We start from the raw sequence: 57671 nt of genomic DNA on the forward strand, positions 1-57671 counted from the left end.
CTCACAGGCCGCTGGTGGCGTGGCCTACAGAGGATTGAGGTGAGTTTGAAAGGGAGGAAAGTGAGTTTGAAAGGGAAGAAAGTGAGTTTGGATGGGATTTGGGTGTGGTACAGTGGGAAACTCGGTGAGTCTGAAAGGGGAAAGCCGAGTTTTTATTCACAACCATGAGGGGTTATGGTTTGATGCAACAAAATTGTAGTAATAACATCCTGTTATTCAAGGATGCGATACCTGCTGACGAAAATTCGTCACACAGGAAACTCACAATAACAAACAGTTCGAGTGTTCAACCCGTCTCGTTATTGCGGCTTGGCGTGTTTACACCGAATATCCGATCGAAAGGAAAGGTTGGTAAGCCGTTGGACGCGAGCGAATCGCTCAGCTACCTGGAGTATGCCCGTAGTGAAGGCTACACCAACGTGGTGATCACCGGTCCACAGCTTAACTATTTCATTGATTTTCGTTGCTGGTTGGGGATTATCCATGCGTTTAGCGCATGTCCTGATGCTCTGCATGGAAATAAGATCAAGGTTAAATTCAGCGAGTTCTCGCAGTTCTGCGGGTATCCATCGAAGCGGCTAGATTCGAAATTGCGTAAGGAGATAGCCGACTCGTTAACTCGAATCAGGGCAAAGACCATCACATTCACAACGCCAGGTACCAAGAAGTTTTTGGTAACAGGCTTGCTGTTGAAGGCAGAATTTGATGTTGTCGATGATCTGGTTGTACTGGAAGCAGATGAGCGCCTTTGGGAGCTCTACAGCAATGACCACTTAAGTTTGTTACGACGCAAGCCGCTAATGGCACTGCCGAGAAATGAGACAGCCCAGGCGCTGTATACTTATTTCGAAGCGTTGCCACGACAGCCTGCGCCAATCCAAATGTCGAGGCTTCGTGAACGCTTGATGATGAATGGTAGGGTCGCAGACCAAAACCGTAAAATCACCGACGCTCTCAACGAACTGAATAGTATTGGCTATTTGCAATACGAGGTCATCAAGGCTGGACGGGACTCGGTCGTGCATGTTCACAACCGAAACCCGACGTTGGATTAAGCGAGTCATATCGGAAACCCGTCGAAAGGCGGGTTTTTTATTTGGTAAACAAAACGAATGAAAGAGTGAGTTTGAACGGGTAATTCTGATAGGAGTAAGCTTGAGAAAGGTGAGTTGTGGTGGGTATGCGTCCTGTCCAAAGTGAGTCGTAGCGGGTAACCTAGCGATAAAGTGTGTTATAGCGGGAACTGATCGGTTAAAAAGAGAACAAACTCAGGAGTTTTAGACAAGAAGCGGGCTGTAGGGACATAAAACAGGGTAAAAAATCAACATTATTCCCTTGCCATCCCATCCAATCACACCTTTTTCGTCAGGCCTTGATCAACAAGACTATATTTCCCGTTCAAACTCACCGAAACTAAGTATATATTTCCCGCTCAAACTCACTTTGGTGAGATTCGGGGCATGGTCTGAATGCAATAAAACAATAAAACTACCCGTTCAATCTCACCTTTTGACCTGGTGGCGAAAATTTCGTCACGGGCTTGGCTGGGGATACTATGGTATCAGGAGGAATTATGAATCAATTTGGTGAACAGCTGAAGCTGTACTCTGATCGCCAGCGCGATGAAAAAAAGCGGACGGCATTGGATGTTCAATACGTGCAGTCCGAAGGAAAAGAAGGTTTTCTGACGCTGAATATCTCGATGGCACCCATGACATTGGAAGGGCGCGATGTGCTCTGGGATCAGAAAATCACGATACAACTGTCCCGGTATGAATTGACCGCATTTTGCGGCGCTTTATTCGGGCTTGAAAAAGAAATGCGTGCTAAGTTCCACGGCGCGAACAAAAACAAAGGCTTTGTGGTAAATAACAATGGGTCAGTGGGTTGCGGCATGACGATCTCTGAAGCCGGGAATACAATGACATTCATGTTAGATCATGCTCGGCGAATAGAGTTGGGCGCTTTTGTACTGCGACGTCAAGCTGAAGCTTGGAAAATGTCAGCCAGTGATGTGTTGGCAATCATGCGTCAGTCGGTCAGTATCAAAAAACAGTGAGTTTGCTGAGGGGCAAACTTTCTGTTTGTGCTCCGTGGGGGAGCGATAAAAGGGGGTAAGTGTTGAAAAAGCCATTCCTGCTTCTGGCTGGTATGCTCATGTTGACAGCAGAGCTCCATGCCTCAGTCGATACATCCGATCAGCAACAGGACTCTCGCATTAATCAGATCGGTGCAAGCCCTGTGGAAACTCGGCCGTATTCTGAAATCAAACATCACGTCCATGATGGCCCGGTCGAATTATTCCTGGTTGAGGAAGTGACTTCCGTTGACCAGTCGCTGCACACCGTCGTTATTTACGACGGAAGCCGATACGAACTGAAAGGGCAGGTGGATTGGCTCAGTCCTGGAAAAGGCAACATGCCTCCTGGTGGCTGGGCATTCACTGTCTTCGCCTCTACAAAGGAAACATACGCTTGCTCGCCGGAGGTGGTGCAATCAGGCAACGGTTCATGTGTGCTGTTTGTGCCGAAAAATGAAGAAACACCGCTGTAAAGTCACAGCCCTGATTATCACAAATTTACAGACGATAATCAGGATGACGTTTCCACGGGCTGACAGGGAGGAAACCTAAAAGCCCATAAATTGAAGGTAGTCGGTATACCAGGATAATTATCCATTGTTGGGGTAACCGGCACGGCGACCGCCACCCGTAAGGGTTTTACAAACGAGTTGAGCATATGAAAATCATGATCAGGGTAATCGTATCTGTAGTGGCAATGGCCGTTTCCGCTCAGGTTGTTTCGGCAGAAATGCAATCGGTGAATTTTGTGGTGCCATCTTCAGTGGCAAATCAGGATCCGACCGGCGTAAAAAAATTACGCATGAATTTGGACCGGTTTTTTGTTAATTCTCTGGTCGAAGGGGAGCAGCAGCAACTGGTACAGCCGGTTTATTTTGAAGGGCCATATCGCTATTCACTGATCCGTGCCTTTGATGGCAATAACACCGTTATTCATCTGGCAGGCAGTAAACATGTTTTATCGGGTGTGTCGGGCAGGTTTACGCCTATGCAGGCGGGTAAAAAACTGGTGGCGTTACGTGACAGCGAAGACACCGTCTTGGTTTGTCAAGAGAGAGTGCTGCGGTTGAAGTTCGCTAAATGCTGGCAGGTTGTTCACAGTGATCTGCCGCTCGCAGTGATCCCAGAAGAAACCGAGTGAATGCATCGTAAAGTGGTCACTTTCGATCGCGCTACGTGAAATCCGAAGGAGTTTGCGGATGATTATGGCTGAATCGGTAGAATTACCGAGCTTGATTTCGTTGGGTATTACAGTTGCCAGTGCTGTGTTTTTTGTTTACTTCTGGAATAGGGATAGGCTGGGTTTTTTGTTGGTCCCGACGTTTTTTGTTTTTCTTTTGGCTTTGTCGGTCTTTTTGACTTGCTGTATGCTGCCAACTGTCAACACTGAAGACACGAAGCAAGCTAAGCATTATGCGACAGAATGCGTGTTGTTAGAAATGGGCATACCGACCCAGTTCGGCAGAATGAATAAACTGAAATGCCACGAGATCATCGAGCATGTTGGAACGGACTCTTACCAGTGGCATATGGCTCTGTACGAAAAGCTGAAGCAGAAAGAAAAGGTATAAAAAATCTGCGATCGGCGATCGGTGTGATATGCTGATGGCAACTGAAGTAGCGAGCGTGTCTGAGGGGACGCGCCGCGCGAGGGGTTCCCCCAGAGCGGGGTAGATTAAGCCACCAGCAAAATGCCGCACTAATCATGCGGCATTTTTGTTTCTAGCCATACATCACTTTAATGTAACTTCAGATCTGGAGTCATTCAGATATTTCAGGCATAAAGCTTTAAAGTCAGACTTCCATTCCTCAATTCGAAAATCATAGCGTTCTTGAAATGCACTTGTCTCTGTGTACATGGAGAACGCATAATTCTGATATAACTTTAGGGCAGTGACTGGCTGGTTAAGAGAGAAATATGCGTCGATGCATTCTTTCATCATCGGGTAGTTATGATTGGTTTTTGTGCCGCCGAAATTTAAGTCAAGCCCACCACTAGTGACTTTTTGAATAACAGGATCTGAGCTGAGCTCTGAAAAATCCATGCCTTGCTTCAAAAAATAAAGCACTTTGTCATGCGGTACTCCGAATCCCCAGTTCGACACATAAGAATTTAAGGCGGCTTTGATACTCAGAAGTCTATTTTTCGATTGTTGATATAAACCGGCTAAAGCGAGCCAGTATTCGCTGGATTCTGTGAATGAATTACAGGCCATTAGGCCGTAATGAATTGCATCCTCGATCTTTTGTTTTTCGCGAAAATGCTGTGATTGCTTAAACAAATTAACGGCAAGCAGGGGTTGTGTGCCCATTTCATCGAAAAGTCCAAAGTTTGCTCCTAGCCCTGTAATATCAAGGGCTACAGATAGTGTGTTATACGACAGTATTAACACTTGATACTATTACATTGAAAAATTAAAGGTTCTAATTTCCTCAGTAAGGAATTATCAATAAATAAAGATAGCGTTCGTTTAGATAATTCATAGGCCAATATATATGTTTTGACGAATGTATTTCCTTGGTATATCTTACACACATTAAATATAGGAGAAAGTATGGAACCACTACTGCTGTTTAAAATTTTAGCCGACCAAACCAGACTGGATATCGTGCTACTGCTAAAAGCATCTGGTGAACTGTGTGTTTGCGACATCTATACGGCCTTGAATTTATCGCAACCAAAGACTTCTCGACATCTAGCAATGCTTAGAGAGTCGGGTCTTTTGCTCGATTCAAAACATGGTAAATGGGTTCATTATCGATTATCTCCAGCATTACTACCGTGGGTGAAAAGTATCATTGATGTCACCTATGCCACAGAGAAAAATAGAGTTGCAGATTTACTCAAAAGCTTAGAGACAAAAGAACCTGCGAGTAGCTGTTCTATATAAAAATTTTTAAGTTAACATATTCGAAAAAACATATATAAGGTTGAGATATGAAAAAATTAGAAGTCTTTGATCCCGCATTATGCTGTAGCACTGGTGTTTGCGGAACCGAAGTCGATCAAGCATTGGTAGACTTCGCAACAGATGTGGATTGGTTAAAAAAACAAGGGGCAAGTATAAGGCGTTTTAATTTAGCGCAAGAGCCTATGGAGTTCGTTAACAACACAAAAGCAAAAACATTTTTGGAAACCGCAGGCGCCGAGTCACTTCCACTATTGATTCTTGATGGTGAGATTGTGCTGACTGGTCGATACCCAAAACGACATGAGCTAGCAAGATGGTTTGGTATTCGGCCGAATATTGAAAAAGCCGAAATTGTTAAATCGTGTTGTGGTAATGGTAAAACGTGTTGTTAACAGGAGCAATAAAATGAAATTTTTAGATAACACACCTAATTATTTATTTTTTACTGGAAAAGGTGGTGTGGGTAAAACTTCTATTTCTTGTGCGACCGCAATTAAGTTGGCTGAAAAAGGGAAAAAAGTCTTACTGGTGAGCACTGATCCAGCTTCTAACGTTGGGCAAGTATTCTCTCAATCGATAGGCAACAATATTAAGCCAATAACATGGGTTCCAAATTTATTTGCTATTGAAATAGACCCTCAAGCTGCCGCTGAAGAATATCGAAACAAAATTATTAATCCAATCAAAGAAAGTTTACCTGAAGCGGTAATTCAAAGTATTACGGAACAGCTATCAGGTGCCTGTACCACAGAGATTGCAGCTTTCGATGAATTTACTGGGTTGTTAACCAATACCGAAATTACAAAGCAATTTGACTATATCATTTTTGATACCGCACCAACGGGGCATACCATCCGTTTATTACAACTCCCGAGTGCATGGAGTGATTTTATTACTGATAATCCTGATGGTGCGTCATGTTTAGGGCCAATGTCTGGTCTTGATAAACAACGTGAACAGTACAGCATGGCGGTGGAAGCGTTGAGTGATAAATCACTAACAAGGTTAGTATTAGTTGCACGACCTCAATCAGCGGCATTGAGAGAGGTTGCGAGAACCTATAGCGAGTTGTCATCTCTGGGTATCAGAAATCAGCAATTAATTGTCAATGGTGTTTTCCCTGAAACGGCGGTGACTGAAAATGATAAGTTATCCCATGCGCTCTACTCTCGTGAACAAGCGGCATTAGCATCTATGCCTGAAGCACTACGCTCGTTACCTGTCGATATTATTTATTTACAAAATATCAATATGGTGGGTGTCGATGCACTGAAGCAGTTGTTATCTAATGAGATGCCACAAATTCCAACTATTACCCCGACAAAACAACCTATTTCTTTACCCACCTTGTCAGAACTGGTTGGCGAAATATCTCAGCAACAGCATGGGCTGATTATGTTAATGGGCAAAGGTGGTGTAGGGAAAACAACGATTGCGGCATCAATCGCGGTTAAATTGGCAGAAAAAGGGCTTGATGTACATCTGACTACATCCGATCCAGCCGCGCATATTGAATCAACCCTCGATGGTGTTTTACCGAATCTTCAAGTTAGCCGAATTGACCCTATCGCTGAAACTGAACGTTATCGTCATTATGTCTTAGAAACAAAAGGGAAAGATTTAGATGCAGAGGGGCGCGCATTACTTGAGGAAGATTTGCGCTCTCCTTGTACTGAAGAAATTGCGGTATTCCAGGCTTTTTCTCGCATCATTAGAGACGCGGGTAAACGTTTTGTCGTCATGGATACTGCGCCGACTGGGCATACATTATTACTTCTGGATGCAACAGGGGCATACCATAAAGAAATTGCTAAGAATATGGGTGAAAAAGGCCACTATTTAACGCCGATGATGCAATTACAAGATCCTGAACGCACCAAAGTCATTATTACGACACTCGCTGAAACAACGCCTGTGCTTGAGGCGGAAAATTTGCAAAATGATTTAATACGGGCAGACATACATCCGTGGGCGTGGGTAATCAATAACAGTCTATCTATCACGGAAACAACCTCACCATTGTTACTTTCAAGAGCAGAACAGGAAGTCGCTCAGATTGAAAAGGTGACATCAACATTGGCAAAACGTGTTGCTATTGTTCCTTTGCTTGAAACAGAGCCTGTGGGGATATCTGCATTAAGTCAGCTCGCAGAATAAGTTTTATTTTCTAAAAATAAAAGGTGCGGAAAAGCACCTTTTAAATGAGGTTGTTATGTTTATTGCCGCATTCATTTTTATTTTAACGATCACCTTTGTTATTTGGCAGCCCAAAGGACTGGGTATTGGCTGGAGTGCTACAGCAGGGGCTGTATTGGCACTGATCTTTGGTGTGATCAGTTTTCAAGACATCCCGATTGTTTGGAACATTGTTTGGAATGCCACGGCGACATTTGTCGCCGTAATTATCATTAGCCTACTTTTAGATGAAAGTGGTTTCTTTGAATGGGCGGCATTACATATTGCCAAGTGGGGCGGGGGTAAAGGAAAACTGTTATTCAGTTATATCGTGTTACTTGGTGCAACGGTTGCGGCCTTATTTGCCAATGATGGCGCAGCATTGATATTAACGCCCATTGTGATTGCGATGTTATTGGCACTTGGTTTCAACAAAGGCACGACATTAGCCTTTGTCATGGCTGCCGGGTTTATTGCAGATACGGCGAGCTTGCCGCTGATTGTTTCGAACCTCGTGAATATCGTTTCTGCGGACTTCTTTAATATTGGATTTACTGAATATGCATCGATTATGGTCCCAGTGGATATTGCAGCAATTATTGCAACATTAGCGATGCTGCATTGGTTTTTCCGCAAAGATATTCCTAAACAATATGATGTTACCAAACTGAGTGAACCGACTTTAGCCATTAAGGACATGACAACGTTTAAAGCAGGTTGGCTGGTATTGGTACTGCTACTTATTGGTTTCTTTGTCTTAGAACCATTAGGTCTTCCAGTGAGTGCAATTGCGGCTATTGGCGCCTTAATTCTTTGGGTGATTGCAGCCAGAGGCCATACGATTAATACCCAAAAAGTATTACGTGGCGCACCGTGGCAAATCGTCATTTTCTCTTTAGGTATGTACTTGGTTGTTTATGGTTTAAGAAATGCAGGGTTAACCGATTATCTTTCTGAAACGCTCAATTACCTTGCAGACAAAGGGTTATGGGCAGCAACAATTGGTACGGGATTTATAACTGCATTTTTATCCTCAATAATGAATAATATGCCAACGGTATTAATTGGTGCTTTATCCATTGAAGGGAGTGAAGCGTCAGGGCTAATTCAACAAGCAATGGTTTATGCCAATGTGATTGGTGCCGATTTGGGGCCTAAGATTACACCTATAGGGAGTTTGGCGACGTTGCTGTGGCTGCATGTTTTATCACAAAAGAACATGAGCATTACATGGGGATACTATTTTAAAACAGGGTTCATCATGACACTCCCTGTACTTACCGTCACTCTCGTTGCTTTAGTGCTTCGACTTTCACTGTTAAATTAAGGCTAACCGAATGAATGAAATTACCATTTATCACAATCCAAATTGTGGCACTTCACGCAATACGCTTGCTATGATCCGCAATAGCGGCGTTGAGCCAACGATTATTTATTATTTAGAAACACCGCCGACTAAAGATATGTTAGTACAACTTATTGCTGATATGAATATTACGGTAAGGGCGTTACTACGAAAAAATGTTGAACCGTATGAACAATTAGCTTTAGAAAATGATATTTATACCGATGACCAACTGATTGATTTTATGTTGCAGTACCCAATACTGATTAATAGACCCATTGTTGTTACGCCAATAGGAACTAAACTTTGCCGACCTTCAGAAGTCGTATTGGATATATTACCTCATCCGCAACAACGTGAATTTATCAAAGAAGATGGTGAGGTTATTGTTGATAAACAAGGCATTAGAGTAAAGTAAATCACTGACGATATTTATCATGATGAGCGTACCGATGTATGGCATCAGTACGCTCATGTTAATCCGGTACTTGCTTAAGGTCGTTGATATTGGTATTTTAAAAAAATATACTATTCATAGGAACAGCTGATCATATTATGCGCCTTACTCCACCCTGAGATACCCCCTTCCTTTTAGGTTGATACTAAATCAGCCAATTTCCACATCCCTTCTTTGGGATAATTTCGTTTATTTAAAATATACTCTCCCATCTTGGGATTGATAGATTACAAGGTAGTCTAATATGCTTTTGTCCTCCTCTCGTCAGGACTGGCTGGGTAACATCCGTGGGGATGTCCTAGCCGGTATTGTTGTTGCTTTAGCGTTAATTCCTGAAGCCATCGCATTTTCAATTATTGCAGGCGTCGACCCCAAAGTTGGGTTATACGCCGCATTTTCTATTGCGGTAATTATCGCTTTTATCGGGGGGCGCCCCGGCATGATTTCATCGGCAACTGGTGCAATGGCACTTTTAATGGTCGTTCTGGTGAAAGAACATGGCCTTCAGTACCTATTAGCTGCGACGGTATTAACCGGGATATTTCAAGTTATCGCAGGATATTTAAAGCTCGGTAATTTAATGCGATTTGTTTCACGTTCGGTGGTAACGGGATTTGTTAATGCGCTGGCTATCTTGATTTTTTTAGCGCAACTCCCTGAATTAACCAATGTGAGTTGGCATGTTTATGCGATGACCGCGGCAGGCTTAGGGATTATCTATCTGTTTCCATTAGTCAATAAAACCATTCCGTCTCCATTAGTGTGTATTGTTGTATTAACGATAATTTCAATATGGCTTGGTCTTGATATCCGAACGGTTGGTGATATGGGCGTTCTGCCTGACAGTTTGCCTATCTTTCTTTTGCCCGATATTCCCTTGAATATTGAAACGCTACTTATCATATTACCCTACTCATTAGCGCTTGCTGTTGTTGGCTTATTGGAATCAATGATGACTGCAACGATTGTGGATGATTTGACGGATACAACCAGTGATAAAAATCGAGAATGTAAAGGGCAAGGCATTGCCAATATAGCCACTGCATTTATTGGCGGGATGGCAGGATGTGCGATGATCGGTCAATCCATTATCAATATAAAATCGGGTGGCCGAGGTCGATTATCGACACTGGTTGCGGGTGTTGTTTTATTACTAATGGTGGTTTTTCTTAATGATTGGGTATCAAAAATCCCTATGGCGGCGTTAGTTGCTGTGATGATTATGGTGTCAATTGGGACCTTTTCTTGGCAATCCCTTGCCGATATACGAGTCCATCCGCTATCGACCAGCATCGTTATGATAGCCACCGTCATTGTTGTCGTTTGGACCCATAATCTGGCTTACGGGGTACTTGTCGGGGTGCTCATCGCAGCGCTTAATTTTGCCAATAAAGTCGCGAGATACATGACAGTTACATCAAGACTAGACAGAAAGGTACGTCATTATGAAGTTCGGGGACAAATTTTCTTTGCCACATCGGAACGCTTTGTTAATGTCTTTGATTTTAAAGAAGACATTGATAAAGCGATTATTGATGTGAATCATGCTCATTTTTGGGATATCACTTCCGTCAGCGCGTTAGATAAAGTGGTGATTAAGTTTCGACGTGAAGGCATTGATATTGAAATTAAGGGGATGAATGAAGCCACTGCAACGTTGGTTGATAAGTTTGGTATTCATGACGACCCGGAAAAAATTGAAAAATTCATGGGAGGTCATTAATTATGACAGCAGATATCATTCAAAAAACTTGCGTAATTGGGTGTATTGACCGTTCGCCCTCGGCGATTGCCGTTTGTCACGCAAGTACTTGGATAGCTCAAACACTCAAACTTCCGCTGACACTGTTACACATGAATGAAAAAATCTCGACATCAGCACACCATGATTTAAGTGGGGTCATTGGATTTGATACCCGAGAAACTTTATTGAATGAACTCGTGGATATTGAGGAAAAGCGGGCGCGTTTAACCCGTGAGGAAGGCCGACAATTATTGATGAGTGCAAAAGAAATCACTCAAGATTTAGGTCTTCTTGATGTTAATACACTTCAGCGGCAAGGAGCTTTAGCCGAAGTGCTAAATCAAGATGATACGCATATTGTTGTACTCGGTCGTCGAGGCGAGCAATCTGAATTAACGGGGCATATTGGCCGTCAACTCGAAGGCATTATTCGTCTTCAAAAAAACTCAGTGCTTATCTGTAAGCAAAATTTTACCCCACCAAAAAAGATGATGATTGCGTTTGATGGAAGTGAGGAAGGTGAACGCGTCATTCATCGGTTAACACAAGTGAAATTATTAGCCGGTAGTGATTGCTATCTGGTAATGCACGGTAACCAAGACAGTCAACTCAAAAAAGCACAAAACCGACTTCATCAAGCCGACATTAAGGTGAAAGCCAATTTACTTGAGGGTGCCGATAGCATCGTTGATGAATTGTGTAACTTTGCAGTACAACACCATATTGATTTGATCATCATGGGGGCTTTTGGTCATTCGCGAGTGAAGCAATTTTTTACCGGAAGTCATACGACAGAGATGATACATAAAACGCCCGTGTCATTACTCATCATTCGTTAGTTTTTTCGTCTATTGTCATTATTACCAATAGAGGTGACTCACTTTCGTCACCTCTCTATCATAATAAGTGGCTACGATTTATCCACAATATGAATAAAGTGAATGTGTTTTTCATATTGATCGAGGATATCATGAATAATCTGCGCTTCACTCCATCCCATAATATCGTAGTCCTGCCCACCTTCCTTTAAATAGACTTCAGCGCGGTAATATTTCTGAGGTTCATTATTTTCATCATCATCCATCCCCACTAATGCAAAAGACGGCGTCAGGTAGTCCCGTAATCGTATTTCATAGAGAAAATTGAGACTCTCACCAAATTGCACTTCCAGAGTCACCCTATCGTCCTTATTATGGATAGCGGCCTCTGTGCTCTGCTTTTCCAACTCAGTGATGACAGATTGCATAGCGGGCTCAATCACTTCTGTCATGAAACGTTTAACCTGATTACGTTTAGGGAAGAAGGCTATTTTACGTAATCGACGCTCCCATGATAACCCCCCACGTCCTGTATTCGGTGCTAAAGTGGCAAGCTGTTGACTGTCTTTTTTGTAAACATCAATACGTAAGGCTTTTAGCAATCCGACGATAGCAGTCAATAAAATAATCGCAAAGGGTAGCGCGGTAGCAATTGTCATGGTTTGTAATGCCGTTAATCCTCCGGCCAGTAAAAGTGTGATTGCAACGGCCCCCATCAAAAAGGCCCAAAAAATACGTTGCCATACTGGCGTGTGAATTTCACCACCGGAGGCTAACGTATCGACAACCATCGCACCGGAATCCGCGGATGTCACAAAAAAAACAATGACCATCAGCATCGCGACAAAAGAAAGGGCAGATGAAAACGGAAAGTAATTTAAAAATTCAAATAAAGCGAGAGCAACGTCTTTTTGAACCACTTGCGCCAACATTTCTGCCCCATTATCGCGGATCAGATGGATGGCACTATTGCCAAAAAAAGTCATCCAAAGTAGCGTAAACCCGGCAGGGACAAACAGAACGCCAGTGACAAACTCGCGAATGGTACGCCCTCGAGAAATTCTGGCGATAAACATCCCGACAAAAGGCGACCATGAAAGCCACCATCCCCAATACAATAATGTCCATCCCCCCAACCATTCACTGGATTGCGGTTCATAAGCATAAAGATTGAAGGTTTTATTGATAATATCTGAAAGATAAGCGCCTGTATTTTGGACAAAAGATTTGAGTAACAATACGGTCGGGCCTAAAATCCCAATCAATAGCAGTAACAATCCGGCTAAACTGAGATTGATCTCAGAGAGAATTCGTATCCCTTTATCTAAACCACTGACCACCGATAACGTGGCTAATCCCGTGATCACCACAATCAAAATCACTTGCATCGTTGGACTAACGGGAAAACCAAAGAGGTGTGCTAATCCTGCATTCACTTGCAAAACACCAAAGCCTAATGATGTCGCCACCCCGAAAACGGTGCCGACAACAGCAAAAATATCGACAGCATGACCAATAGGTCCATAAATCCGTTCACCAATGATCGGGTAAAGTGCTGAACGTAAGGTGAGCGGTAAGCCATGTCGATAACTAAAAAAAGCGAGAATTAAGGCGACAATCGCATAAATCGCCCAAGCATGTAGTCCCCAATGGAAAAACGTAATTTCCATCGCTTCTCTTGCAGCTTGAACTGTCTGTGGGTCTCCAATGGGAGGAGCAAGATAATGCATCACGGGTTCTGCGACCCCAAAAAACATAAGCCCAATTCCCATTCCAGCAGAAAACAACATAGCAAACCAGGAAAGATAACTGAATTGGGGCTGGGAATGGTCAGGACCCAATTTAATTTCACCAAATCGAGAGAGGCCTAAATAGGCGACAGTCAATAAAATTAAGGCAACAGCCAGAATATAAAACCAGCTGGCATTCTCAAAAAGTTGTGCCTGTAGAGCTTTGAGCAAAATTTCAGAACGTTGAGGAAAAATAGCGGCTATTGCAACGACACATATAATAATAAAAGCGGAAACAAAGAAAACGGGCGGATTTATCTTCCCCCACGTTTGAGACTTTTGTGGTGATAATGACATTCAATCTCCCTTTTAATGCGTGCTCATGATTGTCATGAAGCTCGGTTTATTGTGATAAATATAAGTTATTTAATTAAAAAGTATCCAATCACTTGTTTATACTTAAATATCTCTCTCATGTCATTCCACGCGGTATGACTCATTGTTGAGTAACATAAACTTGATAAACGAATAGAGGGACATTTATTGCGCTATTTTCATCGATTTTGATACTTTCGAAATAGTATGCCGCGAACAACCTATCAGGTTTTCTATTTGGCTATAGCTTTTTTTCTCCATCAGAAGGCCTTCAATTTTTTGGTGTAATATTTTGTTGATCGGACGGCCTTTATACTTCCCTTCTTGTTTGGCTTTTTGCACTCCTTGCGCTTGACGACGCCGTCTATCTTCGTAATCCTTTCTTGCAACCGCTGCCAGCATGTCTAACATCATACTGTTAAGGGCAGCAAGCATTCGTTCTGTAAATTCATCGGTGCGACTCATAAACTGGTAACTGGTTGGGAGGTCTAAAGAAACGACCTTTAACCCTTTGTGTCCAATGAGATATTTTAATTTTTCCCAGTCATCGGCATTCAAGCGGCTAATTCTATCTACCTGTTCAACTAAAATAATATCACCGGGCATGGCCACATTGAGTAAGCGAAAGAGTTCAGGTCTGTGAAGCTGAGCGCCTGACTCATTTTCTTCAAACCAGCAGGCAATTTGTAGCCCCATTCCTTCAGCAAATTTCAACAGTTCATTTTTTGCTCTTGACACATCCTGTTCATGCGTAGAAGCACGTAGATATCCATAAATTCGTATATTTGTCTTCATCGGTGCACTATACATTGGTGTTGTTATAGTAGTGCATTATACATCTATTTTTTATACTTATTACACTAGAGTTTACCTAGTGTAGTTAAGGTAGACTTAAATTGCACTTCTGTATCGATTACGCGCGCATTCATTATATGATGTTGTTTATTTTTAGAGGATAGAGGATAGAACATAACCACAATGAAAGAGATTAAATCAGGCCGTATTCAAATTTTGACTGAACAGGAAATTCATGAGCTCTATTCTCGTCCAATATTTAATCAAATTGAGCGTGAAGAATATTTTTCATTAGATCCGAGTATCAAAAAAATCCTCGCTAAAATGGGAAAAATTGAAACGAAAATATATTTAATTCTTCTGATCGGTTATTTTCGCGCTAAGCCTGTTGTTGCTCAATTTAAGCTACGAGAGGTTAAACACGATGTTGACTACATTTATGCGACTCATTTTCCAAATAGAAAACCGAAATACCCCTTTATTGCTAAAAGTACTCGTGCAACATTGATAGCGAAAATGTATGAAATACTCGGTTTTTCGCGGCTATTAAAGCGAGATAAACAAGCTTTGATAGAGCGCTTAAATGATGTCGCAACAATCTGCACATATCCCAAATATATTTTTGATGAATGCCTCGCTTTTTTAGGTCAAAACAGAATTGGATTAGTGGGTTATTCCACTTTGCAAAATATGGTCACCACGATTTTAGCTAATGAGAGGCATCGAACCGAGTTGATCCTGTCAAATAGCGTGCCACCAATAATACATAAAAAATTAAAGAAGATACTGCATACAAAAGGAGTATTAAATAGTCTATCTGGTCAACAAGGCGCAGCTAAAGATTTTACACCTACAGAGCTCGCAAGTGAAATTGAAACGCATAACACCATAAAAAGTGTGTATCCCGACGTAAAACGTCTTGTTGGTGAATTGAGATTATCATTAGGTAACTTAAGCTATTATGCATCGATTATTCAACATCAATCGATTTATAAAATTCGTCGATTTCCCGAATGGCAAGGCATGTTATATCTGGTTTGTTATCTATTTTTTCGCTATCAAGAAACTAATGATAAATTGGTAACAGCTTTTTTGTATGTGACGAGAAAGCAAAGGGAAGCTGCGAGTGCTTCAGCTAAGTTACGCATTGCAGAAGAACTGGAAATTATTCGTGAAAAGTTAATGCATGCGGGTAATATTTTACACCTCTTTGTTGATGAAACCGTCAGTGACAATACGCAATTTGGTGATATTCGCCAAAATGCATTTACAATGATCTCTAAAGATGAAATTCAGTTAATAAGTCAACATCTTAATAAGAATAATTTTGATAAAACCCATTATGAGTGGCTATACATTGATACACAATACAGAAAAATTGCGAATACGATGAGATCACTTTTTCTCGCTATTGATATCGAATGCGAACCAGGATTACACCTGCTGTCTTCCCAATTATTAACAGCAAAATTAGAACTTCAAAAAGATAAGCACATTTCTACCGTCGATCAGCGATTACTGTTAAAAAACGATAAACCTTTTATCTTGATAGATGAACAGGTTAATACTCAACGATTTGAATACTATTTATACCAAAAAGTAGCTAGGATGATTGAGAGTAACCATATTTATATCAATGAAAGCGCCAATAACAAGCGTTTAGCCGATGATTTGATTTCAGCCGCCGAGTGGAAAAAAAGCCATGTCATCATTCAAAAAACAGGGTTAACTCGGCTCAATACGCCAATAGAACAAACGCTTTCGGAATTAACGCAAAAATTGAGCGATCAAATAGAGCGTATTGGTCGTAATATCCATGATGGAGCCAATGATTTCGTGACACTTCAACCGCGTTCAAATCAGTTAACATGGAAACTGGCGAATAAACGCTGGAAAGATGATATTGATAATCCCATATATAACCAGCTCCAACATATGGGGATCATTGAAATTATGGACTATGTTCATCAAAAAACGGGTTACTTAGATGCATTCAAAAATATCGCCTCAAAAAAGAAAAACACTAAGGCCAAAGAGGGCGATTTACTTGCTTGCATATTTGGAAATGGCTCAAACTATGGTGTTCATCATATGTCATCAATATCAGATAGAGCCATCGGTGTGCTTAGAGCCGTCAATGATGGGTATATTAGGCCTGAAACAACGAGTGAAGCTAATGATATGATAGCTGATGCTTTAGCAAAACTCCCCATTTTCAAATATTATACGATTAACGAAAGTGCCCCATTTGGTAGTATTGATGGCCAAAAACATGGTTGCCGAATCAATACATTTAAAGCCCGTTTTTCTGCTAAATATTTCCGAAAAGGGAAAGGCGTATCAGCACTCACATTAGTTTCAAATCATGTACCAATAAATACGAAAGTGATTTCAGCCAATGAATATGAGGCTCACCACGCATTCGATTTACTCTATAATAATACCAGCCATATTCAGCCCAAAACATTAGCAACAGACACGCATGGCGTTAACAATGTAAACTTTGCTATCCTTGATCTCTTTGGGTATCAGTTTGCCCCGCGATATGCAAAATTTAAACACGTTTTTAATGAATTGTTTGAGATCGAGTATGATGAAATCCTTTCCCTGAAACTTAAAAAATCGCTCAACTTATCACTCATTCAAGAAGAGTGGGAAAATATTCAATGGATAATTTGTTCATTAAGCCGTAAAACGACGACACAAAGCACGGTGATTACTAAGCTTTCTAACAGTAAGAAAAACAATCGCACCTTAGCGGCTCTTCGTGAATATGACCGAATAATTAAGTGTTTATACGTTCTCGATTATGTTGATGACAAAATGCTCAGGCAGTTTGTCCAACAAGCACTTAATCGGGGTGAGGCTTACCATCAATTACGGCGTGCAATTGCGTCAATTAATGGTAATCAATTCAGAGGTGGCGATGATTACCAGATAGAACAATGGAATGATTGTGCTCGTATCATTGCTAACTGCATTATTTATTATAATTCTGCATTATTATCCAGTTTGATTGAAAAATTTGCGCGTGAAAATAATCAAGAAGCGGTGAATATGATAGCTGAGTTATCACCTGTCGCATGGCAGCATATACAGCTGGCCGGTAATTACACCTTTGGCCTTAAAAAAGATAATATTGTACTGGAAAGATTACTGGAGAATTTAGATCCTCTTATTTCAGAAGAGTCGTTAAGCTTAGCGGCATAGTCTATTAATATTATTAAACTATATATCGGCTGTAGTCCTTGATATCAAAGGGCTACAAGCAAACTTTGGACTTTTCGATGAAATGGGCACACAACCCCAAGCAGGGGATCGTCAATCACTGAATCATCATCCTGACAGTCATTATCCATTTCCAGGCACTCCGCCAATATTAACGCATTTGAAAAAACGGGGGCGAGACGCCATTCATCGTGAAATAGTTCGCAAACTATAGGGCGTTCATTTTCAAGACCGATAGGCCAGTACAAACCATAGTAATCGCCGTTGCCAAAATCAGTTTCAAATAATGGTAGGAAACCATTTGCTGGAAATGGCCCCTGACTAATTTCACTATCATGAATTGTGAATGGTATTTCTGATTTTAATAGTTCCATTTGCTATTCCTGATGAGGTTGTCATTTTTAAGTAATGATAATGCAGTTTTAATTAAAGTCATATTAAGAAGGTTTAATAACCTAATATCTAGACCAACATACAATAAAGGGTATAACCCCATGCCCCGGCGCTCCGCTTGGGGCAAAACCCAGCCCGAGCTCTATCCTCATTGTTCCGCGATAATATGAAAGCCCGCTTGGGTTCGGTGTCATTATTTGGAATCGGCAAGTTCTTCCTGAATGACCGACGCGAGAAAAGAAGAGATAAAAGAGAGAAAAAAAGAGAAAAAATAAGAGGCGGGGGATTCGGTAAATTCAGCGATAAAGTAGGTAAAGAAGGTCTTCAGTGTGGCAGCGGTGGGTTAATTAAATCATATTGTATGTTGGTCTAGATTTGTAATGTTGGAACTGATATCGGTTATGGCATGGCGTATTTCAACAGGGTAAATTTCTCATGCATAGGAAAAAGCAGATCGGTTTGCTGTCATTTCCTGATGCAGCTGATCGTGGTTTAGGTATTATTAATATCTATTATTAAGCGGGCTAATTATCTGATGAAGTTAAATATTGACGCATGCATTTCCTTTCTGGGCAAGAGTGCTTGGTTTTTTGTTATTGGTACAGCGGTGCTGCAAGTGGTAAGTGTCGCCCTGTTTATTTACTCGCTCTTTACCGGCATGGATATAGACAGACTGATTCTGGCTTCCGCAATCTTGTTTGTTGCGGTAGTGCTGTTTGGTATCTCTAAGTATGCAATTAAAATTCGCGCTCTGGATGACGCGGGTGGACCACAAGCCTATTATGACCAACAGATAGAATGGCCGCTAACACAGTTCTATATCGATCTGATAGAAGAGAGTGATGTGAAACCAGAGTTCGACGCCTGGGTTAAAGACAAAGACAAACCTCTGACGCTCGGCCAATTCGATGACGGGTTAGCTAAAGCGATACAAACAGCATATTCATTACCGATGGGGAAGGATTTACCAGATACCCAGATTATTAAACTCATTGTATATCGACATGGAACGCCTGTCTTAAAGTGGATGAGTATTGGTTTCTTCCTCCTGAGTGGAGTGCTCGGCCTTATCCTGCTTAATCCGCAAAACACACTGGCGGAAGGCATTCCATTCATTATGTTCACGCTACTTCTGGCATTGGTTTTTAGGTTTCTGCGGAGCAAGCTTCAAGCAAAAGCACAGGCTATAGTTCTCAACAGACCCCTCACCGTGGAACAGGTAGCAAGTTTAATGACATTAGCGGCCAGATTGAAAGTCCATTCCGAATTTTGCCAGCTCTTATGCAGCCCAGAATGCCCCAGGCACAGTTAAAGAAGCACATACATGGATAGTTGATCACGCCAAAGTTCTAGTTTCCGAACACACTACGTTCCTCGGTTAATCTCAAACCCCGGCTTCATGTGAAATAACGAATTCTTGCATTCCCGCCTGATAATTGTATAAAGTATGGATATATATACAGCCCCCACCACGGTGGGGGGTTAGCACGTTACCCTTTCTCGGGGATTTATTATTATGAACATCGCACAAACCTTCCATCGCCTGGAAGATGACTTGGCGTTGCTCAATCGAGTGCTGGCGGAGAAGTCTCCGCTATATGCACGCGTTTGCGTTATACCGCCAGTGGCCGATGGTGAAGAAAACCTGCCGGTTGCCCGTATTGAACCGATTCTAATGTATGGCGCTCAAGCCATCGAGCAGGCCCAAAAAGCTTACACCGATCTGCATATTAAGGATGGGCTTTCTCAGAAATCGACGCGTCGAACTGCCGGTGTACTTTGGTACGCGGATGACAACCCAGAATTCTCAGCTGAAGTCATGGCGCTGATCACGGCCATTAACTTTAGTAAGCAGTCTATACAGGACCACATCATCAGTGAGTTCGGTAATCAGAATGCGCGCTTTTCTGCACTACATAATGCGTGTCCTGGTGTTATGACTCTACATCTGTACCGCCAAATCCGTGCCTGGCATAATGCCGACCTTCAATCTGTCCGCTTCTCATGGCAACGCAAATCGCTACTGCGGATCCCAGACAAAACTAAATTGCTGGCATCTATGCAAACGGATGTCATTGACAATAGTGCCGTGAGCTTACCTGTCGGTAATCTTGCCCAGAAAATTGCAAATACCCCTCAGGAAAAGTTGCGCCTGCGTCGGCCAGCCAAAATACAGCCTGTGGCAAACATCGTATTTCGTAATGAAGATGGTGCAGCGACTGCCGCATTGAAAACCGTAACCGCTTTGATGCCCTATATTGTCATTCAAGATCAGCGTCTGGATATTAAGCCACTTCAAAACTATGCACCGCGCGATATCCAGCGTAACAGTGACCGCCTGGCAACTGAGGTCATAGGTACTTATCATGGCGAAACCATCGAAGTGCTGCTTGTGTGAGGTATTTTGCTTGGAACAGCAGAAATCAAATAATCAATAATTCGAGATAATCATCATGTTTTTAAGTAAGCTGAAAAATCATATTATCAAGAACCATATTTTGGATGAACAGCGTAAAATCCAAGAAATGAATTATGAGAAATTCAACAGAATTATTGCTGTGGGGCAGTCAATCGGAGGGAGGTCAATACCGTTGCTAATCAATGCCATCGGAAGAAACATTCAAAGTGACTTACTGATAGCGGTAGCTGAAGAAGGGGTTCTACGCCGGAACCCCAGATTTTTCCGTTACCCGAATGGTTAGAAGCTAACAGGCGAAAATACTGTTCGCCTGTTAGTGGAGCAAGTTATTTTATATGAGGTCTTTTGCTGCTAATTGCCTGTAATGCTCACCAAGAGCTGTAAGACTAACAGATTTACTTTCCATGGCTGCATGCCACATATGTGGGGCTCCTTCAGGCCTGGTAAGCCCTACACTGGTGTATTTCTGTAGGATTTTGAAAATTGCAGTGTGCTCAGGATCTGGTGCCGGGACACCTTGCGGGTCTGTAGCCCAGGATTCGTGTCTCTCAGGCTCATAAGTTGGGTCAAGTCGGAACTGAAAACCAGGTTCAGGGAAAAATTCTGAAATTCGACGAAGTTCAGCAAGTTCCAGTGGGGGGCGAACTTTACGCAAAGAAACAAAACGCTTAACGTTAGTTTTGAATACTGGCCGCTGTGCCCATGGCCCAAGAGATTGATCAACGTGTGCGTAAACACCACCAGGAGTTATATCTCCGACAAGGTTTGCGGCCGCACCACCAAGTGCATCGACGAATAAACTGGTGAAGACACCCGCACCATTTTCCTCAGTAGCATATTGTTCCGCAGTTGACGCGGTAAGAATAGTCACCCCATCGCTTATCTCAGCCACCTGTTGCTGTAGTGCGCTTCCACCTGCAACACCACTGTGGCAACTATCGAGAATGATTATGCGGTTCTTAACTTTCGATTGATTGGCCATAATCATTATCTCAGACAACGAAACACCATCATTCCCGGTTTTAACGTCCGAAGAACAAAGATAGCCACCTGTTGCCTCAATATGACCGTGTCCAGCGAAGTAAAAGAGTGAAATATCACCGTCATCTGCAAAAAGACTTTCGATTGCTTGTCTAAGTTCGTCTCGACCAACAAGGTCATTTGGCCCAGTCGCAGTTAGATGTTTCATGCCGAAATTAACCGATCCATCAGCGTGTCTGTCCAACATAGCTTTAACTGCAAACGAGTCATTCACGCAACCATGAAGTGGTGAAACGTTAGTGTAATAGTCGATGCCAACGACAAGTGCCTTTCTCATTCTTTGTTCTTCCCTTCTCCCATCATTTGATCAACCGCAGAGGCAATGTTCGCCCAGTCCCAACTGATAGTCCTGTTGCGCTGGAGCCCATCAGGCAAGTTGCTGGAACTGTCCGCACCACCGACATATACACCGAACACTGGGACATTTTGGTCTTTGGCCATCTTTATTTCTTTAGCAACGCCGGTAGCACTAGCCATGGTTTTGCCGACCAATACGATCAACATATTGCACTTGTTGATCTTATCTTTAACTATGGCCTCCCATTCTGACTGAGCCATTGCTGATTTGGCAGACCAATCCTGAATTGAGAAAGGGGTTTTTGAATTCTTGGATTGACCTACGAATAGATTTTTTTCAGTTTCGTTGTGATCAAAATCGAAACTGATGAACGCTCTTGGATCTGCCATTGACTACTCCTTGTAATTAGCTAATGAGTATTGATTATAAAGAAGATAAAGCTGCAAAAATCACAATAACATAGTGATTCAATGAATGTCTGCGACAGGGCTCGACAATTGAAATTAAGTATGTGACAGGAGTTTCACTCCATCCGGGCGCAATTCCCCTTTAGGTGAAACGTGCCTATATAGCGTCTGTCGAGTGATGTTCAGTTCCCGGCACAAGTCGTTAACCCTGGTCTCTGATTGTCCCATTGCAGCCATCGCCAGACGTAGTTTAGCAGGGGTCATCTTGAACGGACGACCGCCTTTCCGTCCGCGGGCTCTTGCTGACACCAGACCAGCAGTCGTTCGCTCAGCAATCAGTTCGCGCTCAAACTCGGCCAGTGCAGCAAAGATGCCAAATACAAGTTTACCAGCAGGGGTTGTGGTATCGATAGTCGCGCCATGACCGGTCAATACCTTCAGGCCTATTCCTCTCCCGGTCAGCTCATGCACTGTGTTTATTAGATGGCGCAGGTCACGGCCCAGTCGATCCAGTTTCCATACGACCAACGCATCACCGGGTCGTAGCGCCTTCAGACAGGCAATAAGTCCAGGCCGATCTTCTCGCTTGCCCGATGCCCGATCTTCATAAAGATGGGCAGCGTCAACGCCGGCAGCGATCAGCGCATCACGCTGTAAATCATTCGCCTGAGAACCATCTGCTTTTGATACCCGCATATAGCCAATTAACATTTTTCACCTGTCACATATACGTTCGATTATGTGACATTCTGAATTTAAGACCAGAGTCTGTCAATAAATGTCACATTACCCGTCATTTAAATTATGACACACAAAAGGTTTATTTTAATGATAAAGTGACATTTATTATAAATTATATAAGGAACAAGGATGGCCAATAAAAATAAACTTCTCAGCATTCTTTCAAACGCTGAACAGGAAGCACTTTATGGCCTCCCTGACTTCGATGATGCTCAAAGAATGGAATTTATTGCTTTGGACGAATGTGAATTGGAATTGGTCAATAGTCGAAAGGGACTTCATGCTCAACTTTTTTGTATTCTTCAAATAGCATATTTTAAAGGAAAGCATTTATTTTTTCGTTTTAGCTGGAATGATGTATTGGACGATTGCCATTTTGTTTTAAGTCGTTATTTTCCCGGTAATTCTCTCCCGAAAAAGACGCCCTCTAAGTATGAGCGTTATGCTCAACGAGAAAAAATTTGTGCGCTGTATGGTTATCAACCCTGGTCATCTTCGTTGTCTTCACAACTAGAGCAGCAAGCGGTTCACATTGCGCGCCGAGATGTCACACCCAATTTTATCGCCACTGAGCTGATCATCTGGCTAAATCACCAAAAAATTATTCGCCCCGGTTACACCACGCTCCAAGAATTGGTGAGTCGAGCCCTTTCTGATGAAAGAAAAAGGCTTGGGTGTATTTTAAACGATACACTTGATGATGCCACTATTGAGGATCTCAACAAACTGATTGAACGGGATGATACGTTATCTCAGCTAACGGTTCTCAAACAGGATGCGCGCGATTTTGGCTGGCGTCAAATGGCGTATGAGCGTGAAAAACGGGCTAGATTGGAGCCGTTACATCGTAAAGCGTGTGAAGTTTTACCGGTATTGAACATTTCCCAACAAAATTTATTGTATTATGCCAGCCTAGTCAATTTCTATACGGTTTATGACCTCCGTAGCCTAAAACCTGAACAGACCCGTCTTTATTTGCTGTGTTATGCGTGGATACGTTATCGGCAGTTTAGTGATAACCTGTTGGAAGCCATGCTTTTTCACATGAAGCAGCTTGAAGATGAAAGCCGAAATGTGGCTAATCAGCTTCTGTCTGAAGTACAAGAAAAACACCGTCGAGAAACCACTAAAATCGGTCGACTATTGTCGATTTATGTGGATGATAGCGTTCCTGATCTGACCACCTTTGGTGAAATTCGCCGTCGAGCGTGGAAAATCATGCCGAAGGAGGCGCTTAAAACCACAGCGCAGCGTATGAGTGTCAAACCTATCAGCAAGTTGGCGTTGCAGTGGCAGGCGGTGGATAAATTGTCGGCATTAGTACGACGTCATTTACGGCCCTTATATTTGTTGCTTGACCTTACTTGCGTCATTCCGGAGAGTCCATGGGCTGAAGCTTTGGCTTGGCTAAAAAGAGTATTTCAGAAAAAACAGACGCTCTCACAGCGCCCTTTTGCGGAATGCCCACTCGGGACGATACCAAAACAACTACATCCTTATTTACTCAAATTCAGCGAAGATGGAGCACCCATTGGATTGAATGCCGAACGTTACGAGTTTTGGCTGTACCGGCAGATAAGAAAACGTTTTCAATCTGGGGAATTCCACCTTAATCACAGTCTGCGACATCGACATTTTTCAGATGAATTGGTCCCCGAGGAAGAACAAGCTGATGTGTTGGTTACAATGGATATTCCCTTTTTGCAAAAGCCCATAAAAACCCAACTTAAGGCATTAGAATTGGAGCTACACCGCCAGTGGAAAGCATTCAATCGCGAATTGAAGCAAGGGAAGTTAAAACATTTGGAGTATGATAAAGAGGCTCAAAAACTGACATGGCATAAATCCGTAATTAATCGTCATAAGTCAAAGATAAAGCGTTTTTATGAGCAATTGCCATTTTGTGATGTCACTGATGTGTTCCGTTTTGTTAACGAACAATGCCGATTTCTCTCGGTGATGAAACCATTGCAACCTCGCTATGCTAAAAAAGAAGCGGATACCGATAGCCTAACCGCGGTTATTGTCGCTCAGGCTATGAACCATGGTCATCATGTGATGGCGCGAACCAGTGATATTCCGTTCCATATACTTGAAACTACGTATGAACAGTACCTCCGGTTAGCCTCGCTATTGACAGCGAATGACTGTATTACTGATGCCATCGAAACACTTCCCATTTTTCCACATTATTCATTTGAACCTGGAACACTTTACGGTGCGGTTGATGGCCAAAAATTTGGCGTAGAACGGCCTACCGTGAAGGCACGTCATTCACGTAAATACTTTGGACGAGGCAAAGGTTTAGTCGCTTACACGTTACTTTGCAACCATATTCCGATTAATGGATATCTAATTGGAACCAACGAGTATGAAGGTCATCATGTTTTTGATATTTGGTATCGCAATACCTCAGAGGTAAAGCCAACCGCAATTACCGGTGATATGCACAGTATCAACAAAGCCAACTTTGCACTTTTACACTGGTTCGGCCTGCGTTTTGAGCCTCATTTTACGGATCTGAACAAACAATTACAGGAGTTATACTGTGCTCAAGATCCTTCAATATATAAAAAAGGTTTTATCCAGCCCGTTGGACAAATTGACCTTGACCTCATCACGCGTGAAAAAAACAATCTCGACCGTATAGTTGCTACATTAGGATTGAAGGAAATGACACAAGGCACGCTGATCCGCAAGTTATGTACCTATACAACCGCTAATCCAACAAGGCAGGCCGTTTTTGAATATGACCGATTGGTTCGCAGCATTTACACATTAAAATATTTACGGGATCCTCAACTGGAGCGAAATATTCGCCGGTCTCAAAACCGAATTGAATCTTACCATCAACTCCGAGGGGCAGTGGCTAAAGTCGGTGGAAAGAAAGAGTTAACCGGGAAAGGGGATATTGAGACAGAAATCAGCAATCAATGTGGGCGACTAATCAGCAACGCTATTATTTATTACAACTCAGCGATCCTATCGCGTTTGCAGGAGCGGTTTGAAGCGGAAGGGAATGTAAAAGGGATTGATGCATTAATGCGAATATCCCCTGTAGCTTGGCAACACATACTACTGAATGGGCATTATACCTTCCAAAGCAGCAATGAAATTATTGACTTGGATACTTTAGTTATGGGGATAAAACTAGGATAACGGAAAAATCTGGGATTCCGGCGTAGAACCCCAAGAAGGTACGGATGCACGCTCTGATGACTTTGTTAACCCATATAAATTCTTTTTCTCAGATATTTTTGATGTACTTGATTATGATGCTCTACAGTCATGTTTAACCCACGAAACGAGCTATGTTGCTGATCTATCTACATCATTAATATTACCTTGTCCTTGGAACTACAATCGTTATGTATCCGCATTATCTTCCATAGGGTTCCATGCGGGAAACCCTTGGGAGCAGGATGAAATGAACCACCGAGTAATGATTTGGCTTCCCTGGAATATAGCTTTTGTATTCGGTGGAAACCATTCAATTACTGCTGGTGTCCTCGCCAATGAAGGCATGATAATTCCAGATACTGTCTACGACATGTCACCATTATTCTCTCAAGTAAAGACCGATGGAAAATTTTGGTACCGGAATGGCACGGTCTTTGACAAAGTAACATGTCATCGCCGTGCTGCATTGTTTGAGCTTGGTAGGATGCTCACATCAGCAACAGAATGAATATGGCAATACTTACTTCGTAACCTTCTGAATCTGCCTCTTTCTTTTTCAGTCCCAATTTCGTCACCTGACGCCTACCCATTACCATAAGCAAACCTTAGGTAATACAGCCTAAGGCCTTTGGTGAGAAAAAGCATGAATTATTTCGAAAGTACGCTTCGCTTAAGGATTTCGTCCTACGACTTATACCGGATACATCAGCATCTGGATTATTTCATTCAGGAACAGTGCAAGGCAAAACTCCCATACTCGTTTTCCATTCAACCGGGCACCGGCAATGATACCTACATCTTGTCGCGCACAGCACAAGCCGTTGGCGTGCCGGGTGAGGTTAAAAAAAGCGTGTATTTTTCAGAAGGGCAGGAAGTCACAATCACAGGGACTATTGCAGCGGTTCGGCGTGAAGTTTTAAACGGCCGCAAGCGTGAAACTTGCCCCCCATCCGAGGAATTGCCGGATTTTGTAAAATACCGCTTAGATCGTGCTGGCTTGACTCCCCACCATGTCGGGGTAAACAAAATGGGGTCCGCTTGGAAAACGGAAATTATCCCACGCTAAGACTATATTTTGTACAGCAGTGGAGAAGGATGAGAGACCAGCAGTTCATTAACAGGGACTCCTTTTTGCTTAAGCGGCTCAATGGTTCTTTCTATATAAACCGTATTCCAGAGTGTTATCGCCGCCGTATGTAGTGTCAGCGCCGGTGGCGTGGTAACGCTGATCCTCTCACCCCCAGATCCCTGATTTCATTCAGCCGGTGCATGAAGGATGCTCGCCCAAGGGCCTCACCCTTATTCAGCCCCACCTGTATGCATCGGCCTAAGCCTTTATCGCAAAATCAGTCCAGCATAAACAGCGTCCGATCTCTGCAGAAAATCGCCCTCTGCGCTACGAGTTTGAACGCATTTACTCTGTTTATAGGTAACATTCGCTCCACGATATAATGATATCGGCAACGTATTCAGCATCCTGAGTATGAGTCAGAAGGTGATCCGCCTTACCCAACGAAATGAAACTCTTGGGATGCTTTGCTGCTTTGAATATTTTTTCGGCCTGCTCAATTAACACAGTATCATCTTCAGTCGCATGAAAAATAAGCAGAGGCTTGTTCATGGCGAACACCTTATGAGCGATTTTGTGTTCCTGAATATTGTCCAGCATCTGTTTCTTTAAGGTAAATACCCGCCCGGCCAGCTCAACGGGATAGGGGTCGTCTCAGAAAACGGAAAATAAAGCACGCTAAGCCGGTGGCAGCGGTCGCAATGGCCTAAACTTCCCCGCACCGACCTTGGCGCTGCTGCGCCATAGGTAATCGCCGGTCAGGTTGATGTGCTCCCACCCCAGCGGCGACAGATATTGCAACAATGTGTCGTCCAGCGCCGTGCCGTTGCCACGCAAAGCACTGGTGGCACGCTCCAGATATACCGTGTTCCACAACACGATGGCCGCCGTCACCAGATTGAGGCCGCTGGCCCGGTAGCGCTGCTGCTCAAAACTGCGGTCGCGGATTTCACCCAATCGGTAGAAGAAGACCGCCCTGGCCAGCGCGTTGCGCGCCTCGCCCTTATTCAGCCCCGCATGGACGCGGCGGCGCAGCTCCACGCTTTGCAGCCAATCCAAAATGAACAGCGTGCGCTCGATGCGCCCCAGCTCGCGCAACGCCACGGCCAAGCCGTTCTGGCGCGGGTAGCTGCCGAGTTTGCGCAGCATCAGCGAAGCCGTTACCGTGCCTTGCTTGATGGAGGTGGCCAGCCGCAGAATTTCATCCCAATGGGCGCGTATTTGCTTGATGTTCAGCCTGTCGCTGCTAATCATCGGCTTGAGCGCGTCATAGGCGGCATCGCCCTTGGGGATGAATAGCTTGGTTTCGCCCAAGTCACGGATACGCGGCGCGAAGCGAAATCCCAGCAAATGCATCAAGCCAAACACGTGATCGGTGAAGCCTGCCGTGTCGGTGTAGTGTTCCTCGATGCGCAAGTCCGACTCGTGGTACAGCAGGCCATCAAGCACGTAAGTTGAATCACGAATGCCCACGTTGACCACCTTGGCACTGAAGGGCGCGTACTGGTCGGAGATATGGGTGTAGAAAGTCCGTCCTGGACTGCTTCCATACTTCGGGTTGATATGACCAGTGCTTTCTGCTTTGCTGCCGGTTCTGAAGTTCTGGCCGTCCGACGATGACGTGGTGCCGTCACCCCAGTTGCCGGCGAAGGGTTGCCGAAACTGCGCATTCACCAGCTCGGCCAGCGCCGTCGAATAGGTTTCATCGCGGATGTGCCAGGCTTGCAGCCAAGACAGCTTGGCGTAGGTGGTGCCAGGGCAGGACTCGGCCATTTTGGTCAGACCCAGGTTGATCGCGTCGGCCAGGATCGTCGTCAACAGCAAGGTTTTGTCCTTGGCCGTGTCGCTGGTCTTCAGGTGTGTGAAGTGGCGGGTGAAGCCCGTCCATTCATCGACCTCCATCAGCAACTCGGTGATTTTGAGGTGCGGCAGCAGCATAGCTGTCTGGTCGATCATGGCTTGCGCGGCGTCTGGTACTGCCGCGTCCAGCGGCGTGATCTTCAGGCCTGACGCGGTGGTGATGATGGCATCCGGTAAGTCGTTGGCCGCAGCCATGCGGTTGACTGTGGCGAGTTGCGCCTCCAACAATTCCAACCGGTCATGCAGGTATTGGTCGCAGTCGGTGGCCACTGCCAGCGGCAATTCGCTGGCCAGCTTCAAAGTGGCGAACTTCTCGACCGGCACCAGGTATTCGTCGAAGTCCTTGAACTGGCGAGAACCCTGCACCCAGACATCACCGGAGCGCAGCGCGTTCTTCAGCTCCGACAGGGCGCATAACTCGTAGTAACGCCGGTCGATGCCGTCGTCGGTCAGAACCAGCTTTGCCCAGCGCGGCTTGATGAATGCGGTTGGCGCATCGGCGGGCACCTTGCGCGCGCTGTCGCTGTTCATGCCGCGCAGCATGTCGATGGCATCGAGCACACCCTTGGCGGCGGGCGCTTATCCATAGTATAATGAATAATAGTAGTTAAAGTAGTTTAGGAGGGGGATATTAGGGAGGTTTTTACTTTAAATAAAAATTAACAAGGTCTATAATTTATAGTAGTTAAAGTGGTTAAAGAGAGGTGGGAGGATGTGAAGGTTCAAAGGATAAAAGTGGAGAATAAGCCATATCCATTGTATTTATTGCTAGATGAAGAATATCAGGTAATAGAACCAGTAATGAGGTTTATAAAATATCTAGATAATACTGGTAAGTCACCAAATACCATTAAAGCATACTGCTATCATTTAAAGTTGCTATATGAGTTTATGGAACAGAGGGGGATTACCCTTAATGATATTAACTTTGAGAAATTAGCAGATTTTGTAGGTTGGTTGAGATACCCAACAGCAGCAAATGTAATTGATCTCTAGTCAAAAGAAGCCATAAGAGAAGAAACGACAGTGAATACAATTTTAAATGCTGTTATGAGTTATCTGGAATATTTAAGTAGATTAGGAGAATTTAAGTCAATTGATGTATTTAAACAAGCAAAGGGGAGAAATTTTAAGGGGTTTTTACATCATATTAATAAGGGTAAATATCAAAAGAATATCTTAAAGTTAAGGGTTAAAAAGAAGCAGATAAGAACACTAACATCAGAGGAAGTTAAGCAAATTATTGATGCTTGTCATACGAAGAGGGATAAATTAATTTTAATGCTTATGTATGAGGGTGGTTTAAGAATCGGTGAAGTGTTATCGCTAAGGCTTGAGGATATTGCCACTTGGGACAATCAAATCCATTTAACACCCAGAGACGTTAATGTTAATGAGGCCTATATTAAATTAAGGAAGGAAAGAACAATACATGTGAGTAAAGAACTTATGGCACTTTATACAGATTATTTGGTATATGAGTATGGTGAGGACTTGGAGCATGATTATGTTTTTATTTCTTTAAAAGAAGGCTATTTTGGAAAACCACTAAAGTACCAAAGTGTTCTTGATCTAGTTAGAAGAATAGTTAAAAGAACTAGAATAGAGTTTACGCCGCATATGCTACGCCACACTCATGCAACGCAGCTAATTAGGGATGGATGGGATGTTGCACACGTTCAAAAGAGGTTGGGCCATGCACATGTTCAAACAACGTTAAATACCTATGTTCATCTTTCAGATCAAGATATGAAAAATGAGTTTAATAAATATCTTGAGAGAAAGGAACATAAGAAATGAATGATTCTAGTAAAAGGAAAATTATCAGTCAGAGTGAGATCAGTAAGAAAATAGCTGCAATGAATGAAGAATTGCAGGGATTTTGGGCTAATAATAGTTGGGATATAAGGAAATGTCCGCATCCTTCTGCCATAGAATTAAGTAAGAACCCTACTTTAAGAAATCGGTGGGTTCGTTTTGAACGTGTTAAAAATCTGTGGTTAAGAACAGAATTGAAATATTTTTATTTTTACCATTTAAATAATGGAATATGGAATGCAAAAACTGTATGGATTAGAAAAGGAACTGTAATTAATAGAATGTTAGATTTTTTAGATTTAAAGTATCCTAACATTACTTCAATTACTGAAGTTCCTATTAAAAAAGCAATGACGGAATATAGGACATATTTGACAGAACAGGGTGTTAGAATTACCACTACTAATTATAAGATTACTGCTAATCAAGAAAAAATAGCTGTAGAAGCTAATTCTTACTATGTTACTAATTTAAAACAATTTATGGAGTTTTATGAGGACTTTTATTTTGATGGGGAGGAGTGGGATAAAGACATTTGGGATAGACGTAAGTTACCTTTGCCAGATGATAAGGTTAATCCGACACAATATGAATATGTAATTAACTTTAAAGGGGTTCGCAATACGTATTTTAAACAACTCGTAAAAAGATATTGTAAATTGAGATTAAATACGGATAGCTTTTCCTATGTATGTGATATCGCCCAAAAACTTAAAGAGTTCTTTAATTTCTTGGACATGAATTTTAAACACGTTCAGAGAATAAACCAATTAACGAGAATGGAAATTGAAGCATATTTAAGCGAATTAAATATGATGGGGATAAAGCCTAGCACAATAACTGGGAGGATCTCTATATTGGAAGGACTATTTAGTACCCTTCTAAGGCTAGAATGGAATGATATTCCTTCCAAGGTGTTAATCTATCCAGAAGACTATCCCAAAATACCGAGAGCAAAACCTCGTTTTATAGATGAATACGTTCTGGAGCAATTGAACAGTCATCTTGATAAATTACCCGAATATATAGCTACGATGACTATGATAGTCCAAGAATGTGGGATGAGGATAAGCGAATTGTGCACCTTGAAAAAAGGTTGTCTATTAGAGGACAAAGATGGAGATTACTTTTTAAAGTATTATCAATGGAAAATGAAAAAGGAGCATATAGTTCCAATATCAAAAGAGGTAGCTTTATTGATTAAAGTTCGGGAAGATAAAGTTTCATGGGAGTTTCCAGATAGTGAATACCTCTTTCCAAGAAAAGATGGATCGCCATTAAAACAAGAAACATTTAGAGACGAGTTAAACAAATTAGCTTATGAGCAAAAAATAGTCGATAAATCAGGCGAGATTTATAGATTCCATGCCCATGCCTTTCGCCATACAGTAGGAACAAGAATGATTAATAACGGAGTACCGCAGCATATTGTACAAAAGTTTTTGGGTCATGAAAGTCCTGAAATGACAAGCAGATATGCTCATATTTTTGATGAAACCCTTAAAGCTGAATTTACAAAATTCAAAGAAAAACTGGTAACTAATAATGGAGATATAATTGAGTTAGATAATGACAATGAAGTCGATGATGTTGATCTTCAATGGTTCAAGAAAAATATTAATGCACAAGTTCTTCCAAATGGTTATTGCCGATTACCAGTAATAGCAGGTTCTTGTCCACACGCCAATGCTTGTTTAGATTGTACTCATTTTTGTACAAGTAAGCAGTTTTTATCGCAGCATGAGGAACAGTTAAATCGTACTGAGGAGTTATTGGCAGTCGCTAAGGAAAAGCAATGGCAAAGGCAAATAGAGACTAATAACCGTGTTAAAGAGCGACTAGAGCAAATAATTGGCAGCCTGAAGGGGATTAGTTAGATGGTTAAACAGGTACGAAATACAGAGGAAATTGTGCGTTTGGCAAAGCAAAAGTCCAGGCGGACTAGAGAAAATGTAGACAAGGTTATCTCTAAACTATCGCTTGAAGGTAAGACTATTAATTTTAACACAGTTGCAAAGGAAGCTAATGTTTCTAAATCATGGCTTTATAAGGAACATGATATTAGGCAAAGGATTGAATCTCTCCGAAAACAGCAAAAAACAGAAAATGTAATATCAAAACCCAAGAAAAGCTCCCGTTCTGAAGAAGTCCTTATTAAAACCTTAAAAACAAGAGTAAAGGAATTAGAAGAGGAAAATATAAGATTAAGGAACCAGATCCAAAAATTATACGGAGATTTGTACATTAGAGAATAGTTAATCTATGAGTTTCACCAACTTGTGCTTTGAACTTTGAAGTGTTAAAATTAATATACTATTAATCGAAAGGAGAGATGGGTGGACAATGAAGAACTAATCTAATTTTTAACAAATGAAATAGTATATTTCAGTTTAAAAACTTAGGATTAGTCTGCCCATTTTTCCATATACTAAATAAATGTAAGACTGAATAGCTAAAAAGGCTAAATAGTTTTATTTGAGTGTCTTAAAAAGTGACATGACTAATCCTTCCAACATTATTTGGGAGGATTTTTTATTTCTCCCTGAATCAAAATAAAGAAAGAAGGAATCGAATTGTTAAAACAAAAGGAACTAATGGCAAGGGTTAAGGAACTTGTCCAGTCAGATGAACGAATATCTGCTTGTATGATGTATGGCTCTTTTACAAAAGGAGAGGGAGATCAATACTCTGATATAGAATATTACGTTTTTCTAAAAGATGATACAATTTCCACCTTTGATTCAGCAAAATGGCTAAATGAAGTCGCTTCCTACACTTTACTCTATCAAAATGAGTACGGTACGGAAGTAGTAATTTTTGAAAATCTAATACGTGGTGAATTTCATTTCCTTTCCGAAAACGAAATGAATATTATTCCTTCATTCAAAGAATCAGGCTACATTCCTGACACAAAAGCAATGTTTATTTATGATGAAACAGGACAACTAGAATTGTATTTATCAGAGTTGGAAGGTCCGGGACCAAATAGACTTACAGAAGAAAACGTAAATTTTTTATTGAATAATTTTTCCAACCTATGGTTAATGGGGATTAATGTTCTTAAAAGAGGGGAAAATGCACGTTCACTGGAACTTTTATCTCAATTACAAAAAAATATACTACAACTCATTCGAATTGCGGAAGAAAATGCCGATAATTGGTTTAATATGACAAAGAATCTTGAAAAAGAAATTAGTCCTGAAAACTATGAAAAGTTTAAAAAGACTACTGCCCGATTAAATGAATTAGAACTATATGAAGCCTATAAGAACTCTTTGCTTCTCGTTATGGAACTTCGAAATCTCGTTGAAAAACAGTATCAATTAACCATTAGCGATGATTTTTTAGGCAAACTGTTTAATTATATGAACGAATAAATAAAAAGCCTGTATCTCAAGTGATAACTAAGATACAGGCTTTAATTGTTATTTACTTTAAATACATGTTCTCAAAGTGAAAGTATTGATTTTAATGGATTTTTAATAGTTTACTCTTGATAAATTTGCAGCCCGCAATTTGAGCACGCCCAGGAACTGCGGCGCGTAGCGGCGTAGCGTGGCATAGCTTTCACCGATGTGGTGCAGGAAATCAAAGTCGGCAGGCCGCGCCAATGTTTGCGCTTCGGTGACGCTGGCGGCGAAGGTGTCCCAGGGCATAACGGCCTCGATGGCGGCGAACGGATCGCTGCCGCTTTGCTTGGCCTCAATCAACGCTTGACCGATGCGCCCATACATCCGCACCTTGTCGTTGATCGCCTTGCCGGAAGCCTGGAACTGCTGCTGATGCTTGTTCTTGGCCGCGTTGAACAGCTTGCCGATGATGCGATCGTGAAGGTCGATGATTTCATCGGTGACGGTGGCCATGCCTTCGATGGCCAGCGCTACCAGCGTGGCATAGCGTCGTTGCACCTCGAACTTTGCCAGATCAGCAGGCGTCATCTGGCCACCTTCACGAGCGATTTTGAGCAGGCGGTTCTGGTGAACCTGCCGCTCGATGCCTGCGGGCAGATCAAGTGCTTGCCAGGATTTCAGGCGCTCAATATGTTCGAGCATGTGGCGAGAGTTCGGTTTGGCAGGCGACTGGCGCAGCCATGCCAGCCACGTCACTTTACTGCCGTCCTTGCGCTTGAGAAGTTCGTCCAGGCGCTGACGGTGGGGTGATAACAAAGAATCGGTCAGCGCCGCGTAAATGCGTCGGTTGGCACGGGTGATGGCCTCGGCGCTTGCGCGCTCGATGGCATTCATGGCGGGCAGGATAATGCTCTGCCGCCGCAGATTCTCGACAAGTGCGCTCGCCAGCACGATGCCTTTGTCGGTCTGCAAGGCCAGCTCGGTCAATGTATGCACGGCTTGCCGATAGTGGCTCATGGTGAAGGGCTTGAACCCAAAAACCGTTTGCAGCTCGACCAAGTGCTCCCGCCGTGTCTGTTCGCGCTGGCCGTACTCGCTCCAACTTTCCACTGGCATCTTGAGTTGCGCGGCCACCATGCGCAACAGGGGCGGAAACGGAGGCTCATCGACGCCCAAAAAGGTGCCAGGGAATCGCAAGTAGCAAAGCTGCACAGCGAAGCCCAATCGATTCGCGGCGCCGCGACGCTGACGGATCACCGACAGGTCGGTTTCGTTGAACGTGTAGTGCCGTATCAGTTCGTCTTTGGCATCTGGCAGTGCCAGCAGGCTTTCGCGCTCGGTGGCGGACAGGATTGAGCGGCGTGGCATGGTCAGTCTTCCCGCAGGTACTGGTACAAGGTTTCGCGGCTGATGCCGAAGTCACGGGCCACCAAGGTTTTTTGGTCGCCTGCCGCAACTCGCCGTTTCAACTCGGCAATTTGTTCGCTGTTCAGCGATTTCTTTCGTCCCCGGTAGGCACCGCGCTGCTTGGCCAGCACGATTCCCTCGCGCTGACGTTCGCGGATCAGGGCGCGCTCGAACTCAGCGAAGGCTCCCATGACCGACAGCATCAGATTGGCCATCGGTGAGTCCTCGCCGGTGAACTTCAGCCCTTCTTTGACGAACTCCATGCGCACGCCCCGTTGTGTCAGCCCTTGGACGATGCGGCGCAGGTCATCAAGGTTGCGTGCCAGCCTGTCCATGCTATGCACCACCACGGTGTCGCCCTCGCGGACGAAGGCCAGCAGCCTTTCCAGCTCGGGACGCTGGGTGTCCTTGCCAGAAGCCTTGTCGGTGAACACCCGCGCCACCTGAACACCCTCCAATTGCCGTTCCGGGTTCTGGTCGAAGCTGCTGACGCGGACATAGCCGATGCGTTGACCTTGCAAGATGCCTCCAAAGGCAAAAGTGTCAGGATGAAATCTATTACCTTTGACGGAATATGTCAATCAATAGGAAATTTAACTCTATTCTGACATCGTTTGCACATGGTGTCGTTTTCAGAAGACGGCTGCACTGAACGTCAGAAGCCGACTGCACTATAGCAGCGGAGGGGTTGGATCCATCAGGCAACGACGGGCTGCTGCCGGCCATCAGCGGACGCAGGGAGGACTTTCCGCAACCGGCCGTTCGATGCGGCACCGATGGCCTTCGCGCAGGGGTAGTGAATCCGCCAGGATTGACTTGCGCTGCCCTACCTCTCACTAGTGAGGGGCGGCAGCGCATCAAGCGGTGAGCGCACTCCGGCACCGCCAACTTTCAGCACATGCGTGTAAATCATCGTCGTAGAGACGTCGGAATGGCCGAGCAGATCCTGCACGGTTCGAATGTCGTAACCGCTGCGGAGCAAGGCCGTCGCGAACGAGTGGCGGAGGGTGTGCGGTGTGGCGGGCTTCGTGATGCCTGCTTGTTCTACGGCACGTTTGAAGGCGCGCTGAAAGGTCTGGTCATACATGTGATGGCGACGCACGACACCGCTCCGTGGATCGGTCGAATGCGTGTGCTGCGCAAAAACCCAGAACCACGGCCAGGAATGCCCGGCGCGCGGATACTTCCGCTCAAGGGCGTCGGGAAGCGCAACGCCGCTGCGGCCCTCGGCCTGGTCCTTCAGCCACCATGCCCGTGCACGCGACAGCTGCTCGCGCAGGCTGGGTGCCAAGCTCTCGGGTAACATCAAGGCCCGATCCTTGGAGCCCTTGCCCTCCCGCACGATGATCGTGCCGTGATCGAAATCCAGATCCTTGACCCGCAGTTGCAAACCCTCACTGATCCGCATGCCCGTTCCATACAGAAGCTGGGCGAACAAACGATGCTCGCCTTCCAGAAAACCGAGGATGCGAACCACTTCATCCGGGGTCAGCACCACCGGCAAGCGCCGCGACGGCCGAGGTCTTCCGATCTCCTGAAGCCAGGGCAGATCCGTGCACAGCACCTTGCCGTAGAAGAACAGCAAGGCCGCCAATGCCTGACGATGCGTGGAGACCGAAACCTTGCGCTCGTTCGCCAGCCAGGACAGAAATGCCTCGACTTCGCTGCTGCCCAAGGTTGCCGGGTGACGCACACCGTGGAAACGGATGAAGGCACGAACCCAGTGGACATAAGCCTGTTCGGTTGGTAAGCTGTAATGCAAGTAGCGTATGCGCTCACGCAACTGGTCCAGAACCTTGACCGAACGCAGCGGTGGTAACGGCGCAGTGGCGGTTTTCATGGCTTGTTATGACTGTTTTTTTGTACAGTCTATGCCTCGGGCATCCAAGCAGCAAGCGCGTTACGCCGTGGGTCGATGTTTGATGTTATGGAGCAGCAACGATGTTACGCAGCAGGGCAGTCGCCCTAAAACAAAGTTAACCCAGGATGAGAACCTTGAAAGTATCATTGATGGCTGCGAAAGCGAAAAACGGCGTGATTGGTTGCGGTCCAGACATACCCTGGTCCGCGAAAGGGGAGCAGCTACTTTTTAAAGCATTGACCTACAATCAGTGGCTTCTGGTGGGTCGCAAGACGTTTGAATCTATGGGCGCACTCCCCAATAGGAAATACGCGGTCGTTACCCGCTCAGGTTGGACATCAAATGATGACAATGTAGTTGTATTTCAGTCAATCGAAGAGGCCATGGACAGGCTAGCTGAATTCACCGGTCACGTTATAGTGTCTGGTGGCGGAGAAATTTACCGAGAAACATTACCCATGGCCTCTACGCTCCACTTATCGACGATCGACATCGAGCCAGAGGGGGATGTTTTCTTCCCGAGTATTCCAAATACCTTCGAAGTTGTTTTTGAGCAACACTTTACTTCAAACATTAACTATTGCTATCAAATTTGGAAAAAGGGTTAACAAAGCTATGCAATCGACGGCAAAAAGCTTCGTTCGCTTCGCGCACTACGCCTTTTCCGCGATTGATAGCGACGTTATGCAGCCAAATCCCAACAATTAAGGGTCTTAAAATGGTAAAAGATTGGATTCCCATCTCTCATGATAATTACAAGCAGGTGCAAGGACCGTTCTATCATGGAACCAAAGCCAATTTGGCGATTGGTGACTTGCTAACCACAGGGTTCATCTCTCATTTCGAGGACGGTCGTATTCTTAAGCACATCTACTTTTCAGCCTTGATGGAGCCAGCAGTTTGGGGAGCTGAACTTGCTATGTCACTGTCTGGCCTCGAGGGTCGCGGCTACATATACATAGTTGAGCCAACAGGACCGTTCGAAGACGATCCGAATCTTACGAACAAAAAATTTCCCGGTAATCCAACACAGTCCTATAGAACCTGCGAACCCTTGAGAATTGTTGGCGTTGTTGAAGACTGGGAGGGGCATCCTGTTGAATTAATAAGGGGAATGTTGGATTCGTTAGAGGACTTAAAGCGCCGTGGTTTACACGTCATTGAAGACTAGTCCTTTGCATAACAAAGCCATCAAACCGGACGCCAGAGATTCCGCGCCTGTTGCGCATGGCTTCGCCATTTTATGCGCAATAGGCGCGCCACCCTGTCGCCGTTTATGGCGGCGTTAGGCCTCGCCGAAGCGAAAGATCGCTACTTGAAGTGTTGACGCCTTTGTTTTAAAGTTTCGCGTCTATCTTTCTGATTTTGTTAAAAAATCAGACTTTGATTAATCATGTTAGACGTCAGAGGTATTTTGACTTAAACGCCTCTGAGGTCGAATTAACGTTAGCCACCAAGAAGGTGCCATGAAAACATTTGCCGCATATGTAATTATCGCGTGTCTTTCGAGTACGGCATTAGCTGGTTCAATTACAGAAAATACGTCTTGGAACAAAGAGTTCTCTGCCGAAGCCGTCAATGGTGTCTTCGTGCTTTGTAAAAGTAGCAGTAAATCCTGCGCTACCAATGACTTAGCTCGTGCATCAAAGGAATATCTTCCAGCATCAACATTTAAGATCCCCAACGCAATTATCGGCCTAGAAACTGGTGTCATAAAGAATGAGCATCAGGTTTTCAAATGGGACGGAAAGCCAAGAGCCATGAAGCAATGGGAAAGAGACTTGACCTTAAGAGGGGCAATACAAGTTTCAGCTGTTCCCGTATTTCAACAAATCGCCAGAGAAGTTGGCGAAGTAAGAATGCAGAAATACCTTAAAAAATTTTCCTATGGCAACCAGAATATCAGTGGTGGCATTGACAAATTCTGGTTGGAAGGCCAGCTTAGAATTTCCGCAGTTAATCAAGTGGAGTTTCTAGAGTCTCTATATTTAAATAAATTGTCAGCATCTAAAGAAAACCAGCTAATAGTAAAAGAGGCTTTGGTAACGGAGGCGGCACCTGAATATCTAGTGCATTCAAAAACTGGTTTTTCTGGTGTGGGAACTGAGTCAAATCCTGGTGTCGCATGGTGGGTTGGGTGGGTTGAGAAGGAGACAGAGGTTTACTTTTTCGCCTTTAACATGGATATAGACAACGAAAGTAAGTTGCCGCTAAGAAAATCCATTCCCACCAAAATCATGGAAAGTGAGGGCATCATTGGTGGCTAAAACAAAGTTAAACATCATGAGGGAAGTGGTGATCGCCGAAGTATCGACTCAACTATCAGAGGTAGTTGGCGTCATCGAGCGCCATCTCGAACCGACGTTGCTGGCCGTACATTTGTACGGCTCCGCAGTGGATGGCGGCCTGAAGCCACACAGTGATATTGATTTGCTGGTTACGGTGACCGTAAGGCTTGATGAAACAACGCGGCGAGCTTTGATCAACGACCTTTTGGAAACTTCGGCTTCCCCTGGAGAGAGCGAGATTCTCCGCGCTGTAGAAGTCACCATTGTTGTGCACGACGACATCATTCCGTGGCGTTATCCAGCTAAGCGCGAACTGCAATTTGGAGAATGGCAGCGCAATGACATTCTTGCAGGTATCTTCGAGCCAGCCACGATCGACATTGATCTGGCTATCTTGCTGACAAAAGCAAGAGAACATAGCGTTGCCTTGGTAGGTCCAGCGGCGGAGGAACTCTTTGATCCGGTTCCTGAACAGGATCTATTTGAGGCGCTAAATGAAACCTTAACGCTATGGAACTCGCCGCCCGACTGGGCTGGCGATGAGCGAAATGTAGTGCTTACGTTGTCCCGCATTTGGTACAGCGCAGTAACCGGCAAAATCGCGCCGAAGGATGTCGCTGCCGACTGGGCAATGGAGCGCCTGCCGGCCCAGTATCAGCCCGTCATACTTGAAGCTAGACAGGCTTATCTTGGACAAGAAGAAGATCGCTTGGCCTCGCGCGCAGATCAGTTGGAAGAATTTGTTCACTACGTGAAAGGCGAGATCACCAAGGTAGTCGGCAAATAATGTCTAACAATTCGTTCAAGCCGACGCCGCTTCGCGGCGCGGCTTAACTCAAGCGTTAGATGCACTAAGCACATAATTGCTCACAGCCAAACTATCAGGTCAAGTCTGCTTTTATTATTTTTAAGCGTGCATAATAAGCCCTACACAAATTGGGAGATATATCATGAAAGGCTGGCTTTTTCTTGTTATCGCAATAGTTGGCGAAGTAATCGCAACATCCGCATTAAAATCTAGCGAGGGCTTTACTAAGCTTGCCCCTTCCGCCGTTGTCATAATCGGTTATGGCATCGCATTTTATTTTCTTTCTCTGGTTCTGAAATCCATCCCTGTCGGTGTTGCTTATGCAGTCTGGTCGGGACTCGGCGTCGTCATAATTACAGCCATTGCCTGGTTGCTTCATGGGCAAAAGCTTGATGCGTGGGGCTTTGTAGGTATGGGGCTCATAATTGCTGCCTTTTTGCTCGCCCGATCCCCATCGTGGAAGTCGCTGCGGAGGCCGACGCCATGGTGACGGTGTTCGGCATTCTGAATCTCACCGAGGACTCCTTCTTCGATGAGAGCCGGCGGCTAGACCCCGCCGGCGCTGTCACCGCGGCGATCGAAATGCTGCGAGTCGGATCAGACGTCGTGGATGTCGGACCGGCCGCCAGCCATCCGGACGCGAGGCCTGTATCGCCGGCCGATGAGATCAGACGTATTGCGCCGCTCTTAGACGCCCTGTCCGATCAGATGCACCGTGTTTCAATCGACAGCTTCCAACCGGAAACCCAGCGCTATGCGCTCAAGCGCGGCGTGGGCTACCTGAACGATATCCAAGGATTTCCTGACCCTGCGCTCTATCCCGATATTGCTGAGGCGGACTGCAGGCTGGTGGTTATGCACTCAGCGCAGCGGGATGGCATCGCCACCCGCACCGGTCACCTTCGACCCGAAGACGCGCTCGACGAGATTGTGCGGTTCTTCGAGGCGCGGGTTTCCGCCTTGCGACGGAGCGGGGTCGCTGCCGACCGGCTCATCCTCGATCCGGGGATGGGATTTTTCTTGAGCCCCGCACCGGAAACATCGCTGCACGTGCTGTCGAACCTTCAAAAGCTGAAGTCGGCGTTGGGGCTTCCGCTATTGGTCTCGGTGTCGCGGAAATCCTTCTTGGGCGCCACCGTTGGCCTTCCTGTAAAGGATCTGGGTCCAGCGAGCCTTGCGGCGGAACTTCACGCGATCGGCAATGGCGCTGACTACGTCCGCACCCACGCGCCTGGAGATCTGCGAAGCGCAATCACCTTCTCGGAAACCCTCGCGAAATTTCGCAGTCGCGACGCCAGAGACCGAGGGTTAGATCATGCCTAGCATTCACCTTCCGGCCGCCCGCTAAATATCTCCTTTTGGGTTGTTAATAAAACATCCAATAAGTTGACTGTGCGTGAAAAAGAAAGTTTTGTGTGATGGCGTTGAAGATCGCACCGTTAAGCTCTTATGTGGGATGGTGCAGAGCTCGACGACTACCGATAAAACGCAACCGCCGCAAACAGACAAGAAAAAGCCCCAACTGATAACAGTTGGGGCTTCAGTATTGTGATTGGTGGAGCAATAGCACCCTGAACCCAAAACCTTCTCGCTCAACCGGTAGTGGCTGATAACAACTCGTGAGGGCTATTGCGGGTTAAGCATTTAGCGATGTCTAGGGCCAGACTGGACGTCTGAACGCAAGCCGCTGATACTGTACATAACCACAGTATCAGCGGAGGATACCCATGTCGCTGGCAAGGAACGCCACGGCGAGTCAATCGCCCACTCAAACAAACGGTTACGAACGCCACCAACCCGACCAGACGCTGCTCTACCAGCTGGTTGAGCAGCACTACCCAGCCTTCAAAGCCTCACTCGAAGCCCAAGGTCAACACCTGCCTCGCTACATCCAACAAGAATTCAACGACCTCCTCCAATGTGGCCGTCTGGAGTATGGTTTCATGCGGGTTCGCTGCGAGGATTGTCATCACGAGCGTCTGGTCGCCTTCAGCTGTAAACGACGCGGCTTTTGCCCTAGCTGCGGTGCCCGCCGGATGGCCGAGAGTGCGGCGCTGCTGATAGACGAAGTCTTCCCCAAGGAGCCCATTCGCCAGTGGGTGCTCAGCTTTCCTTTCCAGCTACGCTTTTTGCTGGCTCGCCATCCCCAGCTGATGGGCCAGGTCTTGAGTATCGTCTATCGTACACTCTCAACTCATCTGATCAAAAAAGCCGGTTACACCAAAGCCTCTGCACAAACTGGCTCAGTGACTCTTATCCAACGCTTTGGCTCCGCGCTAAATCTCAATGTCCACTACCACATGCTGTTTCTCGATGGTGTCTATGCCGAAGATGACTATGGCAAGCAACGCTTCCATCGTGTCAAGGCACCCACTTACGATGAGCTGAATACGCTCGCTCACACCCTCAGCCATCGCATCGCTCGCTGCATGGAAAAGCGTGGGATTTTGGAGCGTGATGCCGAGAATACGTGGTTGACACTGGAAGAGGGCGAAGACGATACGCTGACTCAATTACATGGTGCTTCGGTTACGTATCGCATTGCCGTCGGCCCCCAGCAAGGGCGCAAAGTCTTCACCCTGCAAACCTTGCCAGGGCGTGAGGATAAAGCCGACTCAAGCAGTCGAGTAGCCAACCATGCTGGTTTCTCGCTACACGCCGGTGTGATGGCCGAAGCGCATCAGCGGGATAAGCTTGAGCGCTTGTGTCGCTACATTAGTCGGCCAGCGGTTTCAGAAAAACGTCTGGCATTAACCGCCAATGGGCAGGTGCGTTACGAGCTCAAAACTCCGTACCGCAATGGCACCACCCATGTGATCTTCGAGCCGCTGGACTTCATCGCCAAACTCGCTGCGTTGGTACCTAAGCCGCGAGTCAACCTCACACGCTTCCACGGCGTCTTTGCACCGAACAGCAAACACCGAGTTCAAGTAACACCCGCCAAGCGGGGCAAGAAGCCCGACAAATCGGAAGGTCTCGATACTAACTGGCGTGACAAGAGTCCTGCAGAGCGCCACCGCGCCATGACCTGGATGCAACGCCTCAAGCGAGTCTTCAATATTGATATTGAAGTCTGCGAACACTGCGGCGGTCACGTCAAAGTGATTGCCAGCATCGAAGATCCGAAGGTCATTGAGCAGATTCTCAAGCATCTGAAACAGAAAACAGCCAAGGCGAATGCCGCCAAGCAGCGTGAGCTGCCACCAGAACGAGCGCCGCCACTGACTCCCAGCCTGTTCGATCCATCACAGAGTCGTCTCTTTGACTGACGACCCCAAATCCAACACTGCTCAACACTGCCAACTTTTAAACGGGGCGGTGGGGCAGTTTGTATCTCTCGAGCTATCAGGCTAGAGATTTTACCGCCAAATCGAACCTTATTAGAGCGGTTTAGGCTGGACCGGCAGTTAAAATTGGGGCTTGAGCGGTAAACGAGTGAGGGAATTTCAGGTAAGATACTTCGGATGAGGAGCAAAAAGGTGGTTTATACTTCCTATACCCAACGCCAACCCCATGCCGCCGGGCAGCGCGCCTTTGGGGGTCTTGGCGTCGAACAAGATCAAGTCCGCCGCCCCGGCATAGGCTGCGGCGCGTGCGACATCGCTGGCGCTGGCGACGGGCAGCGCCTTCCACACCGGCTTGCCAAACCGCGCGCGCAACTGGGCCACGCGTTCGGGCGATTCCGAACCGTGCAGCTGCAGCGCGTTCAGCTTGGCTGCCACCAGTGCGTCGGCGATGACAGCATCATCCGCATCGACGAACAAACCGACCATGGCGATCTGGCCAGCTGCGCGCGATGTCAAAGCGCCCGCGACATTCGACGTAACCGCACGGGGCGACGCTGGATAGAACACCAACCCGGCATAGTCCGCCCGCGCCGCGATGGTCGCATCGAGCGCCTCGGGTGTGCTGATCCCGCAAATCTTGATTTTCGCGGGCATGCGGTCAGTCGGGGTTCTGGATCAGCCGCACCAGCGTGCAGTCGGGATCGATCAGGTAGCCGATCCTCAGGCCGCTCGCCTCCAGTTGCGGAGCTTTGAAGCGCGGCCAGCCGGTGCTTTTTTCCTCGGCTCCCGCCGCGTTCACCAATGCCACCATGGCATCGAGATCATCCAACCGCAGGCAACAGCCGAACGAGCTCGTAGCTGGGTCGAGGTCAGGATAGGGGAAGAATTCGAGCTGCAAACCGCCGCGCTGCAGGATCATCCAGCCGCGATCCTTCCAACTCGTCGCAAAGCCCAGCTTCGCATAAAACGCCTCTGTCACATCGAAATCGCGCGATGGCAGATTGGGGGTGACGTGGTCAGCCATGGCTCAGCGCAGCTTGTCGGCCATGCGGGCCGTATGAGTGATTGCGGCGCGGCTATCGGGGGCGGAATGGCTCATCACGATCATGCTGGCCTTGGGGAACGCCGCACCAAACGCGCGCGCTGACGCGGCGTAGTGCTCAGTGTCGGCATCACCGAGATTGCCGAGCGACTTGGCCTTGCTGTCCTTGATCAGGCAGCCACCAAAAGCGATGTCGGTGCCGTCGATCCCAACGGTGATATTGTCACTGGTGTGGCCGGGGCCGGGGTAAAATACCTTGAGCGGGCCAAAGTTGGGCGCGGTTGCTGGTTCGACCCAGCCATTGGCGGCGAAAGTCAGGCTGTGTTGCGCCGCAACCATCCCCTCTTGCGGGGCAAGCTGGTTCGACAACGCATTGGCATAAGTCGCAATCCCCGCCGCATGCAGCGCGTCCATACCGCCCATCTTGTCCTGATGCGCGTGAGTCACCACCGCCAGCGCGACCGGCAGGTTGATCTCCTGCTTGATCCAGTTGAGGATCTGGGCGGTCTGGTCATCGGTCCAGGCGGTATCGACCACCAGCACGCGGCCGCCATCCCTGACGATCAAACCGTTGGAAGCGACTGCCCCGAAACCCGGCATGTCGAGATAGGAAGTGTGCTGCCAGACATTCGGTGCGAGCTGGCGGAAAACCAGATCGCCAAACCGTTGGTCGCCAGTTTCCATTTGCTGGCCAATCGTCGGGCGGATTTCACCGGGCATGCACCCGCTCAGCATCAATGCAGCGGCTAATGCGGTGCTCAGCTTCGCGACCGGGTGCATAATATTGGGCAATTCCATCAAGTTTTCCTTTTATTCAGCATTAAAAACCCCGCAAATGCGAGGCCTAGTAAATAGATGATCTTAATTTGGTTCACTGTAGCAAAAATATGGGGCGAATTCAAACATGAGGTGCGACAGTTTCAAAAGCCATATGATAATCAACAAGCTGAGCAAATTTCTCTAATGGTGTAAGCCAATCTAACGCCTTTCTAGGACGAGTATTCAGTGACATGGCAACTTGATTTAAATAATGCTGATCTGCTGGCAATCAGGGGCATCGGTACGACTGGGCATCATCTTTCCCGTTCTTTTATATGCAGGAAGAACCTGCATTCTCAAGCGCACTCGATGCCTTCCAAAAAGCAGGTAATACTGTCATTGGCAATGACGTTTGGATCGGCTCTGAGGCAATGGTCATGCCCGGAATCAAGATCGGGCACGGTGCGGTGATAGGCAGCCGCTCGTTGGTGACAAAAGATGTGGAGCCTTACGCTATCGTTGGCGGCAATCCCGCTAAGAAGATTAAGAAACGCTTCACCGATGAGGAAATTTCATTGCTTCTGGAGATGGAGTGGTGGAATTGGTCACTGGAGAAGATCAAAGCGGCAATGCCCATGCTGTGCTCGTCTAATATTGTTGGCCTGCACAAGTATTGGCTCGAGTTTGCCGTCTAACAATTCAATCAAGCCGATGCCGCTTCGCGGCACGGCTTATTTCAGGCGTTATGCAGCCAAATCCCAACAATTAAGGGTCTTAAAATGGTAAAAGATTGGATTCCCATCTCTCATGATAATTACAAGCAGGTGCAAGGACCGTTCTATCATGGAACCAAAGCCAATTTGGCGATTGGTGACTTGCTAACCACAGGGTTCATCTCTCATTTCGAGGACGGTCGTATTCTTAAGCACATCTACTTTTCAGCCTTGATGGAGCCAGCAGTTTGGGGAGCTGAACTTGCTATGTCACTGTCTGGCCTCGAGGGTCGCGGCTACATATACATAGTTGAGCCAACAGGACCGTTCGAAGACGATCCGAATCTTACGAACAAAAGATTTCCCGGTAATCCAACACAGTCCTATAGAACCTGCGAACCCTTGAGAATTGTTGGCGTTGTTGAAGACTGGGAGGGGCATCCTGTTGAATTAATAAGGGGAATGTTGGATTCGTTGGAGGACTTAAAGCGCCGTGGTTTACACGTCATTGAAGACTAGTCCTTTGCATAACAAAGCCATCAAACCGGACGCCAGAGATTCCGCGCCTGTTGCGCATGGCTTCGCCATTTTATGCGCAATAGGCGCGCCACCCTGTCGCCGTTTATGGCGGCGTTAGATGCACTAAGCACATAATTGCTCACAGCCAAACTATCAGGTCAAGTCTGCTTTTATTATTTTTAAGCGTGCATAATAAGCCCTACACAAATTGGGAGATATATCATGAAAGGCTGGCTTTTTCTTGTTATCGCAATAGTTGGCGAAGTAATCGCAACATCCGCATTAAAATCTAGCGAGGGCTTTACTAAGCTTGCCCCTTCCGCCGTTGTCATAATCGGTTATGGCATCGCATTTTATTTTCTTTCTCTGGTTCTGAAATCCATCCCTGTCGGTGTTGCTTATGCAGTCTGGTCGGGACTCGGCGTCGTCATAATTACAGCCATTGCCTGGTTGCTTCATGGGCAAAAGCTTGATGCGTGGGGCTTTGTAGGTATGGGGCTCATAATTGCTGCCTTTTTGCTCGCCCGATCCCCATCGTGGAAGTCGCTGCGGAGGCCGACGCCATGGTGACGGTGTTCGGCATTCTGAATCTCACCGAGGACTCCTTCTTCGATGAGAGCCGGCGGCTAGACCCCGCCGGCGCTGTCACCGCGGCGATCGAAATGCTGCGAGTCGGATCAGACGTCGTGGATGTCGGACCGGCCGCCAGCCATCCGGACGCGAGGCCTGTATCGCCGGCCGATGAGATCAGACGTATTGCGCCGCTCTTAGACGCCCTGTCCGATCAGATGCACCGTGTTTCAATCGACAGCTTCCAACCGGAAACCCAGCGCTATGCGCTCAAGCGCGGCGTGGGCTACCTGAACGATATCCAAGGATTTCCTGACCCTGCGCTCTATCCCGATATTGCTGAGGCGGACTGCAGGCTGGTGGTTATGCACTCAGCGCAGCGGGATGGCATCGCCACCCGCACCGGTCACCTTCGACCCGAAGACGCGCTCGACGAGATTGTGCGGTTCTTCGAGGCGCGGGTTTCCGCCTTGCGACGGAGCGGGGTCGCTGCCGACCGGCTCATCCTCGATCCGGGGATGGGATTTTTCTTGAGCCCCGCACCGGAAACATCGCTGCACGTGCTGTCGAACCTTCAAAAGCTGAAGTCGGCGTTGGGGCTTCCGCTATTGGTCTCGGTGTCGCGGAAATCCTTCTTGGGCGCCACCGTTGGCCTTCCTGTAAAGGATCTGGGTCCAGCGAGCCTTGCGGCGGAACTTCACGCGATCGGCAATGGCGCTGACTACGTCCGCACCCACGCGCCTGGAGATCTGCGAAGCGCAATCACCTTCTCGGAAACCCTCGCGAAATTTCGCAGTCGCGACGCCAGAGACCGAGGGTTAGATCATGCCTAGCATTCACCTTCCGGCCGCCCGCTAGCGGACCCTGGTCAGGTTCCGCGAAGGTGGGCGCAGACATGCTGGGCTCGTCAGGATCAAACTGCACTATGAGGCGGCGGTTCATACCGCGCCAGGGGAGCGAATGGACAGCGAGGAGCCTCCGAACGTTCGGGTCGCCTGCTCGGGTGATATCGACGAGGTTGTGCGGCTGATGCACGACGCTGCGGCGTGGATGTCCGCCAAGGGAACGCCCGCCTGGGACGTCGCGCGGATCGACCGGACATTCGCGGAGACCTTCGTCCTGAGATCCGAGCTCCTAGTCGCGAGTTGCAGCGACGGCATCGTCGGCTGTTGCACCTTGTCGGCCGAGGATCCCGAGTTCTGGCCCGACGCCCTCAAGGGGGAGGCCGCATATCTGCACAAGCTCGCGGTGCGACGGACACATGCGGGCCGGGGTGTCAGCTCCGCGCTGATCGAGGCTTGCCGCCATGCCGCGCGAACGCAGGGGTGCGCCAAGCTGCGGCTCGACTGCCACCCGAACCTGCGTGGCCTATACGAGCGGCTCGGATTCACCCACGTCGACACTTTCAATCCCGGCTGGGATCCAACCTTCATCGCAGAACGCCTAGAACTCGAAATCTAACGTCCGTTCGGGCATCGAGGTCCATGTCGGGGTGGGACGGGCCCGTGGCTTCAAGATCACTTGCAGTCCGACCGCGATGTCTTGGTTGCGCGAGAGGTTGTCGACAGGCCATGCTGAGTGTGCGATGGTTGATCGCTTCCTCGCCGCTCTCCACGGCGACGATGGCCGCCGCCATCAGCAAGTGCGCCAGTTCCCCTATGGTGCCCTCGCTGCGTGTGAGCAGGTAGCGAGCCATGTCCAGCGTGGCAATTGGGGAAGGCCGGCGCAGCGGGAGCGAAGCGGCGAAGCTGGCCAGCAGTGAGCAGCAATCGTCGTTGGCCTCCCATACCGGCAGCATCATCGGCTCGAAGCGATTTTCCAACTGGTCATCGGAGCGGATGGCTAGGTAGGCGTCGCGCGTGCCTACCCCAACCAACGGGATGCGCAGTTCGTTGCCGAGGAAGCGCAGCAGGTTGAGGAATTCCCGGCGGTTGACGCTGTTGCCGGCCAGCACGTTGTGCAGCTCGTCGATCACCAGCATGCGCACGCCGACCTTGCGCAGCAGTGCCAGAGCCAGTTGCTCCATTTCCGGCAACCGTGGGCGTGGGCGCAGCGGCGCGCCCATCGCGGCGAGCAGCGCGACGTAGAAGCGGATCACGGACGGCTCGGACGGCATCTGCACGACCAACACCGGGATGTGCTCCTGGTCGGCGTCGGAGCTGGCCGGGTGGGTGCGGCGGAACTTCTCGACGATCATCGACTTGCCATTGTTGGTCGGGCCAACCAGCAGCAGGTTGGGCATGCGTTGCTTGTTTGGCCACGCATAAAGGGCTTCCAGCCGGTTCAGCGCCTCGACTGCGCGCGGATAGCCGATCCAGCGGTCGGCGCGAAGGCGCTGGATGCGCTCGTCCGCCGGAAGACGGGCCAAGCCCTGGGCCGCCGGCAGCAGGTGGGACAGGTCGATGATGGGATATTCGTCCACGGCTACCACTCCTCAATCTGGTCGAACGGTTTGGCGGGTGGCAAGTTGTCTGCCTGCGGGTCGGCAATATCCGTATCCGGCGGAACGGGCTTGTCCGGCCGAGCTGATGTCTTGAGGTGCTGGCGGCGATCCGCGTCACGCCGCGCCTTGCGTGTGGCCTTCTGCGCGCTGGTCACAATCTCACGCATCTGGCCGATCATGCGGAACAGCGCCGACTCATCCACCTGTTCGCGCCCTTGCTGCCGCAGTTTCGCCAGCGCCTGCCGTTGTTCCCAGAGGGTGACAGCCGGATGCGACAAGGTACGGTAGGGAATTTCCAGGTAATGCTGTCCCTCCGGTTCCAGGACCCAGATACGGCTGATGTCGCGCGGATCGCGCCGGATCAGAAAGGACGGCCAGCGTTCACGCCGCGCAATCCACGGCTTGAGCGCATCGGCGGGCACTGTTGCAAAGTTAGCGATGAGGCAGCCTTTTGTCTTATTCAAAGGCCTTACATTTCAAAAACTCTGCTTACCAGGCGCATTTCGCCCAGGGGATCACCATAATAAAATGCTGAGGCCTGGCCTTTGCGTAGTGCACGCATCACCTCAATACCTTTGATGGTGGCGTAAGCCGTCTTCATGGATTTAAATCCCAGCGTGGCGCCGATTATCCGTTTCAGTTTGCCATGATCGCATTCAATCACGTTGTTCCGGTACTTAATCTGTCGGTGTTCAACGTCAGACGGGCACCGGCCTTCGCGTTTGAGCAGAGCAAGCGCGCGACCATAGGCGGGCGCTTTATCCGTGTTGATGAATCGCGGGATCTGCCACTTCTTCACGTTGTTGAGGATTTTACCCAGAAACCGGTATGCAGCTTTGCTGTTACGACGGGAGGAGAGATAAAAATCGACAGTGCGGCCCCGGCTGTCGACGGCCCGGTACAGATACGCCCAGCGGCCATTGACCTTCACGTAGGTTTCATCCATGTGCCACGGGCAAAGATCGGAAGGGTTACGCCAGTACCAGCGCAGCCGTTTTTCCATTTCAGGCGCATAACGCTGAACCCAGCGGTAAATCGTGGAGTGATCGACATTCACTCCGCGTTCAGCCAGCATCTCCTGCAGCTCACGGTAACTGATGCCGTATTTGCAGTACCAGCGTACGGCCCACAGAATGATGTCACGCTGAAAATGCCGGCCTTTGAATGGGTTCATGTGCAGCTCCATCAGCAAAAGGGGATGATAAGTTTATCACCACCGACTATTTGCAACAGTGCCTTCAAACCAGTGACAGCATTACTCATTCAATCTTGGAACTCATCAACAATATGTTGATTGATCTTCTGGCAACAATGGCCCGCCTAGACAATGAGAAACGTATAGAACGTATTAAGCAGGGCCTGGCACGTTCGGGTTACAAACCAACAGGCAAGAAGGCAAATGAGGCTAAACATAAACGAATAAAAGAATTGCTAGTAGTTGGCAATATGACTAAGGAAGAAATTGCCAAAGCAGTGAATTGTGGAGTTGCAACTGTCTATCGAGTTGCTAAAGTTATCTAAAAGAGGCTTATCTCAACGCGCCCCCAATGGGGCACCGCTGCATTCAGGTTACTTCACATAAGAAATTTTATGTTAAATGATTGTTAGAAATGCCCCTTGATCGAGGCATTTTCTATAAAGAATACTAAAAACTAATTAAAGCCAACCAAGTTTCAAAACAAGGCAGTTCTCAGCAATCATATTTTTAAATTATATAACTCCCAACTGAGCTTTTGCTCCAACGATAAGGCTTTCATTTTGAGTTTCTAAGGCAAATAAACCATACATCAAAGGAGAGGCCGCTGCTCTTTCTAAAGTCTGTTCATATAGTTTATTCCAAACTTTACCCCCTAGTTTTTCATACTCGATGATTAGAGTTTTGAGGCTTTCTTCTCCAAACAAAGTTACATGCCCAGCAAAATCAATCGCTGGGTCATCTATATGGGCTGTTGACCAATCAATAACGCCTGAAACAGCTCCATCCTTTGAAGCTAGTACATGCCCAGCATATAAATCGCCATGTATAAATTGGGTGAAATCTGCCCATAGAACATCATTATCCAACCATTTTCTGTAGCGGGTTTCCAATTGCTCACTTATACCAATTTCAGATTTTACTAACTGCAAATTGTTTGCTATTTCAGGTCTTAAATCTGAAGGTTTCATAATTTTCAAATCATTTTCCCGAACTTCTTTTTCAGGAATACTATGGATTTCAAATAAGGTTTTTGCCAAAGATGTTATGTATTTCGGGCTATCTTTGTCCATATTCCAAATTATTTCATAGGTTTCAGCATCCAAATTTAAAACAGGATTATCTTTAAGTATGGGATAAGCCACTAATTCTGTAGATGAAATTCTCCAATCAGGAACCTCTACAGAAAGATGTTTTTTTACCAATTCTAAAATGCGTTTTTCTTTCTTGATTTGTTCCCTCATGCCATCACGACGAGGAATACGCAGCAACCATTGTTGCCCCTTTGTATCAAGAGCAAAAACGACCTTAAAATCAATGCCCATTTCATTGAAATTCATTTTGTCCGTAAGCAACAAGCCGTGTGCTTCAGCAAGTGATTGAATATCTTGAATTGTCATTTTTAATTTCCTTTAAAGAGTTCAATAATTAATGTTCGGATTAGATTGGCTATCATTAACAATCTCTCTCAAAAGTCTTGATGATTTTGTGGTCTTTGATCTCGTAGATAATGTCAGCAATATTATCGACCAATTGCTTGTCATGAGATACGAAGATAATAGTTCCTGCATAGGACTTCATCATTGTTTCTAATGCGGCAATACTTTTTAGGTCAAGATAGTTTCCTGGTTCATCCATAAGCAAAATATTATATTTTCCTAAAAGCATTTTGGATAAAAGCAGTTTGATGATTTCACCTCCCGATAAGTCGGATAAGTTTTTTTGAATATCATTCGCTCCGATCCCCATTGAAGCCAATACTGCACGAATTTCCGCAACTGTGTACTCGCACTCTTCCTGCATAAAGGAGAGCACAGATTTATGCGTGTTAAATTTATATCCTGTTTGTGTAAAGTAGCCAATTTCAGCTTTTGGAGATATGGTTAATCCATCAGCACGTTCTGATATCATTTTTAACAAGGACGTTTTCCCTGTTCCATTCGATCCAGTTATAGCGACTTTAGCGCCAAGCGGTATTATAAAGTTAGCGTCATCAAAGATAGTACGGCTACCAAATTTTAAGCTCAGACCATCTGCCGTAATCGGGAACTTATTGTGCAGTTCTAGGGCTGAACTTTGACGAAAACGAATAGAACGCAAATGCTCTGGTGCTTGAATATCTTCTAATGCAGCCAAACGCTTTTCCATACTCTTAGCTGCCTGATACAGTTTTCTTTGCTTGGTGCCAGTCATTTTTGCATGCCCAAGTCGTCCAGCACTTTCGGTAGAGTTTTTGGATTTTTCTCCTTTTTTCTTATTGTCTAATCGATTAGCTTGCTGGCGTTTTTCTTGCACAGCAGATTCTAATCGCTCCCGTTCCTTCATCATCAGCTCATATTCTACGGCTTGGTGTTGTCGCTCTTCTTCTTTTTGACGCAAGTAATCCGAGTAACCACCCCAATATTCCGTAATTTTACCGTCTTTTAACTCCCATATCTTGTCTACAACCATATCAAGAAAATATCGGTCATGACTGATAACAAGTAATGCTCCATCAAATGCTTTAAGTTGACCAATAAGTAGATCTATTCCATTGAGATCAAGGTGGCTGGTTGGTTCATCCGCTAGAATGCCATGTACTTGTTGGGAAAATGCGGCAGCAATTTTTGCACGAGTTTCCTCTCCGCCACTCATTGTGTCGTTTTGTACATTGGAAACACCAAGGCGAGATAACATTGCCCGGTCTTCGACCGTTTCTATTTCGATTCCGCCCAGTTGGCTGATATGTGCAAAATCACCAAAACGCTGTAATGTCGCTTCGGCTAAAACAATTTCGCCATTAAGTACTTTGAGTAAACTACTCTTTCCTGCTCCGTTATCACCCACAAGACCAATACGGTCATAAGAGTGAATTTCCAATTCATCAATATCCAAAACATCACGCCCAGCATAATCCAAGCGTATGTTTCTCGCTTTAATAATTAAACTCATTTTTATTTACTCCTGTTTAGCTCTTGAAATTTTTTATGCAGCAAACAGGATTTAGGTGAAAACAAAAGCTAGCATCACAGTGTCCTCCCAAAAAAAAAGCTATTCATCCACAGGGTGGACAAATAGCTAGTCAATTAAGTTATAACTGGAAACTATGCACTAAAAGCATACTTATAAATTAAGCATACTTTTACTTTATATATCCGCATATATTCTTAAAGACACAACAAAAGCCCACCATTATAAAATAGTGTCACTATGCAAATAGTTGTGTCTTAACGAATGCGGATAGAATGCATAAACTTACCTAAAAAATAAAATTCAGTTTTATGATAACTTTACTGTTAAAAGAAGTCTAGACAACCTTGTTTTATGCTTGGATATAAGGCTTATTTTAGGCACTGTTGCAAAGTTAGCGATGAGGCAGCCTTTTGTCTTATTCAAAGGCCTTACATTTCAAAAACTCTGCTTACCAGGCGCATTTCGCCCAGGGGATCACCATAATAAAATGCTGAGGCCTGGCCTTTGCGTAGTGCACGCATCACCTCAATACCTTTGATGGTGGCGTAAGCCGTCTTCATGGATTTAAATCCCAGCGTGGCGCCGATTATCCGTTTCAGTTTGCCATGATCGCATTCAATCACGTTGTTCCGGTACTTAATCTGTCGGTGTTCAACGTCAGACGGGCACCGGCCTTCGCGTTTGAGCAGAGCAAGCGCGCGACCATAGGCGGGCGCTTTATCCGTGTTGATGAATCGCGGGATCTGCCACTTCTTCACGTTGTTGAGGATTTTACCCAGAAACCGGTATGCAGCTTTGCTGTTACGACGGGAGGAGAGATAAAAATCGACAGTGCGGCCCCGGCTGTCGACGGCCCGGTACAGATACGCCCAGCGGCCATTGACCTTCACGTAGGTTTCATCCATGTGCCACGGGCAAAGATCGGAAGGGTTACGCCAGTACCAGCGCAGCCGTTTTTCCATTTCAGGCGCATAACGCTGAACCCAGCGGTAAATCGTGGAGTGATCGACATTCACTCCGCGTTCAGCCAGCATCTCCTGCAGCTCACGGTAACTGATGCCGTATTTGCAGTACCAGCGTACGGCCCACAGAATGATGTCACGCTGAAAATGCCGGCCTTTGAATGGGTTCATGTGCAGCTCCATCAGCAAAAGGGGATGATAAGTTTATCACCACCGACTATTTGCAACAGTGCCCATCGGCGTAGTAGTGGATGTGGTCGATGACAAAGCCGGTGCGGGTCAGCGTGCGCCGGAGGATCGGCAGAAAATCGACCAGGAACGAAGTAGCGCGTGTGACGACGGCCGGTACGCCGACACGCGCCACGGCCTCGGCCCAGCGCGCGGCCGGCGGTTGGAGCAGGCCGTTGTGCACCGAACCGTGGTAGGTGCCGACCGCCAATGTGAGCCAGCGCTCTAGCTCGCGCAGCGTCAGGGCGGCCTTGTTTTCGGAATCGTAGTCGCCGCGCTGGTCAGGGTTGGAGAAGGTCGTTCCCGGCAGTTCGTCGTGAATCATCTGCATCGCCGTGCCGATGATCCGTTCCACGATGCCGCCATAGTGCGGCTGTCCCAGCGGGCGATAGTCCAGCCGGATGCCATGCTGCTCGCAACCCCGGCGCAGGGCCTCGCTCTTGAACTCGGCCGCGTTGTCTAGGTAGAGCAGCAAGGGCTTGCCGCTCATCTGCCAATCCATTTCCACGTTCAGTCCTTCCAGCCAAGGGCGCTTGTCGCAGGCGACATGCACGAGGCACAGGCCAACCGAAACGGCAGACGGCGCTTCCAGCGTGACGACCATGCCGAGCACGCAGCGGGTGAACACGTCGATGGCGAGGGTCAGGTACGGGCGGCCAATAGGTTGCCGGTCGCGGTCATCGACCACGATCAGGTCGATGACCGTATGGTCTATCTGCACCTGCTCCAGCGGCGCGGTCACGGCAGGAGGCTCGCCGCCCACACCTTGTAGGTCACGAGCGGCATCCTGGCCTTCCCGCCGGCGGATGACCTTGCGCGGGTCAAGGCTAGCGATCCGTAAGGCCACGGTATTGCGCGCCGGCACTCGCAGTTTTTGAGCCTTGCACACCTGAGTGACTTCGCGGTGAAAGGCCGCTAGGCTGCGCTTCTGCTTGGTCAGGAACCGCTTTTGCAGTAGCTCGTGGATGACGCGCTCGACCGGTTCCGGCAAGCGCCCCTTACCTTTACCTCCACCGGACTGGCCGGGCACCAGATCCGTCACGAGGCCGCTGCCTTGCCGGGCACGCCGGATCAGAACGTATACCTGGCGCCGAGACAAGCCCAGCGCCTGAGCCGCCATATCGGCCGCTTCGTGCCCGACCGTCTCCGACTGCGCCAACGGACTGATGATCTCCGCACGACGGCGCGCACGCTCCCAAGCCTCATCAGGCAGAGTGGCCACGCCTTGTTCTGGAATCCGTGGGGTGTCCGTCGCCATGCTCACCTCGCTTTGGTGCACACGAGTATTGAGCATAGTCGAGATTGGTGCAGATCACTTCTGATATTGAACTGTCAGGAGCTGGCTGCACAACAGCCATTACGCCCAATCAACTGGTGCAGTCGTCTTCTGAAAATGACATCCATGCCCAGCCCGTGCGCGAGCTGGATCACCGCCCGCACGATAGTTTGGTCACGGGCATCATCCGGGAGCCTGGCGACAAAGGATTGGTCGATTTTCAATGTGGTGATGGGGCAGCATTTCAGATGTTGCAGGCAGGAATAGCCGGTGCCGAAGTCGTCGGCGGCGAAGCGCACGCCGATGGCGCGCAAGGCGTCGAAACTGGCAAACAGGGCTGGATTGCCGAATGCGACCGATTCGGTCAGTTCGATCTCCAGAAGCTCGGCGGGCAGGGCCATATCGGCCAGCACCCGCTTTACCTCGTCGTCGAACGTTGGCCCAACCTGGCTGGCGGACACATTGATGGCAAGACGGAACGGTTGCCATGCCGGTCCTTGCCACTTGTGCATCTGGCGACAGGCCTCGCCCAGCACCCACGCGCCTATTTCCGGCATCAGGCCGAACGACTCGGCCAGCGGCAGGAACTGGCCGGGCGGCAACAGGCCAAGCCTCGGATGCCGCCAGCGCATCAACGCTTCCGCGCCAGCGATCCGGTGATCGCGCAGATCGACCAGCGGCTGGTAATGCAGGTCAAGCTGTCCGCGCGCCGCCGCCTGCGCCAACTCGGCCGCCGTCCATCCGGCGGGCTGCGAACTCGTCATGATCCGCCCCGGAAGGCGCGCAGCAGCCGCGTTACGGCCAGAACGAACAAGCCGGTCAGCGCGAGCGCGGCAACACCCCAATGCTCGCCAAGGAAGGCACCGGCGGTCGTCCCGGCCAGCACGGCGGCGAGAATCGGCAGATGGCAGGGGCAGGTCAACACGGCCAGCGCACCCCACAGGTAGCCGGAAACGGGTTGGCGCGTCTCGGGCGGCAGTTTGTCAGGGGCGTTCACGGCAATGCCTCCTCGTGCGCCCGCTCGGCTGGCATGGAGGCCAGTTGCGCGTCCAGATGGGCCAACGCCGCGCGCCGCCGCTCGACCAACTGGCGCAGCACGGCAAGCTGCGCTGCGGCTTGTGCGCCG

At 46.9% G+C, this 57671-nt stretch carries 52 protein-coding genes and 11 pseudogenes (1 of these 63 running past the window's edge); 36 read left to right on the plus strand and 27 right to left on the minus strand.

Translation table 11 applies throughout. The features are described from left to right. Positions 1-182: 182 nt before the first annotated feature. The 5 genes from M1F05_RS21125 (at position 183) to M1F05_RS21145 (ending at position 3651) form a co-directional block, all read left to right on the plus strand. Entirely contained in the window at positions 183-1055 is an 873-nt protein-coding gene (locus tag M1F05_RS21125) for a RepB family plasmid replication initiator protein (RefSeq protein WP_052219406.1), read from the plus strand. A 518-nt stretch (positions 1056-1573) separates the two neighbouring features. Further along, entirely contained in the window at positions 1574-2059 is a 486-nt protein-coding gene (locus M1F05_RS21130; RefSeq protein ID WP_226617273.1) for a hypothetical protein, read from the plus strand. Positions 2060-2121: 62 nt separating this feature from the next. Continuing rightward, positions 2122-2553, plus strand: coding sequence for a hypothetical protein (locus tag M1F05_RS21135; RefSeq protein ID WP_144138807.1), 432 nt, complete (start codon positions 2122-2124; stop codon positions 2551-2553). A gap of 185 nt (positions 2554-2738) precedes the next feature. Next, positions 2739-3221: a hypothetical protein gene (locus M1F05_RS21140; RefSeq protein ID WP_042847038.1), complete on the plus strand. Its 483-nt coding sequence runs from the start codon at positions 2739-2741 to the stop codon at positions 3219-3221. Between the two features lie 58 nt (positions 3222-3279). Then, on the plus strand, positions 3280-3651 hold the full coding sequence (locus tag M1F05_RS21145; protein WP_042847037.1) for a hypothetical protein: 372 nt from the start codon (positions 3280-3282) through the stop codon (positions 3649-3651). 162 nt (positions 3652-3813) lie between these two features. Here M1F05_RS21145 and M1F05_RS21150 read toward each other — a convergent pair whose 3' ends face one another. Next, on the minus strand, positions 3814-4473 hold the full coding sequence (locus M1F05_RS21150) for a tetratricopeptide repeat-containing protein (RefSeq protein ID WP_206086749.1): 660 nt from the start codon (positions 4471-4473) through the stop codon (positions 3814-3816). Between the two features lie 162 nt (positions 4474-4635). Here M1F05_RS21150 and M1F05_RS21155 point away from each other — a divergent pair, with 162 nt between their 5' ends. From M1F05_RS21155 to M1F05_RS21185, 7 genes are all read left to right on the plus strand, one after another. Continuing rightward, the gene (locus tag M1F05_RS21155; protein WP_042847035.1) at positions 4636-4971 is read left to right on the plus strand and encodes a metalloregulator ArsR/SmtB family transcription factor; all 336 of its coding nucleotides are present in this window, start codon (positions 4636-4638) and stop codon (positions 4969-4971) included. 47 nt (positions 4972-5018) lie between these two features. Then, a complete protein-coding gene (gene arsD, locus M1F05_RS21160) occupies positions 5019-5384 on the plus strand; it encodes an arsenite efflux transporter metallochaperone ArsD (RefSeq protein ID WP_042847034.1) in 366 nt (121 codons plus the stop codon). A 13-nt stretch (positions 5385-5397) separates the two neighbouring features. Continuing rightward, positions 5398-7149, plus strand: coding sequence for an arsenical pump-driving ATPase (gene arsA, locus M1F05_RS21165; protein WP_102140129.1), 1752 nt, complete (start codon positions 5398-5400; stop codon positions 7147-7149). Positions 7150-7204: 55 nt separating this feature from the next. Further along, positions 7205-8494 carry an arsenic transporter gene (locus M1F05_RS21170; protein ID WP_237072379.1) on the plus strand — a complete coding sequence of 430 codons (1290 nt, stop codon included), beginning with the start codon at positions 7205-7207 and terminating at the stop codon, positions 8492-8494. 10 nt (positions 8495-8504) lie between these two features. Further along, a complete protein-coding gene (arsC, locus tag M1F05_RS21175) occupies positions 8505-8930 on the plus strand; it encodes a glutaredoxin-dependent arsenate reductase (RefSeq protein ID WP_042849113.1) in 426 nt (141 codons plus the stop codon). A 283-nt stretch (positions 8931-9213) separates the two neighbouring features. Then, positions 9214-10692 carry a SulP family inorganic anion transporter gene (locus M1F05_RS21180; protein WP_042849112.1) on the plus strand — a complete coding sequence of 493 codons (1479 nt, stop codon included), beginning with the start codon at positions 9214-9216 and terminating at the stop codon, positions 10690-10692. A gap of 2 nt (positions 10693-10694) precedes the next feature. Continuing rightward, entirely contained in the window at positions 10695-11552 is an 858-nt protein-coding gene (locus M1F05_RS21185; protein WP_052219461.1) for a universal stress protein, read from the plus strand. A gap of 71 nt (positions 11553-11623) precedes the next feature. Here M1F05_RS21185 and M1F05_RS21190 read toward each other — a convergent pair whose 3' ends face one another. Beyond that, the gene (locus M1F05_RS21190; protein WP_042849111.1) at positions 11624-13618 is read right to left on the minus strand and encodes a BCCT family transporter; all 1995 of its coding nucleotides are present in this window, start codon (positions 13616-13618) and stop codon (positions 11624-11626) included. Positions 13619-13801: 183 nt separating this feature from the next. Next, a complete protein-coding gene (locus M1F05_RS21195) occupies positions 13802-14431 on the minus strand; it encodes a recombinase family protein (RefSeq protein WP_237072386.1) in 630 nt (209 codons plus the stop codon). A 183-nt stretch (positions 14432-14614) separates the two neighbouring features. Between M1F05_RS21195 and M1F05_RS21200 the strand changes: the two genes are divergently transcribed. Then, complete coding sequence (locus M1F05_RS21200) at positions 14615-17641, plus strand: Tn3 family transposase (RefSeq protein ID WP_237072380.1); 3027 nt, start codon at positions 14615-14617, stop codon at positions 17639-17641. Between the two features lie 44 nt (positions 17642-17685). On the opposite strand, the gene M1F05_RS21205 is transcribed toward M1F05_RS21200, so the two are convergent. Beyond that, the gene (locus tag M1F05_RS21205; protein WP_042849109.1) at positions 17686-18033 is read right to left on the minus strand and encodes a hypothetical protein; all 348 of its coding nucleotides are present in this window, start codon (positions 18031-18033) and stop codon (positions 17686-17688) included. A 554-nt stretch (positions 18034-18587) separates the two neighbouring features. On the opposite strand from M1F05_RS21205, the gene M1F05_RS21210 reads away from it, so the two are divergent. The 3 genes from M1F05_RS21210 (at position 18588) to M1F05_RS21220 (ending at position 20754) form a co-directional block, all read left to right on the plus strand. Next, a complete protein-coding gene (locus tag M1F05_RS21210) occupies positions 18588-19364 on the plus strand; it encodes a hypothetical protein (RefSeq protein WP_237072381.1) in 777 nt (258 codons plus the stop codon). A 204-nt stretch (positions 19365-19568) separates the two neighbouring features. After that, on the plus strand, positions 19569-20450 hold the full coding sequence (locus M1F05_RS21215; RefSeq protein ID WP_042849106.1) for a DNA replication terminus site-binding protein: 882 nt from the start codon (positions 19569-19571) through the stop codon (positions 20448-20450). A gap of 55 nt (positions 20451-20505) precedes the next feature. Continuing rightward, positions 20506-20754: a hypothetical protein gene (locus M1F05_RS21220; protein WP_263057247.1), complete on the plus strand. Its 249-nt coding sequence runs from the start codon at positions 20506-20508 to the stop codon at positions 20752-20754. 48 nt (positions 20755-20802) lie between these two features. Here M1F05_RS21220 and M1F05_RS21225 read toward each other — a convergent pair whose 3' ends face one another. The 3 genes from M1F05_RS21225 to M1F05_RS21235 all read right to left on the minus strand — a co-directional run bounded on the left by M1F05_RS21225 (position 20803) and on the right by M1F05_RS21235 (position 22928). After that, positions 20803-21789, minus strand: coding sequence for a caspase family protein (locus tag M1F05_RS21225; RefSeq protein ID WP_263057248.1), 987 nt, complete (start codon positions 21787-21789; stop codon positions 20803-20805). Continuing rightward, complete coding sequence (locus M1F05_RS21230; RefSeq protein ID WP_036966639.1) at positions 21786-22199, minus strand: TIR domain-containing protein; 414 nt, start codon at positions 22197-22199, stop codon at positions 21786-21788. Before M1F05_RS21230 ends, M1F05_RS21225 begins: the two co-directional genes overlap by 4 nt. A gap of 114 nt (positions 22200-22313) precedes the next feature. Next, entirely contained in the window at positions 22314-22928 is a 615-nt protein-coding gene (locus M1F05_RS21235) for a recombinase family protein (protein WP_263057249.1), read from the minus strand. Between the two features lie 159 nt (positions 22929-23087). Between M1F05_RS21235 and M1F05_RS21240 the strand changes: the two genes are divergently transcribed. The 3 genes from M1F05_RS21240 to M1F05_RS21250 all read left to right on the plus strand — a co-directional run bounded on the left by M1F05_RS21240 (position 23088) and on the right by M1F05_RS21250 (position 27204). Next, positions 23088-26117 carry a Tn3 family transposase gene (locus M1F05_RS21240; protein ID WP_263057250.1) on the plus strand — a complete coding sequence of 1010 codons (3030 nt, stop codon included), beginning with the start codon at positions 23088-23090 and terminating at the stop codon, positions 26115-26117. Between the two features lie 94 nt (positions 26118-26211). After that, complete coding sequence (locus M1F05_RS21245) at positions 26212-26646, plus strand: DUF6710 family protein (RefSeq protein ID WP_317634171.1); 435 nt, start codon at positions 26212-26214, stop codon at positions 26644-26646. A gap of 135 nt (positions 26647-26781) precedes the next feature. After that, on the plus strand, positions 26782-27204 hold the full coding sequence (locus tag M1F05_RS21250) for a hypothetical protein (RefSeq protein WP_237072382.1): 423 nt from the start codon (positions 26782-26784) through the stop codon (positions 27202-27204). 17 nt (positions 27205-27221) lie between these two features. Here M1F05_RS21250 and M1F05_RS21255 read toward each other — a convergent pair. From M1F05_RS21255 to M1F05_RS21265, 3 pseudogenes are all read right to left on the minus strand, one after another. Further along, a pseudogene (locus tag M1F05_RS21255) lies at positions 27222-27535 on the minus strand (Tn3 family transposase); the annotation flags it as partial. Between the two features lie 26 nt (positions 27536-27561). Beyond that, a pseudogene (locus tag M1F05_RS21260) lies at positions 27562-27852 on the minus strand (alpha/beta hydrolase); the annotation flags it as partial. Between the two features lie 33 nt (positions 27853-27885). Further along, positions 27886-29646, minus strand: a pseudogene (locus M1F05_RS21265) (Tn3 family transposase); the annotation flags it as partial. A gap of 135 nt (positions 29647-29781) precedes the next feature. Here M1F05_RS21265 and M1F05_RS21270 point away from each other — a divergent pair. The 4 genes and pseudogenes from M1F05_RS21270 (at position 29782) to lnu(G) (ending at position 34262) form a co-directional block, all read left to right on the plus strand. Next, positions 29782-30867, plus strand: a pseudogene (locus M1F05_RS21270) (tyrosine-type recombinase/integrase). Beyond that, positions 30864-32762 carry a tyrosine-type recombinase/integrase gene (locus tag M1F05_RS21275; protein WP_031911636.1) on the plus strand — a complete coding sequence of 633 codons (1899 nt, stop codon included), beginning with the start codon at positions 30864-30866 and terminating at the stop codon, positions 32760-32762. The pseudogene M1F05_RS21270 and the gene M1F05_RS21275 overlap by 4 nt, the downstream one beginning before the upstream one ends. Further along, positions 32763-33140, plus strand: coding sequence for a DUF6262 family protein (locus tag M1F05_RS21280; protein WP_002333497.1), 378 nt, complete (start codon positions 32763-32765; stop codon positions 33138-33140). It begins immediately after the preceding gene. A 318-nt stretch (positions 33141-33458) separates the two neighbouring features. Continuing rightward, entirely contained in the window at positions 33459-34262 is an 804-nt protein-coding gene (gene lnu(G) / locus M1F05_RS21285) for a lincosamide nucleotidyltransferase Lnu(G) (RefSeq protein ID WP_002333496.1), read from the plus strand. A 126-nt stretch (positions 34263-34388) separates the two neighbouring features. Here the strand turns inward: lnu(G) and M1F05_RS21290 are convergent. From M1F05_RS21290 to intI1, 3 genes and pseudogenes are all read right to left on the minus strand, one after another. Next, a pseudogene (locus tag M1F05_RS21290) lies at positions 34389-35603 on the minus strand (DUF4158 domain-containing protein); the annotation flags it as partial. A 2-nt stretch (positions 35604-35605) separates the two neighbouring features. Then, positions 35606-36163 (minus strand): recombinase family protein, encoded by a 558-nt coding sequence (locus M1F05_RS21295; RefSeq protein ID WP_001162012.1) that lies wholly within the window; start codon positions 36161-36163, stop codon positions 35606-35608. 305 nt (positions 36164-36468) lie between these two features. Beyond that, positions 36469-37482, minus strand: a complete 1014-nt coding sequence (gene intI1, locus M1F05_RS21300; protein WP_000845039.1) for a class 1 integron integrase IntI1 — start codon at positions 37480-37482, stop codon at positions 36469-36471. A 155-nt stretch (positions 37483-37637) separates the two neighbouring features. On the opposite strand from intI1, the gene dfrA14 reads away from it, so the two are divergent. From dfrA14 to M1F05_RS21335, 7 genes and pseudogenes are all read left to right on the plus strand, one after another. Beyond that, positions 37638-38111, plus strand: a complete 474-nt coding sequence (gene dfrA14 / locus M1F05_RS21305; protein ID WP_004201280.1) for a trimethoprim-resistant dihydrofolate reductase DfrA14 — start codon at positions 37638-37640, stop codon at positions 38109-38111. A 110-nt stretch (positions 38112-38221) separates the two neighbouring features. Then, positions 38222-38674, plus strand: a complete 453-nt coding sequence (locus tag M1F05_RS21310; protein WP_000237816.1) for an NAD(+)--rifampin ADP-ribosyltransferase Arr-2 — start codon at positions 38222-38224, stop codon at positions 38672-38674. Between the two features lie 295 nt (positions 38675-38969). Further along, positions 38970-39770: an oxacillin-hydrolyzing class D beta-lactamase OXA-10 gene (locus M1F05_RS21315; protein ID WP_000846390.1), complete on the plus strand. Its 801-nt coding sequence runs from the start codon at positions 38970-38972 to the stop codon at positions 39768-39770. 16 nt (positions 39771-39786) lie between these two features. After that, positions 39787-40625: pseudogene (aadA1, locus tag M1F05_RS21320) on the plus strand (ANT(3'')-Ia family aminoglycoside nucleotidyltransferase AadA1). A 116-nt stretch (positions 40626-40741) separates the two neighbouring features. Continuing rightward, a complete protein-coding gene (locus M1F05_RS21325; RefSeq protein ID WP_000679427.1) occupies positions 40742-41089 on the plus strand; it encodes a quaternary ammonium compound efflux SMR transporter QacE delta 1 in 348 nt (115 codons plus the stop codon). Continuing rightward, positions 41083-41922: a sulfonamide-resistant dihydropteroate synthase Sul1 gene (sul1, locus tag M1F05_RS21330; protein ID WP_000259031.1), complete on the plus strand. Its 840-nt coding sequence runs from the start codon at positions 41083-41085 to the stop codon at positions 41920-41922. The genes M1F05_RS21325 and sul1 (M1F05_RS21330) overlap by 7 nt, the downstream gene beginning before the upstream one ends. Positions 41923-42326: 404 nt before the next feature. Then, complete coding sequence (locus M1F05_RS21335) at positions 42327-43868, plus strand: IS91-like element ISCR1 family transposase (protein WP_000050481.1); 1542 nt, start codon at positions 42327-42329, stop codon at positions 43866-43868. Between the two features lie 177 nt (positions 43869-44045). On the opposite strand, the gene M1F05_RS21340 is transcribed toward M1F05_RS21335, so the two are convergent. The 4 genes and pseudogenes from M1F05_RS21340 to M1F05_RS21355 all read right to left on the minus strand — a co-directional run. Continuing rightward, positions 44046-44540, minus strand: a complete 495-nt coding sequence (locus M1F05_RS21340) for a phosphoribosylanthranilate isomerase (RefSeq protein ID WP_223231887.1) — start codon at positions 44538-44540, stop codon at positions 44046-44048. A 4-nt stretch (positions 44541-44544) separates the two neighbouring features. Then, positions 44545-44910: a bleomycin binding protein Ble-MBL gene (gene ble / locus M1F05_RS21345; protein ID WP_004201167.1), complete on the minus strand. Its 366-nt coding sequence runs from the start codon at positions 44908-44910 to the stop codon at positions 44545-44547. A 3-nt stretch (positions 44911-44913) separates the two neighbouring features. Continuing rightward, entirely contained in the window at positions 44914-45726 is an 813-nt protein-coding gene (locus M1F05_RS21350; protein ID WP_004201164.1) for a subclass B1 metallo-beta-lactamase NDM-1, read from the minus strand. Between the two features lie 100 nt (positions 45727-45826). Then, positions 45827-45970, minus strand: a pseudogene (locus M1F05_RS21355) (IS30 family transposase); the annotation flags it as partial. Between M1F05_RS21355 and M1F05_RS21360 the strand changes: the two are divergent. The 5 genes and pseudogenes from M1F05_RS21360 to M1F05_RS21380 all read left to right on the plus strand — a co-directional run. Next, a pseudogene (locus M1F05_RS21360) lies at positions 45969-46382 on the plus strand (CatB-related O-acetyltransferase); the annotation flags it as partial. The pseudogenes M1F05_RS21355 and M1F05_RS21360 overlap by 2 nt on opposite strands. 84 nt (positions 46383-46466) lie before the next feature. Further along, on the plus strand, positions 46467-46919 hold the full coding sequence (locus M1F05_RS21365; protein WP_001749986.1) for an NAD(+)--rifampin ADP-ribosyltransferase Arr-3: 453 nt from the start codon (positions 46467-46469) through the stop codon (positions 46917-46919). A gap of 222 nt (positions 46920-47141) precedes the next feature. Further along, positions 47142-47489, plus strand: a complete 348-nt coding sequence (locus tag M1F05_RS21370; RefSeq protein WP_000679427.1) for a quaternary ammonium compound efflux SMR transporter QacE delta 1 — start codon at positions 47142-47144, stop codon at positions 47487-47489. Beyond that, positions 47483-48322 (plus strand): sulfonamide-resistant dihydropteroate synthase Sul1, encoded by an 840-nt coding sequence (sul1, locus tag M1F05_RS21375; RefSeq protein ID WP_000259031.1) that lies wholly within the window; start codon positions 47483-47485, stop codon positions 48320-48322. The genes M1F05_RS21370 and sul1 (M1F05_RS21375) overlap by 7 nt, the downstream gene beginning before the upstream one ends. A 127-nt stretch (positions 48323-48449) precedes the next feature. Next, positions 48450-48950 (plus strand): GNAT family N-acetyltransferase, encoded by a 501-nt coding sequence (locus M1F05_RS21380; protein WP_000376623.1) that lies wholly within the window; start codon positions 48450-48452, stop codon positions 48948-48950. On the opposite strand, the gene M1F05_RS21385 is transcribed toward M1F05_RS21380, so the two are convergent. The 3 genes and pseudogenes from M1F05_RS21385 to M1F05_RS21395 all read right to left on the minus strand — a co-directional run bounded on the left by M1F05_RS21385 (position 48919) and on the right by M1F05_RS21395 (position 51106). Then, on the minus strand, positions 48919-49911 hold the full coding sequence (locus M1F05_RS21385) for a TniB family NTP-binding protein (RefSeq protein WP_001381192.1): 993 nt from the start codon (positions 49909-49911) through the stop codon (positions 48919-48921). The genes M1F05_RS21380 and M1F05_RS21385 overlap by 32 nt on opposite strands. 2 nt (positions 49912-49913) lie before the next feature. Continuing rightward, positions 49914-50348: pseudogene (locus M1F05_RS21390) on the minus strand (Mu transposase C-terminal domain-containing protein); the annotation flags it as partial. A 53-nt stretch (positions 50349-50401) separates the two neighbouring features. After that, positions 50402-51106, minus strand: coding sequence for an IS6-like element IS26 family transposase (locus M1F05_RS21395; protein WP_001067855.1), 705 nt, complete (start codon positions 51104-51106; stop codon positions 50402-50404). A gap of 56 nt (positions 51107-51162) precedes the next feature. On the opposite strand from M1F05_RS21395, the pseudogene M1F05_RS21400 reads away from it, so the two are divergent. Next, positions 51163-51453 (plus strand): annotated as a pseudogene (locus M1F05_RS21400) (helix-turn-helix domain-containing protein); the annotation flags it as partial. Positions 51454-51642: 189 nt separating this feature from the next. Here M1F05_RS21400 and M1F05_RS21405 read toward each other — a convergent pair. From M1F05_RS21405 to merD, 7 genes and pseudogenes are all read right to left on the minus strand, one after another. Further along, on the minus strand, positions 51643-52527 hold the full coding sequence (locus tag M1F05_RS21405; protein ID WP_000155092.1) for an Mph(E) family macrolide 2'-phosphotransferase: 885 nt from the start codon (positions 52525-52527) through the stop codon (positions 51643-51645). Between the two features lie 55 nt (positions 52528-52582). Beyond that, positions 52583-54058, minus strand: a complete 1476-nt coding sequence (gene msr(E), locus M1F05_RS21410) for an ABC-F type ribosomal protection protein Msr(E) (protein ID WP_000052512.1) — start codon at positions 54056-54058, stop codon at positions 52583-52585. Between the two features lie 449 nt (positions 54059-54507). Continuing rightward, positions 54508-55212, minus strand: coding sequence for an IS6-like element IS26 family transposase (locus M1F05_RS21415; RefSeq protein WP_001067855.1), 705 nt, complete (start codon positions 55210-55212; stop codon positions 54508-54510). A gap of 64 nt (positions 55213-55276) precedes the next feature. Next, a pseudogene (locus M1F05_RS21420) lies at positions 55277-56527 on the minus strand (transposase); the annotation flags it as partial. A 74-nt stretch (positions 56528-56601) separates the two neighbouring features. Beyond that, the gene (locus M1F05_RS21425) at positions 56602-57270 is read right to left on the minus strand and encodes an EAL domain-containing protein (RefSeq protein ID WP_001300294.1); all 669 of its coding nucleotides are present in this window, start codon (positions 57268-57270) and stop codon (positions 56602-56604) included. Between the two features lie 35 nt (positions 57271-57305). Next, a complete protein-coding gene (gene merE / locus M1F05_RS21430) occupies positions 57306-57542 on the minus strand; it encodes a broad-spectrum mercury transporter MerE (protein WP_000993386.1) in 237 nt (78 codons plus the stop codon). Continuing rightward, on the minus strand, positions 57539-57671 hold the 3' end of the coding sequence (gene merD / locus M1F05_RS21435; RefSeq protein ID WP_001277456.1) for a mercury resistance co-regulator MerD. Its footprint extends 230 nt past the window's final position; the window shows 133 of its 363 coding nt (coding positions 231-363); its start codon lies off the right edge, out of view; it ends in the stop codon at positions 57539-57541. Before merD ends, merE begins: the two co-directional genes overlap by 4 nt.

Origin of the sequence: Providencia sp. PROV252 (assembly GCF_033676005.1) — a bacterium.
Classification (GTDB): Bacteria; Pseudomonadota; Gammaproteobacteria; order Enterobacterales; family Enterobacteriaceae; genus Providencia; species Providencia vermicola.

Bases quoted from the DNA above. Each gene is read 5' to 3' on its own strand.
- M1F05_RS21125 (WP_052219406.1), top strand. From the start codon at position 183: ATGCAACAAAATTGTAGTAATAACATCCTGTTATTCAAGGATGCGATA.
- M1F05_RS21130 (WP_226617273.1), top strand. From the start codon at position 1,574: ATGAATCAATTTGGTGAACAGCTGAAGCTGTACTCTGATCGCCAGCGC.
- M1F05_RS21140 (WP_042847038.1), top strand. From the start codon at position 2,739: ATGAAAATCATGATCAGGGTAATCGTATCTGTAGTGGCAATGGCCGTT.
- M1F05_RS21145 (WP_042847037.1), top strand. From the start codon at position 3,280: ATGATTATGGCTGAATCGGTAGAATTACCGAGCTTGATTTCGTTGGGT.
- M1F05_RS21155 (WP_042847035.1), top strand. From the start codon at position 4,636: ATGGAACCACTACTGCTGTTTAAAATTTTAGCCGACCAAACCAGACTG.
- arsD (WP_042847034.1), top strand. From the start codon at position 5,019: ATGAAAAAATTAGAAGTCTTTGATCCCGCATTATGCTGTAGCACTGGT.
- arsA (WP_102140129.1), top strand. From the start codon at position 5,398: ATGAAATTTTTAGATAACACACCTAATTATTTATTTTTTACTGGAAAA.
- M1F05_RS21170 (WP_237072379.1), top strand. From the start codon at position 7,205: ATGTTTATTGCCGCATTCATTTTTATTTTAACGATCACCTTTGTTATT.
- arsC (WP_042849113.1), top strand. From the start codon at position 8,505: ATGAATGAAATTACCATTTATCACAATCCAAATTGTGGCACTTCACGC.
- M1F05_RS21180 (WP_042849112.1), top strand. From the start codon at position 9,214: ATGCTTTTGTCCTCCTCTCGTCAGGACTGGCTGGGTAACATCCGTGGG.
- M1F05_RS21185 (WP_052219461.1), top strand. From the start codon at position 10,695: ATGACAGCAGATATCATTCAAAAAACTTGCGTAATTGGGTGTATTGAC.
- M1F05_RS21190 (WP_042849111.1), bottom strand. From the start codon at position 13,618: ATGTCATTATCACCACAAAAGTCTCAAACGTGGGGGAAGATAAATCCG.
- M1F05_RS21195 (WP_237072386.1), bottom strand. From the start codon at position 14,431: ATGAAGACAAATATACGAATTTATGGATATCTACGTGCTTCTACGCAT.
- M1F05_RS21200 (WP_237072380.1), top strand. From the start codon at position 14,615: ATGAAAGAGATTAAATCAGGCCGTATTCAAATTTTGACTGAACAGGAA.
- M1F05_RS21205 (WP_042849109.1), bottom strand. From the start codon at position 18,033: ATGGAACTATTAAAATCAGAAATACCATTCACAATTCATGATAGTGAA.
- M1F05_RS21210 (WP_237072381.1), top strand. From the start codon at position 18,588: ATGAAGTTAAATATTGACGCATGCATTTCCTTTCTGGGCAAGAGTGCT.
- M1F05_RS21215 (WP_042849106.1), top strand. From the start codon at position 19,569: ATGAACATCGCACAAACCTTCCATCGCCTGGAAGATGACTTGGCGTTG.
- M1F05_RS21220 (WP_263057247.1), top strand. From the start codon at position 20,506: ATGTTTTTAAGTAAGCTGAAAAATCATATTATCAAGAACCATATTTTG.
- M1F05_RS21225 (WP_263057248.1), bottom strand. From the start codon at position 21,789: ATGAGAAAGGCACTTGTCGTTGGCATCGACTATTACACTAACGTTTCA.
- M1F05_RS21230 (WP_036966639.1), bottom strand. From the start codon at position 22,199: ATGGCAGATCCAAGAGCGTTCATCAGTTTCGATTTTGATCACAACGAA.
- M1F05_RS21235 (WP_263057249.1), bottom strand. From the start codon at position 22,928: ATGTTAATTGGCTATATGCGGGTATCAAAAGCAGATGGTTCTCAGGCG.
- M1F05_RS21240 (WP_263057250.1), top strand. From the start codon at position 23,088: ATGGCCAATAAAAATAAACTTCTCAGCATTCTTTCAAACGCTGAACAG.
- M1F05_RS21250 (WP_237072382.1), top strand. From the start codon at position 26,782: ATGAATTATTTCGAAAGTACGCTTCGCTTAAGGATTTCGTCCTACGAC.
- M1F05_RS21275 (WP_031911636.1), top strand. From the start codon at position 30,864: ATGAATGATTCTAGTAAAAGGAAAATTATCAGTCAGAGTGAGATCAGT.
- M1F05_RS21280 (WP_002333497.1), top strand. From the start codon at position 32,763: ATGGTTAAACAGGTACGAAATACAGAGGAAATTGTGCGTTTGGCAAAG.
- intI1 (WP_000845039.1), bottom strand. From the start codon at position 37,482: ATGAAAACCGCCACTGCGCCGTTACCACCGCTGCGTTCGGTCAAGGTT.
- M1F05_RS21310 (WP_000237816.1), top strand. From the start codon at position 38,222: ATGGTAAAAGATTGGATTCCCATCTCTCATGATAATTACAAGCAGGTG.
- M1F05_RS21315 (WP_000846390.1), top strand. From the start codon at position 38,970: ATGAAAACATTTGCCGCATATGTAATTATCGCGTGTCTTTCGAGTACG.
- M1F05_RS21325 (WP_000679427.1), top strand. From the start codon at position 40,742: ATGAAAGGCTGGCTTTTTCTTGTTATCGCAATAGTTGGCGAAGTAATC.
- sul1 (WP_000259031.1), top strand. From the start codon at position 41,083: ATGGTGACGGTGTTCGGCATTCTGAATCTCACCGAGGACTCCTTCTTC.
- M1F05_RS21335 (WP_000050481.1), top strand. From the start codon at position 42,327: ATGTCGCTGGCAAGGAACGCCACGGCGAGTCAATCGCCCACTCAAACA.
- M1F05_RS21340 (WP_223231887.1), bottom strand. From the start codon at position 44,540: ATGCCCGCGAAAATCAAGATTTGCGGGATCAGCACACCCGAGGCGCTC.
- ble (WP_004201167.1), bottom strand. From the start codon at position 44,910: ATGGCTGACCACGTCACCCCCAATCTGCCATCGCGCGATTTCGATGTG.
- M1F05_RS21350 (WP_004201164.1), bottom strand. From the start codon at position 45,726: ATGGAATTGCCCAATATTATGCACCCGGTCGCGAAGCTGAGCACCGCA.
- M1F05_RS21365 (WP_001749986.1), top strand. From the start codon at position 46,467: ATGGTAAAAGATTGGATTCCCATCTCTCATGATAATTACAAGCAGGTG.
- M1F05_RS21370 (WP_000679427.1), top strand. From the start codon at position 47,142: ATGAAAGGCTGGCTTTTTCTTGTTATCGCAATAGTTGGCGAAGTAATC.
- sul1 (WP_000259031.1), top strand. From the start codon at position 47,483: ATGGTGACGGTGTTCGGCATTCTGAATCTCACCGAGGACTCCTTCTTC.
- M1F05_RS21380 (WP_000376623.1), top strand. From the start codon at position 48,450: ATGGACAGCGAGGAGCCTCCGAACGTTCGGGTCGCCTGCTCGGGTGAT.
- M1F05_RS21395 (WP_001067855.1), bottom strand. From the start codon at position 51,106: ATGAACCCATTCAAAGGCCGGCATTTTCAGCGTGACATCATTCTGTGG.
- M1F05_RS21405 (WP_000155092.1), bottom strand. From the start codon at position 52,527: ATGACAATTCAAGATATTCAATCACTTGCTGAAGCACACGGCTTGTTG.
- M1F05_RS21415 (WP_001067855.1), bottom strand. From the start codon at position 55,212: ATGAACCCATTCAAAGGCCGGCATTTTCAGCGTGACATCATTCTGTGG.